The sequence below is a fragment of the Amycolatopsis jejuensis genome, from assembly GCF_000717335.1.
GTDB lineage: Bacteria > Actinomycetota > Actinomycetes > Mycobacteriales > Pseudonocardiaceae > Amycolatopsis > Amycolatopsis jejuensis.
The window spans coordinates 172,113-229,078 of the sequence record NZ_JNYZ01000002.1 but is presented as its reverse complement, the minus strand read 5'-3'; the positions used below and the strand labels follow the sequence as shown (position 1 = coordinate 229,078).

Sequence of the window (56,966 nt, the reverse complement as noted above, 5' to 3'; positions counted from 1 at the left end):
CACCAGGCGCCGCGGGTGACGGCGCCGTTGTTGAGGGCGGTTTCGAGCATGGCGCCCCACGAGATGGAGTTCGGGTCGCCGACGCCGAGGAACGACAGCGTGGCGTCGGCGATCACCGAGTTGCCGACCACGAGGGTGGTGTTGGCGAGCACGAGCGGCGCGACGCCGGGCAGCACGTGCCTGCCGATCACGTGCCGGTGCCCGCCGCCGAGTGCGCGGGAGCGTTCGATGTACGGGCGGCTTTCGATGGTGAGGGTCTGCGCGCGGACGAGCCGGGCGGTGCTGGGCCAGGCGGTGACGCCGATGGCGAGCACGATCGTCCAGATTCCCTGTGGCAGCACGGCGGACAGCGCGATCGCCAGCACGAGCGAGGGCAGGACGAGGAAGAAGTCGGTGAACCGCAACAGGATCGTGGACACCCAGCCGCCGAAGTGCGCGGCGGTGATCCCGATCAGGGTGCCGATGAACACGCTCAGGATCGTGGCGGAAAACCCGACGAGCAGGGAGATCCGGGTGCCCCAGATCGTCATCAGCAGGACTGAGCGCCCGTCGATGTCGGTGCCGAGCCAGAACGTGCTGTCGGGCGGGCTGAGCGGGGCGCCGGCGGCGCGGGTGACGTCGAGGCCGGTGCGGTCGCTGATCAGCGGCAGCAGCAGGGCCAGCACGACGGTGAGTACCAGCAGGCAGAAGCCGGTGAGCGCGGCTTTCTGGGTGGCGAACTCGTGCCAGGTGCGAGCGATCCCGGCGCGGCGGCGGCGCCAGGCGATCGCATTCGCGCTTTCGGTGACGGCGGCGGTCATGCGGTACGCACCCTTGGGTCGAGCACGCGGTAGAGCAGCTCCGCGAACAGGTTCATCAGGACCACGGCGCTCGCGAGAACGACGAAAACCCCTTGCAGCACCGGCAGGTCCGGGCCGTGCAGGGCCTCGTAGGTGAGCTGGCCGAGCCCGGGCCAGCTGAACACGGCCTCCACGGTGACCGCGCCGGACACCACCATGCCGAACTGCATGAACACCAGCGTGACGGTGGGCAGCAAGGCGTTCGGGACGGCGTGGCGGCGGCGGACGAGGTCGTCGCGCAGGCCTTTCGCGCGGGCGGTGGTGAGGTAGTCGGCGTTCATCTCCCCCAGCAGCGACGAGCGCATGACCAGCATGTACTGCGCGTAGAACACGGCGAGCAGGGTGATGCACGGGAGGATCAGGTGGTGCAGGACGTCGAGGCCCTGGGCGACGAATCCCGGTCCGGCGTCCGGGGAATGCATGCCACGGCTGGGAAACAGGCCGTTGGTCGCGACGAGGAGCAGCAGGCCGAGCCAGAACTGCGGGACCGACCACAGGGTGAGCGCGATCCCGGTCTGCGTGCGGTCGAAAAGGCTGTCACGCTTCCACGCGGCGCGGATGCCGAGCCACAGCCCGAGCGCGACGGCGAGCACCGTCGCGCTCCCGACGAGCAGCACGGTGGGCCACAGCCGTTCGCCGATCATGTCGAGCACGGGACGGCGTTCGATGTAGGACTCGCCGAAGTCGCCTTGGAACAGGCCCGCGAAGTAGTGCCCGAACTGCGCGAGCATCGGCCGGTCGAGCCCGAGGCGTTCACGCAGCTCGGCGATCTGGCCGGGGTCGGTGGGCCGGTCGCGGGCCATGAACGCGACCGGGTCGCCGGGCAGGAGCCGGAAGAGGAAGAACCCGAGCACGATCACCAAGACGATGCTGGCGGCGGCTTCGGCGATCTTGGTGAGGACGAACTTCGCGGTACCGGTGCCGCCCCGGTGCTCGTCGGGGTCGGCAAGGACGGTGGCCTGGCCGTCGGTCAGCGCTTGGCTCACGCCGTCACTCCCGGTCGTCGGAGGACTTGCCGCGGCGCGACAGCGCGATGCCGGTGCCGACGACGACCACGAGCACCACTGCGCCGACGATGATCCACACGACGGTGTTCGACCCGCTGTCACCACTCGACGCCGACGCTTCGGCCGGGACCGCACCGTACACACCCCAGTAGCCGGTCTGCTCGAGGATCGAGCCTTCGGGCTGGGGCTGCTTGCCGAAGGAGGAGAACCGGTCGGAGCGGTAGGCCTCGAGGGAGTTGTCGTAGTCGAGGACCACGTTCACGGCTTGGCTGTAGAGCCGGGCCTGTGCCTGCTTGACGTATCCGGCGCGGCTGGCCGGGTCGGTGTCGGACAGTTGTTTGGCGTACAGCTCGTCGTACTGCGGGTCGCAGAAGAACGTGTCGGTGGTGGCGCCCTTGCCGTCGGCGTTGGGCCGGGCGGAGCAGGTGTGCAGGGCAAGCGCGTAGTCCGGGTCGGGGTTGGTGGCGTAGCCGGAGATCGCGAGGTCGTAGTTGCCTGCGTTGGTGCGGTCGTTCAGCTCGTCGTCGGACACCAGTTCCTGCTTGACCGAGATGCCGATGTCGTGCAGCCAGCCGCTGACGTACTGGGCGACGCGCTGGTCGAACGCGCGGTTCGCGTGCCCGGTGAGGCGCAGGTCGAGGCGCGCGCCGCCGGGTGCGGTGCGGATGCCGTCGCGGCCCTTCGGGTACCCGGCGGCGTCGAGCGCGGCGTTGGCCGCGGCGAGGTCGAAGGTACGGGCCTCTCCCGGCGCGGGATCCCAGTGGTAGGCCGCATAGATCGGGGGCACGACGCCGCCGCCGAGCTGGCCGTAGCCGCCCATCACCTTGTCCACCACGGTTTTCGGGTCGATCGCCTGCGCGATCGCCTGGCGGACGCGGACGTCCTTGAGCACCGGGCTGCCGTTGCCGATGGGCTTGTTCTCGCTGTTCTGGACGCCGAAGTTGAGGTTGATCTCGTTGTAGCGGCGGCCGGGTGCCTTGTTGAGCGTGATGCCGGGCTGGTCCTTCAACGCGCCGAATTGGGTCGGGGTAAGCCGGTTGATCACGTCGACCTCGCCCTGTTTGAGGGCGTTCACCGCGGCCTCGACGTCCTTGAAGACCAGCAGCTGCAGCTCGTCGACCTTGGGTGCGCCGCGCCAGTAGTCCTTGTTGGCGGTGAACTTGACGTACTCGTTCTGTTTGTAGTCGGTGATCCGGTACGGCCCGTCGTTCACGCCGACCACCGCCATGGTGTCGGTCTTCGGGTCGCTGAGGTCTTTGATCGGGGCCCAGATGTGCTCGGGCACGATCGGGACGTCGAGCAGGTCCATGGTGGCCTGCACGGTTTTGGTCTTGACCACCAGCGTCGTGTCGTCCGGTGCGCTGACCGTTTCGAAGTTGGCGACGTAGTTGCCGTTCGCGGTGCGCGCGGTCGGGTCGGTGAGCATCCGGTTGAAGGTGAACGCGGCGTCCTTGGCGGTGACCGGTTTGCCGTCGGACCACTTCGCGCCCTGGCGGATCTTGAACGTCCAGGTGAGCTTGTCCGGCGAGGTGCTCCACGATTCGGCGAGCGCGGGCGCGGCCTGCGCCTTGTCCTGCGACGGGATGGTCAGGAACTCGTAGATGAAGCGGCCGACCTGCGTCGATGCAGCCAGCGACGCGGTGAACGGGTTCAGGTGGTCGATCCCGGTCGTGAGCGCGACGCGCAGCACTTTCGGCGGTGCTTGCTGCTGCGCTGTGGCGGTGCCGGCCAGCGGCAGTACCGCCAGTGTTCCCGCCATCACGACCGCGAAAACGCGCTTGATCCGCACTTGAAGACCACCCCGTCGTCAGACCCCGAGACCCCAGAGACGAAAAGTAACCACATACGGCGGTAACCGCGCAATATGTGACGGCACTGCTGCGTGTCCGATCGTTATCGTCCGGCGGCGGATCACTAGAGTGCCCGGCATGCGGATCCTCATCTCGGCTGATATGGAGGGCGCCACCGGGGTCACCTGGACCGACGACGTCGTGCCGGGGACCCCGCAGTGGCAGCGGTTCCGGAGCTTGTTCACCGGGGATGTCAACGCCGTGCTCGCCGGGCTGTACGCCACGGGGGCGAGTGACGTGCTGGTCAACGAGGCGCATTCGGCGCAGCGGAACCTGCTGCTGGAAGACCTCGACGAGCGGGCTCGGCTGCTCACCGGGCGGCACAAGCCGCTGTCGATGATGCAGGGCATCGATTCCGGGGTCGACGGCGTGGTGTTCCTCGGCTACCACGCGGGCGCCGGGTTCGACGGGGTCCTGTCGCACACGTACCTGGAGAACCAGATCACCGGCGTGTGGCTCGACGACGTACCCGCGAGTGAGGGCCGGCTGAACGCGGCGCTGGCCGGCGAGTACGGCGTCCCGGTGCTGCTGGTCAGCGGCGACGACCAGACGTGCGACGACGCCCGCGAGTACGCGCCGGAGGCGGAACTGGTTGCGGTGAAGGAATGTGTGAGCCGGTACGCGGCGATCTGCCTGCCACCGGGCCGCACGGCGGATCTGCTGGAGGCTGCTGCACGCGACGCGATGGCGCTTGCCGGGCGCGTCGAGCGGACGCCGGGTCGGCACCGGATCGAGGTCGAGTTCGACGCGAGTCATCTCGCGCAGGCGACCGCGGTGATTCCGACGGTGGAGCAGACCGGCACGCGCCGGGTCGCGTTCGAGGCGCCGAGCATGACCGAGGCGATGAAGGCGTTCAAGGTGGTCACGGCCATTGCGGCGGGGGCGGTGCAGGGTATCTATGGCTGACGTCGTCGAGCTGTGCGCGGACCTGATCCGGTTCGACACCACCAACCACGGCGGCGGAGAGTCCGCCGGGGAGCGCGAGGCTGCGGAGTACGTGGCGGAATTCCTGGGCAGGTACGGGGTTTCCGCGCGGATCTTCGAATCGGCGCCGCGCCGCTCGAACGTGGTGGCGCGGATTCCGGGCACCGATCCGGGGCTGCCGGCGCTGCTCGTGCAGGGACATCTCGACGTGGTACCCGCGGACGCGGCGGACTGGTCGGTACCACCGTTTTCCGGTGAGGTGCGCGACGGATACCTGTGGGGCCGGGGCGCGGTGGACATGAAGGACTTCTGCGCGATGGTGCTGGCCGCCGTTGCCTCGGGGCTGCGGCCGCGGCGGGATCTCGTGCTGGCGTTCGTCGCGGACGAGGAGGACCGGGGCGATTTCGGCGCGCATTGGCTCGTGAAGGAGCATCCCGGCCTGTTCGAGGGGTGTGCGGCGGCGATCAGCGAGTCCGGCGGGTACCGCTACCACGTGCCCGCGGCGGACGGGCGGATCGTGCGGCTGTATCCGGTCGGGACGGCGGAACGCGGCACCGCGCATGTGCGGCTCACCGCGCGCGGGCGGGCCGGGCACGGGTCGCGGCCGAACGCGGAGAACGCGGTGGTCCGGCTGGTCGGCGCGCTGCAGCGGATTGCCGAGCATCGGTGGCCGGTGCAGCTGACGCCGACAGTGGAAGCGTTTCTGGAGCGCACCGGAGCCGCGCTCGGCGTGCCGGTGGACCTGTCGGCGGTGGATGAGACGGTCGCGCGGCTGGGTCCGGCCGGGTCGCTGGTGGTGCCGACGGTGCGCAACAGCACGACGCCGACGATGCTCGACGCCGGGTACAAGGTGAACGTGATCCCGTCGACGGCGACGGCGCAGATCGACATCCGGGTGCTGCCCGGGACCGAGGACGAGCTGTTCGCGGTGCTGGACACGTTGCTGGGCGAAGGCGTGACGCGGGAGTTCGTGGCGCATCAGCCGCCGGTGCAGGCGCCGGTCGAGTCACCGTGGTTCGACGCGATGGCGGCGGCGCTGACGGCGGAGGACCCGGCCGCGGTGGTGGTGCCGTACTGCATGGGCGGCGGCACGGACGCGAAAGCCTTCAACCAGCTGGGAATCGCGTGCTACGGCTTCGCTCCCCTGGCGTTGCCGGAGGGCTTCCCGTACCGGGCGATGGCGCACGGCGTGGACGAGCGGGTGCCGGTGGACGGGCTGCGGTTCGGCGAGCGGGTACTGACGCGGTTCCTGTCTTCGTGACTCACCGGCGTTCGAAGGTGGCCAGCCAGGCCGGGGCACCTTCGGGGGCGAACTGGGCGACGATGCGGTCCTCGCGGATTCGGGCGAGGCGCCAGCCATCGGCGAAGGGGGCTTCGAGTTCTTCTCGGGGCACCGGGTGCGGGCCTGCGCCGTCGGCGGGACGGAAGCAGAGGATGTACACGGCGGCGCCCGGTTTCGTGACGTCGGCGAGGCTGGCTGCGTAGGTCCGGCGTTCCTGGTCGTCGCAGGCGTGGAAGAGGCCGCAGTCGAGGATCGTGTCGAAGGTACGGCCGAGGTCGGCAAGGCGGAACGCGTCGGCGACGGCGAACTCGGCCTCGATCCCCCGCGCCACGGCCTTGTCTTTCGCTTGGGCGACAGCGGTTTCCGCGACGTCGATGCCCAGCACGGACAGGCCTCGCGCGGCGATGTGCAACGCGTTCTCGCCGGAACCGCATCCGGCGTCGAGAACGGTGCCGTGGAACGCGTTTTCGGCGGCCAGGCGGACGATAGCCGGTTGCGGCTGTCCGGTGTCCCAGGGTGGCAGGCCGTGGTGGTAGGACGCGTCCCAGGGGACGCCGGCGTTGCGTTCGTGGCTGGTCAGGGCGCGGTCGGTCATCGGGTGAACTCCGCCCACCAGCGGACGTCGTCGCGGACGCGCTGGAGCTCGGTGAGCGTGACGCCGTCGCGGGCGAAGGATTCGACCTCCGCGCGGTTGAGCGGCCACGGCGGCCCGGACCAGGTATCGAGGTCGATGCTTTCTTCGGCGACCGCGCCGACGACGAGCGTGCCGCCAGGGGCGACGAACCCGGCGACGGAGGCGATCGCGGCGTCGCGGACCTCCTTCGGCAGAGACTGCACGGTGAGGATTTCGACGACGAGGTCGAACGCGTGGTGGAAGTCCGCGGGCGGGGCGAGGAGGTCGGCGGTGCGGTAGGAGACCCGGGTGTCCGGGAAGCGGGTGAGCACGGCTTTGATCGCGCTCGGCGAGACGTCAAAAGCGGTGGTCTCGTACCCGGAAGCGGCGAGGAGCTCGGCGTCGTCGGCCATCCCGCACCCGACGACCAGCGCCCGCCGCCCGTCCCCGGGCCGCCCGGCAACCCACTCGGCGAGCTCGCGCGACGGCTCCCCGCGAAACCACGGTACGACCGCCTGCCCGGCCTCGGCCGCGGCATACAGCGGCTCGAACCACCCGGTGGGATCCCCGGCAGCCAGCGCAAGCTCGGCCCGGCGGCGGGCATCCTCGTCGGGATCGATCACGTCGTGCGGCATGTGCTCCGTTATACCGCTCCGGGCAGGTCGGCGGTGCCCTCGTGTGGGTGGCCCGGGTGTCCCCTCGCCGAGTGCGCCCCAATGTGGCATTGGGTGCATCCCACGCAGCGAATGTGGCATTGGGTGCGTGAGATGCAGCGAATGCCACATTGGGGTCGTTGCTTCCCGGTTGCGGTGCGCGCGGGTCGTGGCGGAGGTGGGCGGGGATCCGATGCGAGCCGGGTGCGATCTTCGTGAGGGGTGCAGGCGTCCGGTTGCCGTAACCCCCGGCCACTGGGGTTGTCCGTTTCCGGCCAGGTTTCCGGGGTTGGCTTGACATCGATGTCACAGCCGCGTTTCGCTTCCGGTGCCCCGGCTTTCCCCGACCCCGATCCCCCCGATTCCCGACCCTCGACTCCTGACCCTCGACTCCTGAACCGCCCGACGAACTGGGAGCAACGATGCCCCGAAGCGCCAGACCGCTCCACGCCGTGCTTGCCGCGGCGGTGGCGGCGGCGGGCCTGGTCGTCCTGCCTGCTGCGGCTGCCGCCGCGCCGGGTGAGGCCAGCCCGCCGGACTTCACGTCCTCGTTCGAGTCGAACGAGGCTCCACCGACGTGGCAGGATTCCGTCGACACCGATGCCGCGGGGAAACCGCGGGCAGCGGGTGTCAACGGGGCCAACGGCACCGCGATCCCCGGGGACATCCGGGGCAAGGTGACCGACATCAGCGCCACCAGCGAGAACACCGACGGCAACGAGGTCGCCGCCAACCTGATCGACGGGACGTCCAGCACGAAGTGGCTGTCGTGGACGCCGACGGCTTCGGTGCAGTTCACGCTGTCCGAACCGGTGAAGATCACGCATTACGCGGTCACGTCGGCCAACGACTTCGAAGGCCGTGACCCGCAGGACTGGACACTGCAGGGGTCCACCGACGGACAGCACTGGGTCGACCTGGACAAGCAGTCCGGCCAGTCGTTCGGCAAGCGGTTCCAGCAGAACGACTACAAGCTCGCCGCCCCGAGTGCGGCGTACAAGTTCTACCAGCTGAACGTCACGCGCAACCACGGCGACGACATCATGCAGATGTCCGAGCTGCTGCTGGCCAACGACGATCCGGCGCCGCCGGTCCTGCCGAACATGCGCAGCTTCGTCGACTCCGGGCCGACCACCGGGTACACGAACAAGAACCGGGTCGGGTTCACCGGCAAGAAGGCGTTCCGGTACTCCGGCAGCCAGACCGGCGCCGGGCACGGGTACTCCTACAACAAGATCTACGACGTCGACATCCCGGTGGTCTCGACCACGGAGCTGTCCTACAAGGTGCTGCCGCAGTTCATCGAGGGCGACCTGAAGTACCCGAGCACGAACGTCGCGGTCGATCTGGACTTCACCGACGGCACGCATCTGCGTGACCTGGGCGCGACGGACCAGTACGGGTTCCCGCTGACGCCGGAGGGGCAGGGCGCGGGCAAGGTCCTGTACGCGAACCAGTGGAACCTCGTGCGCTCGGTGATCGGGCGGGTCGCGGCAGGCAAGACGATCGACCGGATCGCGATCGGGTACGACAACCCGAACGGCCCGGCGTCGTTCACCGGCTGGCTGGACGACCTGAAGGTGTCCGCGACGCCGACGCCGCCGGCCAGCACCCGGCCGAGCGACAACGTGATCACCACCCGGGGCACGCTCGCGAACAGCACCTTCTCGCGGGGCAACAACTTCCCGGCGACCGCGGTGCCGCACGGGTTCAACTTCTGGACCCCGCTGACCAACGCCGGTGCCGACAACTGGCTGTACGAGTACCACACGCGGAACAATGCGGACAATCTGCCGCAGCTGCAGGGGTTCGCGGCGAGCCACGAGCCGAGCCCGTGGATGGGTGACCGGCAGAGCTTCCAGGTGATGCCTTCGGCCGCGACCGGGGTACCGGACGCGAACCGGGACAAGCGGGCGCTGGCGTTCAGCCACGACGACGAGGTCGCGCGGGCGCATTACTACGGCGTCACGTTCAAGAACGGGATCAAGACCGAGATCGCACCGTCGGATCATGCGGCGATCATGCGGTTCTCGTTCCCGGGCAATGATTCCAGCCTGATCTTCGACAACGTGAACAACTCCGGCGGGCTCACGCTCGACCCGGCGAACCGCACGCTGAGCGGGTTCTCCGACGCGCGCAGTGGGCTGTCGGCGGGCGCCGGGCGGATCTTCGTGTACGCGACGTTCGACAAGCCCGTCACGACCGGTGGCAAGCTCACCGGGCAGGGCCGTGACAACGTCACCGGGTACCTGCGGTTCAACGCGGGTGCGGACAAGGCCGTGACGATGCGGATCGCGACGTCGCTGATCAGCGTGGACCAGGCGAAGAAGAACCTGGAGCAGGAGATCGCGCCGGGTACGTCGTTCGACGCCGTGCGTGACGCGGCGCAGCAGGCGTGGGACAAGCAGCTCGGCGTGATCGAGGTGCAGGGCGCGTCGAAGGACCAGATGGAGACGTTGTACTCCAACCTGTACCGGCTGTTCCTGTACCCGAACGAGGGGTATGAGAACGTCGGGACGAAGGAGGCGCCGAAGTACCAGTACGCGAGCCCGGTCGCGCCGAAGGCGGGCCAGGACACGCCGACGAAGACCGGGGCGAAGATCGTCGACGGGCAGATCTTCGTGAACAACGGTTTCTGGGACACCTACCGCACCACCTGGCCGGCGTATTCGCTGCTCACGCCGGACATGGCGGGCAAGATGGTGGACGGGTTCGTGCAGCAGTACCGCGACGGCGGGTGGATCGCGCGCTGGTCCTCCCCCGGTTATGCGGACCTGATGACGGGTACGAGCTCGGATGTCGCGTTCGCCGACGCGTACCTGAAGGGCGTCACGAACTTCGACGTCAAGTCGGCCTACGACGCGGCGCTCAAGAACGCCACGGTGACGCCGCCGAATGCGGCGGTCGGCCGGAAGGGTCTCGACCAGTCGATCTTCCTCGGCTACACGCCCAACTCGAGCAGCGAGGGCTTCTCGTGGGCGATCGAGGGGTACGTCAACGACTTCGGCATCGCGAACCTGTCGAAGAAGATGTACGACCAGGCACCGGCGAACGACCCGCGCAAGGCGGAGTACCTGGAGAACTACCAGTACTTCACGAGCCGCGCGCAGCAGTACGTGAACCTGTTCGACCCGGGTGTCGGGTTCTTCCAGGGCAAGGACGCCGCCGGCAAGTTCACGAAGCCGAAGGACAAGTACGACCCGCGCGACTGGGGCGGGGACTACACCGAGACCAACGGCTGGAACATGGCCTTCACCGTGCCGCAGGACGGGCAGGGCCTGGCGAATCTCTACGGCGGCAAGGACAAGCTGGGCGCCAAGCTCGACCAGTTCTTCGCCGAGCCGGAAACCGCCACGCACACCGGTGGGTACAACGGCGTGATCCACGAGATGACCGAGGCGCGGGACGTGCGGATGGGCCAGTACGGCCACTCCAACCAGCCCTCGCACCACCTGCTCTACATGTACGACTACGCGGGCCAGCCGGCGAAGACGCAGGCGAAGGTGCGCGAGGCGGTGTCGCGGCTCTACACCGGCAGTGAGCTGGGGCAGGGTTACGCGGGCGACGAGGACAACGGCGAGATGTCCGCGTGGTACGTGTTCAGCGCGCTCGGCTTCTACCCGCTGCAGATGGGCAGCCCGAACTACGCGATCGGGTCGCCGCTCTTCACGAAGGCGACAGTGCACCTGCCCGGCGGCGACCTGGTGATCAACGCGCCGAAGAACTCGGCGAAGAACGTGTACATCCAGGGGCTGAAGGTCAACGGCAAGGACTGGACGTCGACGTCGCTGCCGCAGGACGCGCTGACCCACGGCGCCACGCTCGACTTCGACATGGGCCCGAACCCGTCGACGTGGGGCACCGGCCAGGGTGACGCGCCGAAGTCGATCGCCACCGGTGACGCCGTCCCGACGCCACTGCACGACCTGACCGGACCGGGGCTGGGCACGTTGTCCACTTCGGACGGTTCGAACGCGGCGGCGCTCATCGACAACACCTCGCGCACGCAGGCGAAGGTGACGGGTGCGGTGCAGTACCAGCTGAAGTCCACGGACGAGGCGGTCACGCACTACACGCTCACCTCCGGCACGGGTGCGGGTGATGCGAAGAGCTGGGTACTGAAGGGCTCGTACGACGGGAAGACCTGGACCGTCGCGGACCAGCAGACCGACCAGTCCTTCAAGTGGCGCCAGCAGACGCGGGCGTTCGCGGTGAAGAACCCGGCGCATTACGCCTACTACCGCTTGGAGGTCACCGCGACCACCGGCGGCCAGGCAACGCTGGCGGAGTTCGAACTGCTGGGCCGCCCGGACGCGTCGTGCACGAAGACGCTGACGGGCGAGCAGAAGGGCCCGCTCACGGTATCGAGCGGGACCGTATGCCTGACCGACGCGACGGTCTCCGGCCCGGTGACCGTCGCGAAGGGTGCCTCGCTGGTGGTGCGGGGCGGGCAGATCTCCGGCCCGCTGGCCGCAACCGGCGCGGCGCAGGTCGTGCTGAACCGGACGAAGGTGTCCGGCCCGGTCGCGATCACCGGCAGCACCGGCCCGGTGTCAGTGGAACTGACCGACATCGGCGGCCCGGCAACCCTGGTCGGCAACCAGCAGCCGCTGATCACGAGCAGCACCGTAGGCGGCCCGCTGGCCTGCACGAACAACACCCCAGTCCCGACGAACCACGACCTGGCGAACACCGTCCGCGGCCCATCCGCCGGACAATGCACGAACCTGTAAGTCGGCCAAGTCCGTGAAGGGAACCATGAGGGAATCAGATTCCGTGATGGTTCCCTTCACGGCTTTTCACCCACTACCCCAACCGCCGCCCGCGCACTCACCCGGCCCGGGCAGCCAGACCCGGCCCTGCACCCCGATCCGAAGCCAAAACACGGTCTGAGGGGCTTGTCAAGGCATCTTTCCCGCCTTGACAAGCCCCCTCAGACCGTCGTCACAATCCAGCTTCGGGGTGCCCCCCCGCAACGCTCCAAGCCAGGGCACCTACCCACGGGTCAGTTCACCCCAGACAACCCCCACGCCTTCCTCGATTCCCGCGGTTTCACCCCCACCGACGCCGAGCTGACCGGCCCGCCACCGATTACCGTAAGCCCCGTGACCACGGCTGCCTTCTTCTCGTCCTTCGAACCAGGCGACCCGCAGCCGGTCACCCCCGGTATCGGCAGCGGACCGCCCCGGGCACCCACCGCAAAGCCCGGCGTCGGATTCACCGGCCGGAACGCCTTCCGATACGCCCCCGGCCCGCCGCGAACGCTGTTCGAAGTGGACATCCCCGTCACCGCAAACACCGCCCTGTCCTACGTGGTCTTCCCCGACGGCCCCGGCTACCGCAGCACCTACGTCACCTTGGACCTCGAGTTCGACGACGGCACCCGCACCGGCTTCACCCCGCAAGCCCAAGGCGACGCGAAAACCCTCTACCTCGACCAATGGAACCTCGTCCGCCACCCGCTGAAGAAGTTCACCGGCCGACGAGTCAAACGAATCCTCTTCGCCGCTCAAGGCACCGGCTGGCTCGACGACGTCCGCATCGCCGACCACGCCCCCGGACCGAAGGACCCCGTCGACCACGTCCGTACCACCCGCGGCACCCACTCCAGCCGCAAGTTCTCCCGCGGCAACACCTTCCCGGCCACCGCGGTCCCGCACGGCTTCAACTTCTGGACCCCCATCACCGACGCCCGGGCCCTGAACTGGTTCTACTCCTACCACCAGCACAACGACGCCCGGAACGAACCACGGCTCCAAGCGTTCGGCCTCAGCCACCAGCCGAGCCCGTGGATGGGCGACCGCCACCCGTTCCACCTCATGCCCGGCACCGGCAAGGTCGAACCACACCGCGCCCGGCGCGCACTCGCCTTCACCCACGACGACGAGACCGACCGCCCTTACCACTACGGCGTCCGATTCCGCACCGGCATCACCGCGGACCTGGCTCCCACCGACCGTGCGGCGATGTTCCGATTCACCTTCCCGGAGCACCGCGGCTGGGTCCTGTTCGACAACGCCCGCAACCGCGGCGGACTGCGCGTGCACCCCGAAACCGGAGTCGTCACCGCTCACACCTGGGTCCGCAGCCGTCTCTCCACCGGCGCGCGGCGAATGTTCGTCTACGCCGAAGCCGACCAACCTCCGTCCGATGGCGCACGGCTCCGCCGCCCCGTCACCGGTTACCTGGCGTTCGCCGAACCCGAGGTCACGATCCGCATCGCCACCTCCCTGATCAGCCTCGACCAGGCACAACGCAACCTGGCCCAGGAAATCCCCGCCGGCACGGCCTTCGACGACGTCCGAAGCAGAGCACGGAACCGCTGGCAGGACATCCTCGGCAGGATCGAGCTGGAAGGCGCCACCGAAGACCAGCTCACCACGTTCTACTCCAGCCTCTACCGCCTGTTCCTCTACCCGAACATCGCGCACGAGAACACGCCCGGCGGCGTCCGGCACGCCAGCCCCGTGATCCGCAGCTTCCGGCCGAGCACCCACCGCCGCACCGGCGCGAAGGTCGTCGACGGGGAGTTGTACGTCAACAACGGTTTCTGGGACACCTACCGCACCGTCTGGCCTGCGTATGCGCTTCTCGCGCCGCAGCAGTGCGGCCGGATGATCGACGGTTTCGTGCAGCAGTACCGCGAAGGCGGCTGGATCGCGAGGTGGTCCTCCCCCGGCTACGCCGACCTCATGACCGGCACCAGCTCCGACGCCGCCTTCGCCGACGCGTACCTCAAGGGCGTCACGAACTTCGACATCGCGGCCGCCTACGACGCAGCGCTCAAGAACGCCACCGTCGTCCCACCCCGCAAAGGCGTCGGCCGCAAGGGCCTCGACCGCTCCCCATTCCTCGGCTACACCCCCACCTCCACGCGCGGCGGGCTCTCCTGGGCGCTCGAAGGATGTCTCAACGACTTCGCCCTCGCCAACCTGTCCGACGCGCTCGCCCGGCACGACTACGCCGTCTACTTCCGCCAGCGCGCCCAGCACTACGTGCACCATTTCGACCCGCGGATCGGCTTCTTCCAGGGCCGCACCCGCGACGGCAGCTGGCACCGTCCGGCCGAGGGTTACCGTCCGGAGGTCTGGGACACCGATTTCGTCGAGACCAACGCGTGGAACACCGCGTTTTCCGCCCCGCACGACGGTCCCGGGCTGGCCGCGCTCCACGGCGGGCCCGCTGGATTGGAGGCGAAGCTCGACGAGTTCTTCCGCCTCCCGGAGACCGGGCAGGACGGCCGGATCCACGAGATGACCGAGGCCCGGGACGTCCGGATGGGCCAGTACGGGCATTCCAACCAGCCGTCACACCACATCCCGTTCGTCTACGCGTTCGCCGGTGCCCCGGCCAAACTGCAGCGCACGGTCCGGGAAGTGCTGCGCAGGCTGTACGCCGGGAGCGAACTGGGCCAGGGCTACCCGGGGGATGAGGACAACGGCGAAATGTCCGCCTGGTATGTCTTCACTGCCCTCGGTCTCTACCCGCTGACTGTCGGCTGTCCGTCCTACGTGGCGTGCGCACCGCTCTTCCGCTCCGCCACCGTGCACCTGGACAACGGAAAGGACCTGGTGATCCGAGCACCCCGAGCCGCCGTCGACGCTCCGTACGTCCATGGCCTGACCGTCAACGGCGAGCCGCACCCGTCGGCAACCCTGTCGCACGTCGTGCTGGCGAGTGGTGCGACGCTCGACTTCGACGTCCGGTCCGAGCCCGGCAGCTGGGGTACCGAACCGGTCACCCCCGTCCCACCTGTCCCGCTGCGGGACCTCGCCGGACACAGTCCCGACCGCCCGGCGCTCTTCGACGACACCAGCCGCACCGACGCCGCCGTCCGCACAGCCACCTTCACCGTCGAGGGCGAACCGCGCGAGGTCGTGTTGTACACGCTCACTTCGGGCAGACGCGGCGGAAATCCGCGCAGCTGGGTGCTCGAAGGCTCCGACGACGGGCAGCACTGGCGGACGCTGGACGAGCGTTCCAGTGAGGTGTTCCGCTGGCGCCGCCAGCTGCGCCCGTTCGTGCTCGCCGAGGCTGCCGCGTACCGGCATTACCGGCTGCGGGTCCGGGGACGCCGCGTCCGCCTCGCCCAGTGGGAGCTGCTCGCCCGATGATCACCGACCTGCGCAACGCCTTCTTCGACCGGCTGGCGGCGGCCGACCCCGGCATGGTCCGGCTGCGGCTCGCCACGTCGGCCGTGTTCGGCATCATTCTCGCTGTGCTGGTGATGCTGCCGCTGCAGTTCCCGCTCACCACCACGCTGGTCGCGGCCATCGCAGCGATGATGAGCGCCTTCACGGTCAACGACGCGACCACCGGCGGGCAGGCCGTCACGCTGTGCCTGGCCGCGCTGGTCGGTGCCGCGTCGATCACTGCCGCCTGTCTGGGCGCTGACTACGGCCCGCTCGACAGCATCGTCTTCGTGCTGCTGATCTTCGTGGCGGTGTACGTGCAGCGGTTCGGCCCGCGGGGCATCGCACTCGGGTCGATGGCGTTCTTCCTGTTCTTCTTCCCGATGTTCCTGCAGGCACATCTCGCGCAGGTACCGCACCTGCTGCTGGCGCTGGTGATCGGGATCGCCGCCAACGCGGTCGTGCGGTTCCTCCTGTTGCGCCGCAATGCCGAAACCGAGCTGCTGCGGTACCGGCAGGCGTTCCGCGTCCGGGTCGGCGCCGCAGTGCGGGCCACCGAGGCGTACATCTCCTCCAGCGGCTCGGACCGCGCCGGACGGCAGATCCGGACGGCCGTGGAGCGGCTCCACGAAGCGGTGCTGCTGATCGAGGACAACGCACCGGACGTGGTCGACGAACGCAAGGCCGACCAGCTCCGCCGCCGCGTGATCGAGGTCGAGCTGGCCGTGCAATGGCTGGTGATCACCGTGCGCCGGACGTGTTCGCAGCCGTTGCCGCCAGGGGTCGCCGACGACCTCGTCGCACGGCTGGCCCGGTTCCGTTCGCTGATGGAGCGCGACCCGCGGGACGTCCCGCTGATCAGCGAGACCGGCGAGTACAGCCGGATGCTGGTCGAGGGCAGCCGGATCGACGAGCGGGCGCATCCCGGTGACGGCGTGCGCCGCGCGATCGCCGAGCTCGCGGTGGCCGACGACCGGGCCCAGCGGACCGCGAGCCGGACGTCCACTGTGGACGTCACGCTGGACGACGACGAGGAGACCGAGCCCACCAAGGCGTTCGCCTACGACAACCAGACCCGCGGCGCGATCCAGGCGGTCCTCGGCGGCGGGCTCGCGGTACTGGCCGGGCAGCTGATCTCACCGCAGCGCTGGTACTGGGCGGTGCTCACGGTGTTCGTGGTGTTCATCGGCACGTCGAGTGCGGGCGCCCGGTTCGTGAAGGGGATGCGCCGCACCGGCGGGACGTTGCTGGGCATCGTCGGCGGGGTCGCGCTCGCGTTGCTGGTGAGCGGCAACACCGCCGCGATTCTCGCGTTGCTGCTGGTCTGCGTGTTCGGCATGGTCTACACGGCACGGGTGTCGCAGTTCCTCATGTCCTTCTTCGTCACCAGCATGCTCGGCCTGCTCTACAGCCTGCTGGGCACGTTCACCATCGAAGTGCTGTGGATCCGGGTCGCGGAAACCGCGGCCGGGGCGGCGTGCGGGCTGCTGGCCGCAGTGGTGGTGCTGCCGGTCCGCACCCGCGCGGTGATGCTCGACGACATCGCGGTCGCGCTCGACGAGCTGCACGAGTTCGTGGAATCCGCGGCAAATCTGCTGTCCGGACGCGAAAACGTGAACATCATCGAGATGTCGCGGGACCTCGACCGCTCCGTCGAACAGGTCCGCACCACCATCGAACCGCTCACCCATCCGATAAACCTGCGCAGCGCCCGGCGGGACTACGGCTGGCACGTGCTGACCACGTTGGAGGGCATCGCCTTCCGCGCGCGGCACGTCGCGGCCCGCGCGCAGCCGGGTCAGCTGGCCGGGCCGGTGTCGGAACGGCTCGACCAGTTCGCCGGGCGGATCATCGCGAACGTCGATCTCGTGCACGAAGCGGTCGGCAACCCGGGAGCCACGCGCGACAAGAAGCTCGTCCGCGACGACGGCACCCCGGTCGCCGACCGCATCGACGAGGCCGAAACCCGCGCGGTGCTGTCCAGCCTGAGCCACCTCGACGAGGGGCTGATCGCGCTGGGCCGGGTGTTCGAGGTCGGGGCGGAAGACCCGCGCTGAATCAGTCCGGGTCAGTCCGACGCAGCGGTGAGCGTCGCGAGTTCCTCGCCGGACAGGTGCAGGTCGTGCATGGCGACCAGCGCGGGTACCTGCTCCACCGAGCGCGCGGAAGCGATCGGCGCGGCGACGGTCGGCTGCTGCGCAACCCAGGCGAGCGCCACGGTGGCCATCTCCACGCCCCGCGCTTTCGCAACGTCTTCCACCGCGTCGAGCACCCGCAGGCCCCGTTCGGTGTCCACGAACCCACCGGCCAGACCGGGCAGGTCACGGACACTCGGCGACGGCTGCCCGGGACGGTATTTGCCGGTCAGGAACCCCGAAGCGAGCCCGAAATACGGAACGCACACCACGCCCTCCCGCTGCACGATGCCCCGCCGCTCGTCCTCGTACGTCTCGCGCGAGACGAGGTTGTACGGCGGCTGCAGCACCGCGTAACGGGCGAGACCCTCCCGGTCGGAGAAAGCGAGCGACTCGGCAAGCCGCGCGGGTTCGATGTTGGACGCGGCGATGGCGCGGACCTTGCCGTCGCGCACGAGCCCGTCGAGCGTGGTGATGATGTCCTCGACCGGGATCTCGGGGTCGTCGTAGTGGACGTAGTAGAGGTCGATCCGGTCGGTGCCGAGGCGGCGCAGTGACTCCTCGACGGCGGCCTTGATCGTGGCCGGCGCGACGCCCTTGTACTGCGGATGGTCCCCGACCTTCGTCGCCAGTACCACGTCGTCCCGGTTCCCGCGCGCGGCCAGCCACCTGCCGAGGATCGTCTCGGACTGCCCGGCTTCGGTGCCCGGGAAGTGATACATGTACGAATCCGCGGTGTCGACGAAATTGCCGCCGGCCGCGGTGTACGCGTCGAGTACGGCGAACGACTCCGCCTCGTCGGCCGTCCAGCCGAAAACGTTGCCGCCCAAGCAGAACGGCGAAACACTGAGACCGGACGAACCGAGAGCGCGAAGAGTGACCATGAGCGCAGTCAACCACTGTCCACGCTCATGATCACCCGATCGGCCGTCGAAGTTCCCTTTCGGGCAACGACTCAGCGGGCGAACGACGGCATCGCACCCATCGGGCTCAGGTGGATTCCGGCGAGCCGCCAGCCGTCGTCGCCGCGAATCAGCACGTGGGTGGCGCGGAAGGTGCCGTCCGCACGGTTGCCCTGATGGGTGGCCGCCTGGTCGTGCACGCCGATGGCGATGGCCGTGTCGCCGTGCTCGCGTACCTCGACGTCCCGCCAGTCCAGCTGTTCGGTGACCAGCGCGCCGGAGCGGTAACGGCCGAGCCACTGCTCCCGGTCCAGCACGAAACCCAGGGGCCCGACGAGCCGGAACCCATCGGTGACCAGCCCGGCCAGGGTGTCCGTGTCGCCCGCGACCTCGGCGGCCGCCCAGCGCTGCCCGAATTCGGTGATGTCTTCCATGATCCCCTCCAGGTCGGTTGACGGCCTAAACGTTAGGTATCAAACCGTTAGATGTCAAACGCTTAGCTCTCGATGGCTCTGCGGTACGGTCCCGGTGTGCCCCGACCAGCCACGCCACCACTCGGCGTCCTCCTCGCCCGCACCGCCAAGGCCGCGGGCCAGGCGTTCGACCACGCCCTCGCCGAAGTCGGCGGATCCCAGCCGGTATGGCAGATCCTCATCGCCCTCAAAACCCGGCGGCACGCAAGCCAGCGCGAGCTCGCCGACGCCGTCGGCATCCAGGGCGCCACCCTCACCCACCACCTCAACGGCATGGAAACCGCGGGCCTGCTCACCCGCACCCGCGACCCGGAGAACCGGCGCGTGCACCAGGTCGAGCTCACCGAATACGGCGAACGCACCTTCCACCGCCTCGCCGACGCCGCCATCGCCCACGACAAGCGCATCCGCGCCGGGTTCACCGAGGACGAGATCGCGACCCTGGCCGCGCTGCTCACCCGGCTCGCCGGGAACGTGACGCATCCCGCGTCGCAGAGTGACTGGACGCACCCGTCCGGACAGTCCGCGGAGGGCTAGCATCCTCGGTACTAGCCAAAGTCGCCTCAAGCTGGAGAACCCGCTATGACCCAAGCCCCTGTCAACGTCACCGTCACCGGTGCGGCCGGCCAGATCGGCTACGCGCTGCTCTTCCGCATCGCGTCCGGTCAGCTGCTCGGCGCCGACACCCCGGTGAAGCTGCGGCTCCTGGAAATCCCCCAGGCGGTCAAGGCGGCTGAGGGCACCGCGATGGAACTCGACGACGGCGCATTCCCGCTGCTGGCGGGCATCGACATCTTCGACGACCCGAAGCAGGCGTTCTCCGGCACCAACATCGGCCTGCTGGTCGGCGCCCGCCCGCGCAGCAAGGGCATGGAACGCGGCGACCTGCTCGAGGCCAACGGCGGCATCTTCAAGCCACAGGGCGAAGCGATCAACGCCGGCGCGGCCGACGACATCCGCGTGCTGGTGGTCGGCAACCCGGCCAACACCAACGCCCTCATCGCCCAGTCGCACGCCCCCGACGTACCGGCCGACCGCTTCACCGCAATGACCCGCCTCGACCACAACCGTGCCCTCGCGCAGCTGGCGAAGAAGCTCGGCGTCGCGGTGACCGACCTCAAGAAGGTCGCGATCTGGGGCAACCACTCGGCCACGCAGTACCCGTCGGTGCAGCACGCCGAGGTCAGCGGCAAGAGCGTCGCCGAAGCCATCAACGACGAAGCCTGGCTCGCCGACACATTCATCCCGACCGTCGCCAAGCGCGGCGCGGCGATCATCGAAGCCCGCGGCCTGTCGTCGGCCGCCTCGGCCGCCTCGGCCGCCATCGACCACGTGTACACCTGGGTAAACGGCACCCCGGAAGGCGACTGGACCTCGGCGGGCGTCGTGTCCGACGGTTCGTATGGCGTTCCGGAGGGCCTCATCTCGTCGTTCCCGGTCACCGCGAAGAACGGCAAGTACGAAATCGTGCCGGGCCTGGAGATCGACGCGTTCTCCCGCCCCCGCATCGACGCCTCGGTGGGGGAACTGGCCGAGGAGCGCGACGCGGTCCGGAAGCTGGGCTTGATCTGACGCTGGTTCACGTACGGGAGGCCGCCCCCCTTGCGCTGGGGGCGGCCTTCGTCGTCGCTAGGGTCCGGATCATGGTCCGGCTCATCCACCTCAACGGCCCCTCGGGCATCGGGAAATCCACCGTCGCGCGCCACTACGCCGATCTCCACCCCGGCGTACTCGACCTCGAAGCCGACCAGCTGGTCCCGCTGATCGGCGGCTGGCGCACCGCCTTCTGGGACACGCTCCCCACCGCGCGGCGGCTCGCGGTCGCCATGGCGGAGGCCCACCTGCGCGCCGGGCAGGACGTGATCATGCCCCAGCTGGCGACCCGGCTCTCGGAGGTCTCCCACTTCGAGGAAGTGGCCAACGCAGCAGGCGGGCAATACCTGGAAATCATGCTCACCGCCCCGCGGGCGCAGGCCGTCGCCCGCTTCCGCGGGCGCAGGCCGTCGCCCGCTTCCACGGGCGCCGCGGGCACTACGTCAACGACGTGCTGGCCGAGTCCGGCGGGCCGGAGCTGCTCAACCGGATCCACGATCACGTCGCCGGGTATCTTCCCCTCCGTCCACAATGCACGGTCATCGACACGACCCGCCTCGGCGCCGAAGAAACCTGCGCTGCTGTCATGGCTGTGGTTGCCCGGGTGGCGCCAGAAAATTGACTCTCCAGGTAGCGACGGCCTGAAAACCAGCCCCGATGTATAGGTCGTTATACACTTACTAAATGACTGAGATGTCGTCCGCGTAGACGGGGCTTTGGCCGTACCAGCCGTGGATGTAGACCATGACGGCCCCGGACGGGCCCGTGGTGAACGGGACGGTGAGCTGGGTCCATCCGGCGCTGGAGGTCCAGCTGTCGGCGGTGGCGTCGCCGCGGACTCCGGCGTACGCGTAGCTCCCCTGCACCCAGGCTTTGAGGGTGTACGCGTGGTTCGGTGCGAGCGTCAGGTTTTGCGCCGCCTCCCCGGTGGTGGACGACGTCGGCGTCACCTGCAGGGCGTGGCTGCCGGAATGCGCCGGGGACGACACGATGCTGTCCCCCGCTGCGGTCCATGGGCTCAGCGCGCCGGTCTCGAAATTGCCGTTGACCACGCTGCCGGTCGGGCTGGTTCCGTTGACTGTCAACGTGTACGTCGCGCTGTGGCTGCCGGACGCGGACGTGCCGGTGATGGTCAACGGGTACCTGCCCGGCTGGGTCGCCGACGTCGTCGTGATCGACAGGCCCGCGCTCCCGCCCGCCGTCACGGTCGCCGGGCTGACCGAGGCGGTCACACCTGCCGGAGCGCCGCTGACGGCGAGGGCCACTTGCTGTGCGGAACCGGACGTCACAGCGGTGTTCACCGTGGCGGTGACCGAGCCACCCGGGTCGACGGAGGCCGCTGCCGGACTGGCCGCCACGGAGAAGTCGTTGCCCGGCGCCGGATTACCACCGGTGAACGGCGCGAAGGCATGACTGAAGAACCACGTGTCCTGCGCGATCCCGGAGCAGCTGTCCGAGCCGCCGGTACCCGGGCAGCCGCCGTTGTCCCGCTGCAGCGCCCAGAACGACAGCTCGTTGATGCCCTTCGACACCGCCCAGTTGTACACAGTGGACGCATCGGCGGTGGTGAACGTCTCGGCGGCGCCGAAATCGTCGATCCCGGGCATTTCGGTGACGCCGACCATCCCCCACAGCTGCGCCTGCGTCTTGCCCGGATACAGCGACGCCAGCTGCGAGACGAGACCGGTCGCCGCGCGCTGGGTGTCGGTGGCCATCTGGTGGCTGGCGTTGTCGTAGTAGTCGAAGGTCATGAGGTTGACGACGTCGACGCAGGTACCGTTGGACACCGCGTTCTGCAGTACGTCGAGGCCGCTGGTCAGCCCACTCGTGCTGGTCGGCAGCGTGTACGAGACCTGCAGTGGCCGTCCGGACGCGGCAGCCCAGTCCTGCACCTTCTTAAGTGCCTTGTTCCGCCGGTCGATGCCGGCGGCGTCGGTGAGCGAGTTGTCCTCGATGTCCATGTCGAGGCGCGGGACGTCATACGTCGTGATCACGGATTCGTAGGCCGCCGCGATGCGGTCGACGTCCGTGCAGCTGTCGGCGATTTCGGTGCCCGTGTTGTCCGCCGTGTACCCGCCGAAGGACGGGATCACGTCTCCGCCGCGGGAGCGGATGGTGCGGAAATCAGCGCCGAACGTCGAGTCGGCGACGGGCATTCCGCGGTCGCCGTTCCAATGGACGGTGCACTCCCCCTTCGTGGCGGCCTGCAGGAACGCCATGGTCAGGTGCTTCACACCCGCCTGCTGCGCGAGCGCGGCGGGGCTCGCGCCGGTCCACGCCTCGAAATACGGCGCGAACACATGGTCCGGCAACGCGGTTGCGGCCTGAGCCGTCCCCACGGTGGTGACCAGCGGTACCGCCGCGAGAACGGACAAGAGGGACGCAAGGCTTCTTCGACTTCGACGCATGGCGAACTCCAGCTCCGGAAGAGAGGGCCGTACCGCGGCGAAGCACGACCGGAACCTCCTCAGAATTGGACTGGACCACTGCGTACGTCAAGGTCTGGACCCTCAATGCGGCCGAACGGCCCGGTCGGATCGTCGGGTCGGGCTGCCCATGCCCTTCGATCTCGCTCGGGCGCCCCAAATGCCAAGCAGCAGCCGGTCGGCGGGGAAAACGAGAAGAGTGCGTTCCCCCGAGGTCAGCCGACCAGCGCGGGAGCCGTCAGGTCGACCTTCGTGGCGCGGGTGGTGAGGGAAATCGCCGCCGCGGCGAGGGTCGTCACCGCCAGGAAACCGAAGGCGGCGCCGAAGCCGACGTGGTCGGCGAGCCAGCCCATCACCAGCGGCGCCAGTACCCCCGCCAGCTGTCCCCCGGTGTTGACCAGTCCCATCGCGGACCCCACCAGATCGCGGGGCAGTACTCGCAGCGGGAGGCCCACGATGCCGATCGTCGCGAGGCCGCTGGTGAACATCGCCACGGTCTGCAGCACGGTGAATCCCGTTGCGGAGTCCGGAAGGAGCATCGCGACGAGCAGCACTGCCGAGGCCACCAGCGCCGGTACCACGAGCCAGCGGACGCGCTGGTCGAACCACCGGCTCATCAGCCAGCCGCCCAGCACTACCGCCACCGCGTTGACCAGCTGCGGGATCGCCGTCGCCACTCCGGCGGAGACCAGCGACAGGCCTTTCGCCTCCACCAGATACGACGGGACCCAGGTGATCATTCCGTAAGCCACCATGTTGAAGCAGGCGAACATCGCGGCGTACCGCAGCACCAGTCCGTCCCGCAGCACTCGCGACACCGGCACGGCGACGGGTGCGATGTGGTCTTCCGGTTCGGTCAGTTCACGGGGCAGCGGGGGCGGCAGCAACCGCCACAGGGCGACCCCGACGATCAGGCCGCCCGCCGCGATGATCCAGAACGTGTGCCGCCACCCGGTCGCGACCACCAGCGGCGCAACGAGCAGCGGACCCAGCCCGGCCCCGATCGAGTTCGACGCCAGCATCAGTCCGGCGCCCCGGCTGCGCGCGGCCTGGGTCGTCCGCTCCCCCAGCGCCTTGAACGACGCGCCGGGGAACAACGCCTGCGCCAGCCCGAACAACGCCCGCAGGGCGAGCAGCACCACGAGCCCCGGCGCGAGCCCGGTCGCGGCGGTGAAGACCGACCACGCCACCAGCGAAATCACCAGCAGCGGCCGGGCGCCGACGCGGTCCGCGAGCAGCCCGCCGGGCATCTGCCCGATCAGGTAGGCGATCGCGAACGCGGACACCACCAGGCCCTGCGAGGTCTTCGACAACCCGAACTCGGCGCCGATCATCGGCAGTGCGGTCGCGATCATCACGCGGTCGACGTAATCGACGATGTAGACGCCCACGAGAAGGGCCAGCGTCCGGCGTTCGGTCCGCCGCACGACCGGGGCGGAGCTCGGAGTATTCGACATGCTGCATTGTGTAGTGATCATCCGCGCTCGCCGCTTCGTCGGATCCGCCGATGATCACGCGCAACGTTCGGTGCAGCGGACGAAGCTAGCCGAGCCCCCATCCGGCGAGGGCGATGTCCGCCAGCCGCCGCGAGCGCGCCGCCCGGCCCTCCGGCGTACCGCTCGTCACCCCGCGGTTCGCGGCCAGCACCAGCAGCACGTCACCCGGGGTCAGGTCGTCCCGTACGGCTCGGGCCGCCCGCGCCCTGGCGACGATCGTGCCCAGATCCCGCCGGTAGACCTCGGCGCTGCAGGCCGGTTTGCGCCGGTGGAACTCCGCGACCAGCTCGGGATACGCGGCCTGGACGGCAAAACTGAGCTCCACATAGGACCGCAGCCCGCGCGCCGGGTCCGGATCGGACAGTGCGTCCCGTACCGTCGCCGAGCAGCTGCGAGCCTGGTCGGCCACCACCGCGTCGATGAGCTCCTCGCGGGTGGCGAAATGCCGGTAGAACGTCGCCGGGGTCAGACCTGCTTCGGCGGCCACTGCTCGGGCGGACAGCCGTCGGCCGAGCAACCGGCGTCCGGCGGCGAGCAGCCGTACCCGGTTTTCCCGCGCGTCCCGGCGCCGTTCCGGAACACTTCCTGTGTCCGGCTGCCTCACTTCGCCGCTGGTCATGGCCGCTCCCCGCATTCCGTTCCTAGGCTCGCGGCCGTGAAAGCACTCGCCTTCGACCGCTACGGTGACCCGAACGTCCTCGCGATCACCGATGTTCCGGAACCGCATCCTGGACCCCGCAAGATCCGGATCGCCGTCCGCGCGGCCGGCGCTTCCCCCGCCGATGCCGCGCTCCGGTCCGGCGCCTGGCGCGACCGGATTCCGCTCACGCTCCCCCACGTCGTCGGCCTCGACGCGGCCGGAATCGTCGACGAGATCGGCCACGACGTCACCGGTGTACAGCCCGGCGACGAGGTGTTCGGCTGCGCGCTCGGCGGCGGCACCACAGCTGCGTACGCCGTTCTTGACGCCTGGGCACCCAAACCGGCCGCACTCCCCTGGCCTGCCGCTGGCGCCGCCGCGACGAGCATCGAAACCTCGCTACGCGCACTGGACCATCTGAAAGTCGACCGCGGAACGACCGTCCTCCTCGATGGCGCCAGTGGTGGCGTCGGCGCGATCGCCGTACAAATCGCCGTCGCCCGCGGAGCCCGGGTGATCGGAACCGCGAGCGCGGACAACCACGAGTTCCTCCGCACGCTCGGCGCGACCCCGGTCCACCACGGCCCGGATCTCGCCGCGCGCACCGGTCCGGTCGATGCCGCCATCGACGTGTCCGGCAAAGGTTCCCTGGCCGAACTCGTCGCCGCGACCGGCTCCCCCGATCGCGTTGTCACGCTCATCAACCCGGCCGCCGAGGCCGAGGGGATCGAACTCCTTCGCTACGACCCGGCAGCCGATCACTCGGCCGCCCTTCGCCGCGGCGCCCAGCTCATCGCCGACGGAAAGCTCACCGTCCCGATCCTGCGTACCTACCCGCTCAGCGCCGGATCCGAAGCGCACGCACAGCTCGAAACCGGCCACACTCAGGGCAAAATCGCCTTCGCCCGCTGAACGTCTGAACGTCCCTATCCGGCGAGGCCGGACGACCCAGCCCCGCCGTATAGGGCGTTATACACTTGACTCAGGCTCCGGTGAGACCCCGGCGCTTCAGCAGCGGCTCGATTTCCGGCTCGCGGCCGCGGAAAGCCGCGAACGCCGCCATCGGGTCGACGCTGCCGCCGCGGCCGAGCAGCGTGGTGCGGAAGTGGTCGCCGTTCTCGCGCTTGAGACCGTCGTTCTCGGTGAACCATTCGACCGTGTCGGCGTCGAGGACCTCGCTCCAGATGTAGGAGTAGTACCCGGCGCTGTAGCCGCCCGAGAAGATGTGGTTGAAGTACGTGGTGCGGTACCGCGGCGGGACGCTCTCCAGCGTCATGCCCGCCTTCTCCAGCGCCTCGGCCTCGAACCGCTGGATGTCGCCGACGCGGTCGTCCGGGCCGAGCCGGTGCCATGCCAGGTCGAGCAGCGCCGCGGCCAGGTACTCGGTGGTCCGGAACCCCTCGCCGTACAGCTGCGCGGCCTCCAGCTGCTCGACGTTCCCGGACGGCAGCGGCTCCCCCGTCTCGTGGTGCTTGGCGTAGTTGGCCAGCACCTCCGGCCACAGCATCCACATTTCGTTGACCTGCGACGGGTACTCGACGAAGTCGCGCGGCACGTTGGTACCGGAGAACGTCGGGTACTCCACGCCGGACAGCAGCGAGTGCAGCGCGTGCCCGAACTCGTGGAACGCCGTGCGTACCTCGTCGAGCGAAAGCAGCGTCGGCTCCCCTGCCCGCGGCTTCGTCACGTTCAGCACGTTGACCACCACCGTGCGCCGCCCGAGCAGCCGCGACTGGTCCACGAAGTTGTTCATCCACGCGCCACCGCGCTTGGAATCCCGCGTGTAGTAGTCCATCAGGAACAGCCCGAGCTCGCTGCCGTCCGCGTCGGAAACCTCGAAGATGCGGACCTCGGGGTGATACTTCGGCAGGTCGTGGCGTTCGGTGAAACTCAAGCCGTACAAGCGATTCGCGGCCACGAAGATACCGTCGTGCAGCACCCGGTCCAGCTCGAAGTACGGGCGCAGCGCGGCGGTGTCCAGCTGGTACGACTCGCGGCGCACCTTCTCCGCATAGAACGCCCAGTCCCACGGCTGCAATGTCGCGCCCGGAAGGTCGGCCTCCAGCTGCTTCTGCAGCTCCGCCGCCTCAGCCCGCGCGTTGGCGACCGCGACCGGCGCGAGCCGTTCCAGCAGCCCACCGGCCGCCTCGACGGTCTTCGCCGTCTCGTCCGCGATCACATACGCCGCGTGGTTCGGGTAGCCCAGCAAAGCCGCCCGCTCGGCCCGCAACCGCACGATCTCCGCGACCACCGCGTTGTTGTCGTGCTCGTTACCACGGTTGCCGCGCGACACCGACGCAGTGAAGACCCGCTCCCGCACCGCCCGGTTTTCCAGTGACTCCAACGCGGCCTGCGCAGTCGGCAGGGTCAGGGTGAGGACGTACTTGCCCTCCAGCCCACGCTCGGTGGCCGTCTGCGCCGCGGCAGCGATGGCGCTTTCGCCGAGCCCGGCGAGTTCCGCAGCGTCGTCGAGGACGACGGCCAGATCGTTGGTGTCACGCAGCAAATTCTGCGAAAAGCGCGTCTGCAGCGTGGAAAGCTGCTCGTTCAGCGCGCGCAGCTTTTCCTGGTCAGCGTCCGGCAGACCGGCGCCCGCGCGGCTGAAATCGGTGTGCCGCCGCTCCAGCAGCCGCAGTGCCTCCGGGCCGAGTCCCAGCTCGTCGCGCCGCTGGTACAGCGCGTCGATCCGGGCGAACAGCCGCGGGTTCAGGTGGATCGCGTCCGCATGCGCCGCCAGCCGGGGCGCCAGCTCGGCCTGGATCTCCTGGATCTCGTCGGTCGCGTTCGAGCCCACGATGTTGAAGAACGTGCCGGACACCCGGTCCAGCAGCGCGCCCGCCCGCTCCAGCGCCGCGATGGTGTTGTCGAAGGTCGGCTCTTCCGCGTTGTCGGCGATCCGCTCGACGTCGGCCGCGTGCTCGGCCAGCCCGGCCTCGAAGCCGGGCCGGAAGTGGGCCTCGGCAATGCGGTCGAAGGGCGGCAGCTCGTACGGCAGGTCACTGGGGGCGGCGAACGGGTTGTCCGGCGAAATCATCGGGTTGTGCTCCTGGTTCTCCACGTCGGTTCCGCCCACCCTACGGGGTCGGGCACCCGACGGAAGGACTGTCACCGGCCCGTGCTGCCGCCCACCACCGCGTCGCTGGACGACTTCTTGCCGCGTTTCTTCGGCGGCGGGGGCACGATCCCGGCCAGGTCTCCCCCGTGCTCGTTCACGCGCAGCACGAACGGGCGGGTCTCGGTGTAGCGGACCACCGACACCGCGCCCGGGTCCACCACGATCCGCTGGAAGGCGTCGAGATGCTGGCCGAGCGCGTCGGCGAGGATCGCCTTGATCACGTCGCCGTGGCTGCAGGCGACCCACACCGCGTGGTCGCCGTGCTCAGCAGTGATGCGGGCGTCGTGCGCGCGGATCGCGGCCACCGCGCGCGCCTGCATGGCGGCCAGCCCCTCCCCGCCGGGGAACACCGCCGCGGACGGATGCGCCTGCACCACGCGCCACAGCGGTTCCTTGACCAGCGTCTTCAGCTCGCGCCCAGTCCACTCGCCGTAGTCCACTTCGGACAACCGGGGCTCGGTGGTCTTGCCCATCCCCCGTTCGGCGGCCAGCGGCGCGACGGTCTGCTTGCACCGCAGCATCGGCGACACCACCAGCTCGGCCAGCGGCACCCCGGCGAACCGCTCGACGAGGGCGGCCGCCTGCGCCCGGCCGGTGTCGTCCAGCCCGACCTTGGGCGTGCGCCCGGCGAGCACGCCGGAACCGTTGGCGGTGGACTTCCCGTGGCGGAGCAAGATGACCGTACTCACGCCGCCACCCTAACCGGTGATCAGCGCGGCTAGTGCGCCACCGGTCCGGCGTTCGGGTCCAGCACCCCGCCGAACACCAGCCCGAACAGCAGGACGCCGAGCGCGACGCGGTAGATCACGAACGGCACGAAGCTGCGCCGCTTGATGTAGGCCATCAGCCACGCGATCACCAGGTACCCGACCCCGAACGCGACCAGCGTGGCCAGGATCGTCGGCCCCCACTGCGCGCTTTCGCCGTTCTTGCCGATGTCGGTGAGCTTGTACAGCCCCGAGCCGAACACCGCGGGCACCGCGAGCAGGAACGAATACTCCGCGGCCTCCGAACGCGTGTACCCCAGCAGCAGCCCGGCGCTGGTCGTACCGCCCGAGCGGGAGACACCCGGGATCAGCGCGAGCGCCTGGGCGAAGCCGAACGCGAGCCCGTGCGGCACGTTCAGGTGGTCGAGCGTCCGGCGCTGTTTCGCCGTCCGGTCGGCGATCAGCAGGACGATGCCGAACACGATCAGCGTGGCCGCGGTGATCCGCAGATCGCGGAACGCCTGGTCGATCGCGTCCTGCAGGAGCAGGCCGAGGATCACGATCGGCAGTGAGCCGACGATGATCAGCCAGCCGAGGCGGGCGTCCGGGTCGTGGCGCCACTGCGGGCGGTACAGCGAGAAGAACCAGGCCCGCAGGATGCGGCCGATCTTCGGCCCGAAGTACAGGATCACCGCCAGCTCGGTACCGATCTGGGTGACCGCCGTGAACGCCGCACCCGGGTCGTCCCAGCCCACGAGGGCCGCCACGATCCGCAGGTGGGCACTGGACGAGATCGGCAGGAACTCCGTGAGTCCCTGCACCAGCCCCAGCACGAGGGACTCGAACCAACCCATCAGGCTGCTCCCGCCGGTTTTGCCGCCCGCGCGGGGCTCTGTCCGATCAGCACGGTCGGGAACCTATCGAGTGGTTCCTGAGGGCCTGCTGTGGGGTCCTGCTCCGACACGAGGTCACCTTCGTCCGGTCGCGGCGGGTGCGCACACTAGGCTCGGCGGTCGTGGAAAAGCGACAGCTCGGCCGGTCGGGACTGCGGGTCTCGCGGATGGCCCTCGGCACCATGACCTGGGGTGGCGACACCGATCCGGACGAGGCGGCCAGCCAGCTCGTCGCGTTCGTGGACGCGGGCGGCACGCTCGTGGACACCGCGGACCTCTACGCCGGCGGCGAGGCCGAGCGGATGCTCGGCGAACTCCTCGGCGACCTCGTGCCGCGCGACGACGTCGTGCTGGCCACCAAAACCGTCGCCCGCCGCACCGACGGCCCGTTCGGCGGCGGCGCCTCGCGTGGCGCGCTGCTGTCCGCGCTCGACGGGTCGCTGCAGCGGCTCCGCACCGACCACATCGACCTGTGGCAGCTGCACGCCTGGGACTCCGGAGTGCCGATCGAGGAAACGCTCTCCGCGCTCGAGTACGCCGTCACGAGCGGCAAAGTCCGATACGTCGGCGTCTCCAACTACGCCGGATGGCAGCTCGCCACCGCCGCCGCGCTGGCCGCGGGTGCCGCGCCGGTCGTGTCCGGGCAGTTCGAGTACTCGCTGCTGGAACGCGGCGTCGAACGCGAGGTCGTGCCCGCTGCGGCACACCACGGGGTCGGCCTGCTGCCATGGGCGCCGCTCGGCCGTGGGGTGCTCACCGGCAAGTACCGCACCGGCACGCCCGCGGACTCGCGTGGTGCGTCCACCGAGTACGCCGGGTATGTCGAGCATCACCGCACCGAGCGTGCCGCGCGCATCGTGCAGGCGGTCACGACCGCCGCGGAAGGGCTCGGCACGTCACCGCTCGCCGTGGCGCTGGCCTGGGTCCGGGACCGGCCCGGCGTGGCCGCGCCGGTCGTCGGCGCCCGCGACACCGGCCAGCTCACCGGCTCGCTCGCGGCCGAGGACCTCACGCTCCCGCCTGCCATCCGCAGTGCGCTCGACGACGTCAGCGGGGTCGAGTTCGGCTATCCGGAACAGGGGACCCGGTGAGGCGCAGGTGTCGGGTCGGTGACGCAGACGTGACGGTTCGGGGATCCTGGGGGATGCTGGGAGGACCAGCCCGCCGGAGCAACGCTGGAGGTTCGAAGGTGCGTCGGCTCACCGCCGTGTCGCGGATCGCGATCCCGCTCGCCGGTGTCCTCGCGCTCTCCGCATGTTCGCAGAATGCGAAACCGACCGACAAACTGCAGGTCGTGGCCAATCCGACGGCGGCACAACCGGTCGTCTCGCCTGCGGTCACCGTGCATCCGGCCGGGCAGGTGCTCGCCATGCCGGTGGTGTCCGCGATCGCCACCGAGCCGAAGAGCAACACGCTCATCGTCGCGCTCGCCCAGCCGCCGTCGCTGCGGATCTACGATCTCGGCGCGCTCGACGTGCCGAAGAAGACCGTCTCGCTGCCCGGTCCGGCGGAGTCGCTCAGCACGTCGGCGGGCCAGGTCCTCGCCGGAATCCCGGCGAAGGACGTGCTGGCCAAGGTGACGCTGCCGGACGGGCAGCTGACCACGGAGAAGGTCGCCGGGAAGCCCGCCGCCGGGGTCGCCGACGGGCCGGACACGCTCGTCGCGGTCCGCGACCGCAAGGCGGTGGAGGTACTGGCGAACGGCACGGTGGCGAAGACGATCACCGGGCAGCTCTACAGCGCCGACGACGTGGTCGACACCGGCAACGGCGTCGTGGTCCTCGACCGGCTGCGCACCGCGCTCTTCACCGTGGACGTGAAGGCCGGAACGATGGACGAGGGCCTGCGGGCGGGCGAGGGCGCGGCCAACGCGGTCGCCGATTCCTTCGGCCGGGTGCTGGTCACCGACACGCGCGGCGGTGCCCTGCTGGCGTTCTCCACCAGCCCGCTGATCCTCCGCCAGCGCTATCCGGTGCCCGGTGGCGCGTATGGGCTGGCCTACGACCACCAGCGTGACCTCGCGTGGGTCACGCTCACCGGCCGCAACGAGGTCGTCGGTTACGACGTCCGCGGCGGCGAGCCGACGGAGAAGTACCGATTCCCGACCGTGCGCCAGCCGGATTCGGTGGGCGTGGACGAGCAGAGCGGCCGCGTGATCGTCGGCTCGGCCGCCGGAGAAGGGACCCAGGTGATCGAGCCATGACGACGACCGAAGAGGCGGTGGTCGAAGGGGATTGGGAGTACCGCCGCCTGCACCTGCCCCCGGCGATCTCCCGGCGCGCGGCCACCATCCAGCTCTCGATCCACGCCGAGTTCGCGGGCTGGGAGCTGCGCACGGTCCGGCTGTACTCCGACGGCACGCGCCGGGTGTGGCTGCGCCGGAAACGCACAGCCGCCGACGGGCTTCCCGGCCTGGCGACCTGATCGCCCGGCCGGCCTGCTCAGGCAGGCCGCCGCCGGGCCGTCAGAAGCACCATGTCCGCCACCGTAGTCAGGTCGGTGAGGGTCAGCCCTGCGCTGTCCAGCCAGGCGGCCAGTTCTCCGGGTGAGAAGGCGCGGACGTTGAAGGTCTCCTCGTGCCGTTGCTGGAAGTAGCGGCGTGCGGGCCGGCCGGCCCGCACGAACGTGAACGCCGTGAACACCCCGTTCCTGCGCATGCAACGGCTTGCTTCGTGCAGGACGGCCCGGGGGTCGGGGAGCAACTGCAGCGCGTTCGAGCAGTTGACGCCGCCGAGGGAGCGGTCGGCGAACGGCAACTGCAGCGCACCGGCGCGGACCACTGCGACCTCCGGCAAGCCGGTGCCGATCACGTCGAGCATGGCCGGGCTCAGGTCGAGCCCGATGACCTGATCGCTGCCGAGATGCTCGGCCAGCGTGCGTGTCCAGCGCCCCGCACCGCACGCGAGATCCAGCAGGGGCACATCGGTGCGGTCGAGATGCCGGACCAGGTAGCGATCCTCGTCCTCGGGGGTGAGCAGCCGGTCCCAGTTCCCGCCCATGATGTCGAGGAAGGCCGCCCGGGTCTGGCCTTCGTAGCGGGGTACGTGCAAGGGATCCTGCAGGTAGAACGGCCCCAGTCCGGACTTCATCCGGCTCTCCGGCGCGAAGTCGGGGTACCCGCGGTGGCTCGCGTACCCGGCACCGCACCGGCAGCAGCGCAACCCGCCTGGTGTGGTTTCGAGGGCGCTGTGGCAGGCCGGGCAGGCGAGCGCGCGGCGAAGGGCCGGAGCGAGCCGGTCAAGATCGAACATCGGCACCGCTCACGATCAAGTGCTCCGCGCGTGCCCCCAGGAAGGCGAGGAGTGCTTTGGTCTCTTCGGCCCACAATGCCCGGATGGCTCCTTCGTCCAGTTCCAGTGCATCACGCCATTCCCGATCAGACCCGGGCTCGACGCCGGTCCACGTGCCGCGCGACGGCCAGACCCGGCCGAGACTCGCCAGCGGGCCCCGGCCCGCGAAGTCCGGTTCCTCCAGGCACCGCAGCAACCTCAGCCGGTCGTGTTCCGGAAGGACTCGCGAGGACAACGCTGCCCGGGTGCCCTCGGCCTGGCCCGGGAAGTGCGCGAAGAGGTAGGCAAGGGCGAGCGTGACCGCTTCGGATGGCGCCCTGTCGGCCAGGCTGAGCAGGACCGCCGCCTCGGCGCCGAAGTCGATGCCGGTGCGCTCGGCAAGGATCCCGAGCGAGAGCAACGCGCGGGCATGGACCGGAACCTCCCCGGCCCGCCGTGCCGCCGCAATGAGATCCGGGACGAGAGCAGGCGGTAACAGCAACGGATCCGGACTCGTGGTGACCAGTTCTTCGATCGTGGTGTACGCCTCATGGAGACCGGCCGCCTCGTGAGCGGTGGCCACGTGCTGCCCTTGCGCCGCCAGCGTCTCGGCAACGGAGCCGAACACGCGGCAGTCCCGGTTCAGCGCTCGAGCCGCCATCTGCGACCGATCGGTGAGACCGGTTTTCCCCGCCCCGGGAACCTCGGCGGTTTCCGCCGCCGGGCTCACCTCGCCGAAGAATCCTTCGAACCCGGCCGGGGTGATGACGAGCAGAAAATGCGCTTCCGCCGAAACAACCCGGAACGTGTGCGGACGGTGCCGGGGCAGAAAGGCGGAATCGCCCGCACCGATTTTCCCGGTGACACCGCCGGCCGTGTACTCGATCTCGCCGGAAAGCACGTAGAGGGTCTCGTCCTCCCTGCTGTGCACGTGCGGCGGTGTGCGGTATCCGCGTTCGGCATGCTCTTCTACGATGCCGACCATGCCGTTCGTGCCCGCGGCGGTCGCCCGGATCGTGAGCAGGCCACCGAGATGCCAGCGGGATCGTTCCTCGTCCGTCGGGACGGCAGGAGGGAGGGACATCCTTTTCCTTCAGCAGAGAACAGGGAACACGGCCGGACCCGGACGTCCGGTCGCGAGGCGGATGAGATCGGCGGGGTCGGCTAGGCCGGCAAGCACCGCGGCGGTCCGGTCCAGTGCCCCCGGTGGGGGTACCGGAGCACCGGGCACCACCGTGGCGAAGTCCATCAAGTGCACGGTTGCCTCGACCGCTCTCGTGACCAGGTAATCCGCGGTGCACATCGTCCCCACGACGGTGGTCACCAGCCGGTCCGGATGCCGGCGGGCCGCTTCGAAGACCGGCGCTGCCGCTTGGCCGAACGCGCCCGCCAGTGCCGGTACCGAGTGGCGCGCGGCCCTTTCCTTGGCCAGTCGAGCCACCTGCTCATCCGGACGCACGCCCGCCGCCATCAGCCGTCCGAAGTAGCAGGATGCGTTGGGCATCTCCGGAGTGCCCTCGGTAGCACGGCCGATCAGTTCGGCCGCCGTCGCAGCTCCCCGGCTGACGTGGGCATAGAGTTCCTTGACGGACCAGACGCCCAGCCCCGGTTGCGCCCAGACGGCCGCCGGTGCGTCCCGGCTCGCCTCCGCCCAGCACCGCCAGAGTTCCGCGAGCAGGCCGATGTCCTCGGCCGAGCCGCGGCAGCACCGGGTCACGGCTGGATTCCCGGGGAAATCCCGACCGGCTCGGCAGGCATACCAACTTGTCGGAGCGCCATGCGATTCTTTCGTGCTCAGTATCCGCCTATCCACCTGAACCGGATCTTACGCAAAACTGATCTTGGAGAGAACGCTGCGGGTTTTCCGGGCAGACTGTCCGCCTGTTCGGACATTCGGTTCACCTGATCCCGGCGAGCCACTCCCCCCACTTCGCTTCCTCTGCCGCCGCGTCCGCCCCAGGCGTGAACACGTGGTGGCACACCACCATCGGGCCGCGGAATCCTTGCAGGAAGCAGTAAAGCCCTTCCCCGGTACGGATTCCCAGCGTCTGCTCATTCCGCGCGTACACCACACCATCGGCACCATCGAGCTGCACCGCATCGCCCACCACCAGCTCGGGCGCGCCCAGTCGCTTGCCCAGCGCCGTCCACAGCGCAGGCCAGTCCTCGACCGGCGGCCCGAACGCGGTGACCGGCGTCGCGGCCCGGCCGGGGAAGTGGGCCACGTATTCCTGCAGGTTCCGGAAGAACAGCGCGCCGCCCGCGGTCATCGCCTCGAACTCTTCCGCCCAGTCGTCGCCGGGCAGGAAACCGCTTGTCACGCAACGGATCACGGTACTGCCACCGGCGCGGCCCTCGACGAGGAACTCGTACCCGATCCGCCGTCCGTCCGGTTCCGGCTCGCCGCCGTAGGCCAGCCGGTTCGGCGGCTCCCATGCGGTGATCGGGAATTCCGGCTGGTAAGCCGCGAACGCCCCGCGCACCGTGCCGCCCGGTCCGCCTTCGACCTCGTTGCGGCCCATGTACCAGGAGTCGATGCCCGGCCCGGTCGCGATCGCGTCCCACACCGCCTCCGGCGCCGCCGGTGTCTCCGCGACGTCGGTCCGCTCGAATTCCTTACCCATCAGCGTTTTCCTCCCCAGCCGGAATACTCGGATGCACGGCCACCACCACGCGGTGCGGGCGGCCGTGCTCGGCACTTTCGTCGTGGTACTTCCCCACCAGCGTGGTCACGGCCGTCGCCAGTTCCTCCGCGAACGCGGCCCGGTCGGCCGCCGAGGCGAACCGCACCTCACCGTCGAGTGCGAAGGTCGCCACCCGTTTGCGCGCCTTTGCCGCCCCGGTGATCAGAATTCCGACGTCCCGCACCAGCCGCCCGGCCACCGCCAGCAGCCACCGCGCCGACAACCGGTCCGGCGACTGCGCGGGATCGGGCTGCACGGCCGCCAGCGCGGCGGGCGAAATCACGTACGACGCCGCGGTCGCCCGCATCATCCGCTCCGTGACATTGCCCTTGCGCCGCTCCTCGACCAGCTCCACGAGACCGTGCTTTTCCAGGGCGCGCAGGTGGTAGTTCACCTTCTGGCGAGGCACGTCGACACGCGCGGCCAGCATCGTCGCCGACGCCGGCTGTGCCAGCTCGGCGAGCAGCCGGGCCCGGACCGGATCGAGCGACACCTCGGCCGCCGCCGCATCCTCGATCACCGCAACGGGAAACATGGTCCCATCGTGCTTCCGAATGCTTCAGTTGTCAAGACAATTATTCTTGTCGGTAGACCTCGCGCACGACCGCGGCAATCCGCGGGACCACCTGAGCCGCCGCCTCCAGCGGGACGACGTGCCCGACCCCAGGCAGCACCACTGAGCTCCCACGGGCCAGCCCGCGCACGAACTGCTCCACGTCGGCCGGTGCGACGATCCGGTCCCGCTCCCCCACGATCGCCGTCACCGGCAGGTCGACGGCCAAGGTCAGCGCCGCCTCCCGCGCGTACGCGTCGAGCGCCGGCCGGAACTGCGCGACGGTGTGCGGCCAGTTGCCACGGATCATCTTCACCGTCAGCTCGACCAGCTCCGGGTCGGGATCGTCGCCGAACAGCCACCAGCGCAGCCCCGCGCTCACCGCCCGGCTGGTGTGCTCGCGGACCACGCCGTACAACTTCGCGCCCAGCACCAGTTCCAGGTCCTGCGCAAGCTTGCCGAGCGCGTTGGGCCAGGCCGCCGACGCCTCGGTGGCGAGCCGCCCGGCCGACGTCGCCAGCAGCACGAGCCCGCCGACCCGCTCGGCGAACAGCTCCTGATGCCGCTGGGTCAGCGACATCACCGCGAGCCCGCCCATGTCGTGGCCGACGAGCACCACACGCCCGTCCGGGACCGCCCGCTCGAGCACCTCGGCGAGGTCGTCGGCCAGCTGGCCCATCGTCGCGGTACCCCGCGTGGCCCGGCCGGATTTGCCGTGCCCGCGGTGGTCGTAGCTGACCACCGCGAGCGGCTGCTCAGCTACGTCGGCCAGCAGTGGCGCGATCCGGCCCCAGCTGCGCTGGTCGAGCGCATACCCGTGCAGCAGCACCACGGTCACGGCCGCCGACTCGTCGCCACTGCGCACCAGGTGCAGCGGCGTGCCGTCGGCGAGCGTGAACGCGGGCATCAGGACGAGCGCAGGAAGCGGTCCAGCACGCGGGTGCCGAACTTCAGCGCGTCGACCGGCACGCGCTCGTCGACGCCGTGGAACAGCCCGGAGAAGTCCAGGTCGGCAGGCAGTTTTAGAGGCGCGAAGCCGAAGTTGCGGATGCCGAGGAGCTGGAACGCCTTCGCATCGGTGCCGCCGGACAGCATGTACGGCAGGGTGCGAGCGCCCGGATCCTCGGCGACGATGGCGGCCGTCATCGCGTCGACGAGTGCCCCGTCGAACGTCGTCTCGACCGGCGGCAGCTCCATCCACTCCTTCTCGATGTCCGGGCCGAGCAGCTCGTCCAGCTCGCGGTCGAACGCCTCGATCCGGCCCGGCAGGATGCGGCAGTCGACGGCCGCTTCGGCGACCGACGGGATCACGTTGGACTTGTAGCCCGCGGTGAGCATCGTCGGGTTCGCGGTGTCACGCAGGGTCGCGCCGATCATCCGGGAGATGTTGCCCAGCTTGGCGACCGCGCCTTCGAGGTCGTCCTCCGGGAAGTCCCAGCCGGTGATTTCGGTGACCCCGGCGAGGAACTCGCGCACCGAATCGGTGAGCACCAACGGGAACTGGTGAGTACCGAGCTTCGCGACAGCCTCAGCGAGCTTGGTGACGGCGTTGTCCCGGTGGATCATCGAGCCGTGGCCCGCTGTGCCGCGTACGCGCAGCTTCATCCAGCGAATGCCCTTCTCGGCCGTCTCGATCACGTACGCGCGGACGTTGTCCTTCAGCGTGATCGAAAACCCACCGACCTCACTGATCGCCTCAGTGACTCCCTCGAACAGCTCGGGCCGGTTCTCGACGAGCCACTGCGCGCCGTACTTACCACCGGCTTCTTCGTCGGCGACGAACGCGAAAACGAGGTCGCGCGGCGGCACGATGCCGTTCAGCTTGTAGTGGCGAGCCAGGGCCAGCGTCATGCCGACCATGTCCTTCATGTCGACCGCGCCGCGGCCCCACACGTACCCGTCCTGCACCGCGCCGGAGAACGGGTGCACCGACCACTCGGACGGATCGGCGGGCACCGCGTCGAGGTGCCCGTGGATCAGCAGCGCACCCCGCGACGGGTCGGCACCGGGCAGCCGGACGATCACGTTGTGCCGGTTTTTCCCGCCGGACTCGACGTAGGTGATCTCGTACCCGGCGTCGGTGAGCTTCTCCGCGACGTACTCGGCCGCACCGCGCTCGCCCACGAGGGTGTCGGGGTCGCCGGTGTTGGTGGTGTCGATGCGGATGAGCTCGCTGGTGAGCGTGACGGCCTCGTCCGCGGCAGCGTCGATCAGGTTCGGTTCGGTCACCGGCCATTCCTATCATCCGGGCCCGCCCGGTGCCGCGATCCCGGCGGCTGGGAGCTCAGCCGCGGTCGAGTTCCGACACCACCTCGGACACCGGCCGCAGGTGGACGTTCAGCACGCGCAGCGCTTCCTCCGCGTCGCTTGCCTCCAGTGCGGCGACCAGCGCGCGGTGTTCGGCGTCGATGGTCGGCAGGCGTTCCGGCCGCGCTTCCATCGCCCGCACGGCCACCCGCTGCTGCCGGGAGCGGAGGGTGTCGTACAGCTCGGTGAGCACGCTGTTCCCCGCGGCATTGACGATGGCGCGGTGGAAGCGGCGGTCCAAGCCGGACACCGCAAACCAGTCGCGCGCGGCCTCGGCGGCTTCCATCTCCTCGATCAGGCCGGGCATCTCCGGCGGCGCACCCCGGCCGGCCGCGCACACCTCGGCGATCGCATGCCCCTCGATCAGCCGGCGGCTCTGGTAGACCTCCTCCAGCTCGCGCGCGGTGACCGTGCGCACCTGCGCGCCCTTGCGCGGCAGCAAGCTGATGAACCGCTCGGCCTCCAGCCGGTGGAACGCCTCGCGCACCGGCGTCCGCGACACCCCGACCACGCCGGAAACCCACTGCTCGTCCAGGAACCGCCCGCCTTCGAGCTCCCCCGCGATGATGCCGTCGCGCAGCCAGGCATAAACCCGCTCCCGGGCCGGTCCCGTGCTCGTGGTCATGCACTTCCTCTCGTCGGCATTTCGTGCGCGCTACCCGCCCCGGATGGTCCCGGCGGGCGTGAGTCTACCTGCTGGACGTCCGCTTATGCGTCATGTATACACGACGCACACACAGTTCCGCCCCGTTGGAGGTCCCCGCATGTCCCCCGTTCCCGCCGACCGCCGGTACGCCGTCTGGCTGTCCGATCCCGGCTTCGCCGCCGCCGAGATCGCCCGCGGCCTCGGTTACGGCGCCGTCGTCCTCGACATCGAGCACGGCGCCTTCGACCTGGCCGACTTGGAACGCTTCATCCCCTTCCTGCGCGCGCTCGGCCTGGAGGTGCTGGCGAAGGTGCTCGGCCCGGAACGCGGCCCGATCCAGCAGGCGCTCGACTTCGGCGCGGATGCGGTCGTGATTCCGCACATCGAGAATGTCGCGCACGCCAAGGCCGTCACCGCGTTCGCGAAGTTCCCGCCGCTCGGCGACCGGAGCTTCGCGGGCGGGCGGACCACCGGGTACGGCGGCTTCACCGACGCCTGGGTCGCCGAGCAGGACGGGAAAACCCGCTGCCTGCCGATGATCGAGGACGCGGGCGCGCTCGCCGACCTCGACGCCATCCTCGCGCTCGACACCGTCGACGGCGTCTTCGTCGGCCCCTCGGATCTGTCACTGCGCCGCGAGCGCGGTGCCTACACTCGCGACGACCGCGACTTCGCCGACCTGCGCCAGGTCGCCGAGGCTGCGCGCGCGGCGGGTAAACCGTGGATCCTTCCGGCGTGGAGCCGCGAGGAGAAGGAGTTCGCCCTGACGCACGGCGCCGGTCAGCTCGCGCTGACGATGCAGCACGGCGCGCTGGTCGCCGGGTTCCGCGCGGCGCTCGACGAAACCCGGGCGCTGGGCGAGACATCGTGACGACAGCGCAGCAGACCACGCGCACGATCGGCCGGATGCGCTGGACGATCGCCGGGGTGCTGGGCGTCGGCACGTTCGTCAACTACGTCGACCGCGTCAACCTGTCCATCGCCGGACCGGAAATGATGCGCGAGTTCCACCTCAGTGCGGCCCAGCTCGGCATCGTGTCGTCGGCTTTCCTGTGGACGTACGCGGTATTGCAGCTGCCGATCGGCGCGATCATCGACCGGATCGGCGTGCGCTGGGTGAACCGGGCTGCGGCCGCGTTGTGGGCGGTCGCGTCGTTCCTGACCGCGGCGTCCGGCGGGCTCGGGCTGCTGCTGGTGTCGCGGCTCGTGCTCGGATTCGGGGAGGCGCCCACGATTCCGGCCGGATGGAAGGCGATCGGCCAGTGGTTCCCCCGTCACGAACGCGGCCGCGCCACGGCGATCTTCGACGGCTGCGCCAAGATCTCCAACGTACTCGGCATTCCGGTGATGGCGTTCCTGGTCACCGCGTTCAGCTGGCATGCCGCGTTCATCTTCACCGGCATCCTCAGCGTGGTCTACCTCGCAGTGTGGTGGCTCCTGTACCTGACACCCAAGCAAGCGCTCGCCAGCGGCAGGCTGTCCGAAGCGGAACTGGCGTACCTGCGCGAGGGCGGCGCGGACGACGAGGACGCGGCGACCCCGAGTTCCTTGGCCGGACTGGGAAATCTCCTCCGCCGCCGGAAAGCGTGGGGTCTCGCACTCGGGTACGCGTCTTACACCTACGCCTACTACGTGTTGCTGACCTGGCTGCCTGGATACCTGGAAAAGCAGTTCGGCGTGAAGCTGCTGGCCGGTGGCCTGTACACGATGATCCCGTGGCTGGTCGCGGTGCTGGCACAGTTCCTCATCGGCGGCGTGGTGATGGACCGGCTGATCGCCCGCCGCGGCGAGACCCGCGCGCGGCGGCTGGTGCTGGTCACGAGCATGCTGGTCTCGCTCGCGGTCGCCGGTGCCGCGTATGCCGACAGCGTCGTGGTGGCGCTGGTGTTCCTGTCGGTCGGCGCGGCCGGGCTGGCGGTTTCCGTGCCCGCCGGGTCGAGCATCGTCGCGGTGATCGCCCCTGAAGGCACCGCCGGCACGCTCGGCGGGATGGTCAACTTCGTTGCGAACCTCATCGGCATCGCCGCCCCCATCGTCACCGGCGCGATGGTGGACCTGACCGGCTCGTTCGCGGGCGCGTTCCTGGTGACCGGTGCCGTGCTGCTCGGCGGGATCTTCTGCTACACGGTCGTGCTCGGCCGGATCGAACGCATTCCCCACTCCTGAAAGGACAGTCCCTTGGTACAGGTCGCCATCGCGCAGTTCGCGCCCACCGAAGACAAGCCCGCCAACCTCGCCGTGATCACGGAGCTGGCCGCCACCGCAGCCGGACGCGGCGCGCAGGTGCTCGTACTGCCCGAGTACGCCATGTTCACCGTGCCCACCATGGATCACCGCTTCGCCGACTCCGCCGAAGACCTCGACGGCCCGTTCGTGACCACGCTGCGGGAGCTGGCGAAGGAACACGAACTCGCCGTCGTGGCCGGGATGAGCGAAGCTCTGCCCGGTACCGGACGCATCTCCAACACGCTCGTCGCCATCGGCCCGGACGGGACGATCGCCGCGCGCTACCGCAAGATCCACCTGTACGACGCGTTCGGCTTCCGTGAATCCGACGTCGTGCAGCCAGGCGAAATCACCCCGCCCGAGACGTTCGTCGCCGACGGTCTCGTGTTCGGCCTGCAGACCTGTTACGACCTCCGCTTCCCGGAAACCACGCGACGGCTCGCCGACGCGGGCGCGGACGTTGTACTCCTGCCCGCGGAATGGGTACCCGGGCCGCTGAAGGAGTACCACTGGTCGACGCTCGTGAAGGCTCGCGCCATCGAGAACACGCTTTATGTGGCTGCCGCCGACCAGGCCGCGCCTACCGGGTCCGGCGCGAGCCTGGTGGTCGACCCGATGGGTGTTGTGGTGGCTTCGCTTGGCGAGCAGACCGGGGTTGCCGTCGCGGAGGTCAACGCCGAGCGGATCGCCGAGGTGCGCGCCAAGAACCCGGCGCTCGCCCTGCGGAGGTTCACGGTGGTCCCGCGCACGGAGTAGTTGCCGTGGGCGGATGAGGATCGTCTCGCTGCTGCCCGCCGCCGCCGACCTCGTCGCGACGCTCGGCCTGGCCGGTGACCCGTCGGCCGCACCCACGAATGCGACTGGCCCGCCGAGATCGCGTCTGTCCCGGTGCTGACCGGCGCGGATCGTCGCTGTACTCGGTCGACGTCGAGCAGCTGGCCGCGCTCGCGCCGGACTTCGTGCTCACCCAGGATCTGTGCGAGGTCTGCGCAGTGTCGTACACGCGCGTCGCGGCCGCGGTCCGGATGCTCGACGCCGGACCGCGCGTGCTCAGCCTCGAACCGCGGACCCTCGGCGACGCGCTCGGTGTGCCCGAAGTGGCCGCCGAACGCGTCGCCGAACTCCACTCGCGGCTGGCTGCGGTGCGAAACAGGGACGCCGGGCGCTCGCAGCCGCGGGTGGTCGCACTCGAATAGCTTGACCCGCTGTGGCCGGCCGGGCATTGGGTGCCCGAGCAAATCACGACCGCCGGTCGCATTCCGCTCCTGGCCGAACCGGGCGAGCACACGAGCCCGATGCCATGGGACACCGTGGTCGCCGCCCGGCCGGACGTCCTGACGTCGCTCCCGGGCTGGTCCACGCTGCCCGCCGCGGCAAATCCGTGAAGGGAACCATCACGGAATCTGATTCCGTGATGGTTCCCTTCACGGACCTCAGCCGGTCAGCGGTACCGGAGCGCGGTCGCATTCCCGCGCTCGGCCAGGTACTGCTCGAACGTGACCACCCCGTCGGCGTGCTCGGGCGCGAGGTTCCCGCCCTGCGCGTACCCGCGGGCAATCCGCCCCGGCACCGGCACCGTGACCACCCGTTTCTCCCGTCCCGCCGCGCCGAGCAGGGCCCGCGCCAGGTCGGCTGCCGTGCGCACCTCCGGTCCGCCGAGGTCCGGCACCCGCGCCTGCGGTTCGCCCAGCGCCAGCTCCACCAGCCGCGCCGCGACGTCCCGCACGTCGACCGGCTGGAACCGGAACCGCGGCACCGGCACCACGGGCAACCGCGCCGCGGCGGCGAGAATCGTCCGCACCAGAGCGTGGAACTGCGTCGCGCGCAGGATCGTGTACGGCATCCCGGAACCCGCGATCAGTTCCTCCGCGGCCAGTTTCGCCCGGTAATAGCCCAGCGGCACCCGGTCGACGCCAACGATCGAGACGTACACCAGATGCGGCGCCTGCCCGCTCCACCGCGCGGCTTCGACCAGGGTGCGCACCGTCTGGACTTCGTGCCGGTAATCCGTGGCGCAGTGGATGATCGTGTCGACCCCGGCGACCGCGACGTCGATCCCCCGCCCGGTGCGCAGATCCCCGACTGTCCAGCCGACACCGGCACTCGAACGGCGGCGCCGGCTCAGCGCCCGGACCGGCCGTTCGGCAGCCACCAGCCGCTCCACGACCACCCTGCCGAGCTGACCGGCGCCTCCGGTCACCAGGATCTGCTCCGGCACGTCGTCCTCCCGCTGCCCGCGTGGCTGTTGCCCGTCATCCTGGCACGCCGGTCAAAGCATGGGGCCCCATCGCACCGTCGGCTCGTCCGCCGCCGCACCCCGGCGCGGCTGATCGCGGCGAAGCAGCACGGACAGTCGCCCGTACGCGGTGATCAGCTCGGACGTGGTCTCGTTGCCCCGACCGGCCCTGGCGTGCTCGAAAGCCTGCTGGAGAGCGGCCAGTGCGGCCGGTTCTGCGCTCGCAAGCAAACCAGCAGCCTGCGCGGTGGTGTCGACCAGCCCGTCGAGCATCGCGCGCGCCTCCGGGGTCCCCGCGGCGACGGTGAGCGCGGGTGAGAGCACCCGCAGCTGGTGGTGCAGACGGTAGAGGACGGCCAGCGGATCGCCTTCCATCGCACACCCCCTTCGCTCGGTCGTCACAGAGACTTTTCACAGAGACTCGGTGGCCGCGGACCCATGACGCCGGGTACGCGGACGGTTTCCCTCAGGAGTCCTCGGCCTCCAGCCCGTCGCGGTCGGCCCATTCCAGCAGGGGTTCGAGCGAGTACGCGACGTCGTCGATCCCGGCGTGCAGATCGCCCAGCTCGGCGAACCGCGCGGGTACCGTCGCGATCGTGCACTCACGCGGCGCGACGGTGTCGACCTCGTCCCAGCGGATCGGCGTGGACACCAGCGCCTCCGGCACCCCGCGGACCGAGTACGCGCTCGCGATCGTGTGGTCGCGCGCGTTCTGGTTGTAGTCCACGAACAGCTTCTTCGGGTCACGGTCCTTGCGCCACCAGGTGGTGGTGACCTCGTCCGGCGCCCGCCGTTCGACCTCGCGCGCGAACGCCAGCGCAGCCCGGCGCACGTCGGCGAACCCCCACCGCGGCTCGATCCGCACGTACACGTGCATCCCGCTCCCGCCGGACGTCTTCGGCCAGCCGCGGATACCCAGCTCGTCCAGGATTTCGTGCGCGACGTGCGCGACCCGGCGCACGGTGCCGAAGCCGCATTCGGGCATCGGGTCGAGGTCGATCCGCCATTCGTCCGGGCGTTCGGTGTCCGCGCGCCGGGAGTTCCACGGGTGGAATTCCACAGTGGACATCTGCACCGCCCACACCACGTGCGCCAGCTCGGTCACGCACAGCTCGTCGGCGTACCGGCCGAACCGCGGGAAGTGCACCCGCACGGTCTCCAGCCACGACGGCGCACCGTTCGGCACCCGCTTCTGGTGCACCTTCTCCCCGGCCACGCCGGACGGGAAGCGGTGCAGCATGCAGGGCCGTTCCCGCAGCGCCCGCACGATCCCGTCACCGACCGCCAGGTAGTACCGCGCCAGGTCGAGCTTCGTCTCGCCGCGCGCCGGGAAGTAGACCCGGTCCGGGTTCGACACCCGCACCGTCCGGTGCCCCACCTCGAGCTCGACCGCCGAGTCCTTCGCCATACGAAGAGACCGTAACCGGAAACCGCGCCGTCCGCGATCAGCGTTCCGGCACCAGCGTGAAGTGCCCGACGCCCTTGGCCGCGGAGTACACCGTCCACTCGTCCGGCCCGCTGCCCGGGCCCTTGTCGTAGAGCAGCCGGTAGTCGACCTTGCGCGGCGGATTGCGCTTGAACCAGTGATAGTTGATCCGCAGGCCGAGCGAGCTGAACTTCGAGTCCTCGGCGATGCGCTTGGTGACGATGGTCGCGACCTGCGTGCGGTCGGAGAAGACGTCGAGGATCTGGCAGTCGCAGTAGTACGCGAGCGTGCCGATCTCCCCCGGCCCGGCCACCGACTTGCCCTGCAGCCGCGCGCCGAGCTCCCGCCCGACCCGCGCGTAGTCGGCCGAGCTCGCCCAGTTGCCGAAGATCACCGGCGACGGCCACGGCACGCCCTGCGCGACGTCCACGGCCACGTTCCCGAGCCCGACCAGCCACGCCAGGCTGAGCGCGACCAGCGGCACGCCGCGGTTCAGCCCCGGCCGCTGTTTCGCTTCGGCGTGCCAGATGCCCACCATGAGCACCGCGAAGGTGGCCGTGCTGACCATCGGCGTGACGTAGTACCAGTGATACGGCCCGACACCGAGGGTGGAGTACACGATGTAGTAGACGACCCCACCGAGCCCGAGCGCGACGACCGGGGCCAGCTTCGGGAAGTCGTCCCAGCGGCGGGCGAACCGGACGCCGAGCCACGCCAGCAGCACCACCACCCCGACGAGCGCCGACGCGAACGCCAGCATCACCGTGAGCGGCAGGTACAGGAAGTACATCATCGGGCCGCTGAAGTAGCCCCACGGGCCGAAGAGGCCTTCCTGGTCCTGCTTGATCACCAGCGTGTCGGGGATGAACGAGCCGAGCGCGAACCAGCTCACCAGGAACCACGGCGCGGACACCGCCACCGCGGTGCCGAACGCGACCCAGAACCGTTTCCGGATCGCCGCGGCGGAGAACGTGATGACGAGGACGAAGACGATCAGGTCGAGCCGGGTCAGCACCGTCAGCGCGGCGACGGCGCCGAACAGCACCGGCCGCCCTTCGAGCGCGAAGACCACAAGCCACAGCAGCACGGCGGGGACGAGCAGGACCTCGAGCCCGGTCGCCGACAGCAGGAACGGGTTGGCGATCACGAGCACCAGCCCGAGCAGCCCGACCCACGGCGCGAGCCGGAACCGGCGCGTGAACCGCAGCCAGGCCCAGCCGATCGCACCGCTGCTCAGCACCGTCAGCACGCCCAGCGCGACCACCGGATGCGCCGACCCGCTGATCCGCGTGACGAAGGTCAGGAAGCCGAGCAGCAGGACGTCGAGCGGGGACGTCGCGGAGTTGGCGACGCTGCCGGGGACCAGCGCCCATTCGCCGTGCAACGCGAGGTTCTTCGCGTAGGCGAGGGTGATGTACCCGTCGTCGGTGAGGCTCCCGCGCACGAGCAGGAAGGAGAGCAGCCCCAGCACTGCCGCCGCCAGGGGCAGCCAGCCGGCGAGGCGGGAGCGGGCCGCGACGCGCACGTCCGCGTCGTCGCGCGGCGTGTCCGAGCTGCTGCCCGAAGTGCCGTTCGAAGTCGTGAGCACAGATTCATCCACCGACATGATCCGGGAACAGTAGAGGGTGACCGTCGCGCTGATGCTAACGGCCCGCCGGAACAGTCCCGGCCCCGACACGGCGTGCCGGGGCCGGGAGTGCGGACCTGCGGGTGCGCGCACCCTCGCCCCGGTCAGACCAGCGCGTGCCGCCCGGCCTTGGCCCAGTCGGTGCGCTCGTCGAGCAGCCGGGTCGCCACGCGGGTGATCGCGGCGTCCAGCTCGGCCCGGTCCCGGGTACCCCAGTCGCCGAGGCGTTCGGCGAGCCAGTCGTGCCACGCGCGGACGAGCTTGTCCCACTCCTGCTCACCGGTCTCGGTGAGCGCCCACCCGTCGCGGCGGTAGCTGACGTACCCGGTCAGCTCCAGCCGGGCGAACGCCGGTTCGAGCACCTGCCCGGGCATGCCGTGGGCCGCGCCGATCGCCTCCAGGGTCGTCGGCTGCCCGGTCCGCGCCCGGAGCCGGATCTGGGTCAGGCACCACAGCCCGCCCTGGTCCAGCTCCGAACCGGACCTCGCGGCAATCGCAGGCGCGGCCTTGCGGCGTTCCCGGAAGAGCAGCGTCGCGAGGGCGCGTTCGAGCTCCCGGTCCTGCTCGTGGGCCTCGGGCATCGCGAAGCCGTCGCCGAGGTCCGGAGCGGCCGCCCGCGCGGTGTCGCGCAGCGGCATTTCCTTGAGGAAGAAGGAAAGCACGAATGCGGCCAGCCCCACCGGCGCGACGTAGAGGAACACGACGTGCAGGGCATCGGCGTAGGCACCGATCAGGGGTTCCGAAATCGCGGCGGGCAGCTGGCGCAGCGCTTGCGGGGTATCGACCATCCGCGGGTCGGCACCGGGCGGCAGCGGATGTTCGGCAAGGACCCCGGCGAGGTTCGGATGCAGCTGGTTCGTGTAGATCGTGCCGAAGATCGCGGCGCCGAACGAGCTGCCCATCGAGCGCAGGAACGTGGCGCCCGAGGTCGCGACGCCAAGGTCGCGGTAGTCGACGGTGTTCTGCACGGCGATGGTCAGCACCTGCATGCCGAGCCCCAGCCCGAGCCCGAACACCGCCATGTACAGCGAGGACTCCCAGAACCCCGTCTGCGTGCCGAGCAGCGACAGCAGGAACAGCCCGGCGGTCATCACCCCGGTGCCGACGAGCGGGTAGATCTTGTACTTCCCGGTGCGGCTCACCAAGGTCCCGGACACGATCGACGCGACCAGCAGCGTGAGCACCATCGGCAGCATCCGGACCCCGGACGACGTCGGCGAGATGCCCTGCACGTACTGCATGTAGATCGGCAGGTACGTCATCGCGCCGAGCATGGCGAACCCGACGACGAAGCTCATGATCCCGGCGACGGTGAACACCGGGTTCCGGAACAACCGCATCGGCAGCATCGGCTCGGGCGCGCGCAGCTCCACCACGACGAAGGCGACGAGCAGCACCACGGAACCCGCGGCCATGCCGATGATCATCGGCGAGCCCCACGCGTAGGTGGTGCCGCCCCAGCTCGTGACGAGCGTGAGCCCGGTCGCCGCGAGGCCGATGAGCAGGATGCCGAGGTAGTCGACCACCGGTTTGGCCATCGCGCGCACGGACGGCATCGCGGACGCGGCCACCACCAGCACGACCACGACGAGCGGGATGTTGATGTAGAACGCCCACCGCCAGGAAAGATGGTCGACGAACAGCCCGCCCAGCGTCGGCCCGCCGATGGTCACGACGCCGAACACCGACCCGAGGATGCCCTGGTACTTGCCCCGCTCCCGCAGCGGCACGACGTCCGCGATCAGCGCGGTGGACGTGACCATGAGGCCACCGCCGCCGAGCCCCTGTACCGCGCGCCAGATGATCAGCCAGGTCATGCTGTCGGCGAACCCGCAGAAGAACGACCCGACCCCGAAGATCACGACGGAAAGCTGGAACATCCGCTTGCGGCCGAACAGGTCCCCGAGCTTGCCGACGACCACCGTCATGATCGTCTCGGCCAGCAGGTACGCCGTGACGACCCACGAGAGATGCCCCTGGCCACCGAGCTCGCCGACAATGGTGGGCAACGCGGTCCCGACGATGGTCTGGTCCAGTGCCGCCAGCAACATCCCGAGCAGCACGGCGCCGAACACCGCATGGACCTTCCGCCGGGACAGCACCGGCGGAACCGCGTCGTCCCGGGTCTTCTCCACCGTCGCGGTCATCGGACCCTCCCGGTGAGGGTTGCCTGCCGGTCGATCTGTGCCGTCATCGGGCCCTTTCCGCGCATGGTTGTTGTGGTTCTGGGTCTTTGGCCCGGTTACCGGGGCTTCTCGGCGCGCATTGCCTGCTGCGGGATTCTTGCCACGGGGGTCATCCGAGGCGCATTGCCGGTTCCCGGGTTCTTTCCGTCGCAGCCATCCGACTCATTGCCTGGGCTTCGGGTCTTTCCCGCCGCCGTCGTCGGGCCTCGCCCGGCGCGCGTTGCCGGTTCCGGGTTCTTTCCGCCGCCGTCATCCGGTGCGCATCGCCGGTTCCCCGGGTCTTTGCCACGCCCGTCATCGGGTCTCGCCCGCACACGTTGCTGCGCCCCTGAGTCTCGGCCACTCTCCCCGGACCCGACTGGCTCACGCGGCCCGTTCCCAGACCTGTGCCCCGCCCGTCGCCCGGCTCCCGGGTCCTTGCCGCCATCCCCGCCATCGGGCCCTTCCGTCAGCCACCGGTGGCACCGCCGCACCCCGCGTCGGCGGCGGCGCCGCCGGATCCTCCTCGCGCACCCCGGCGCGCCAGTGCGTATACCCAATCACTTCTGTGCATAGTGCACCACCGCTCGTTCCGGTGATCACGAACCAGTTATCCCGCCCCAGCCGGTCACCCTCCGGAGCCGGAACCCCGGTGCCCCAGCGGCCACCGCAGCGTTCCCCAAAGTCCCCGCGCCATCCCGTCCACAATGGACACTCCACCACCCGTACCCGCTGGTCCAAACCAGCATCGGGCTGTCAAATCGAGGTTGTCCGATTCATCGGGTTCGGCATCGTGATCTGTCGCACACCTTAAGTCCTCCCTAGGTGTCCTTGGTCACTCGGCCGGGTACCGCTAGCGTCACGCAACCATGGAATCCACAGTGGTCACCAAAGACGGTGACAACTACACCAAGGCACTCGGCAACCGCCAGGTGCAGATGATCGCGATCGGCGGTGCGATCGGGGTCGGGCTTTTCCTCGGCGCAGGCGGACGGCTCCACGAGGCCGGGCCCTCGCTCGTTCTCTCCTACGCCCTGTGCGGCATCGCGGCCTACTTCGTGATGCGCGCGCTCGGCGAACTCGTGCTGCACCAGCCCAGTTCGGGCAGCTTCGTGACGTACGCGCGGAAGTTCATCGGGCCGTGGGCCGGTTTCGTGTCCGGCTGGATGTACTGGCTGAACTGGGCCATGACCGGGATCGCGGAGATCACCGCGGTCGCGATCTACGTGCACAAGTGGCTCCCCGACGTTCCGCAGTGGATCACCGCGCTCGTCGCGCTCGGGGTGCTGATGGCGGTCAACCTGGTGAGCGTCAAGCTGTTCGGTGAGCTGGAGTTCTGGTTCTCCGTCGTGAAGGTGCTCGCGATCGTCGTGTTCCTGGTGACCGCGGTCGGGCTCGTCTTCACCGGCGCGAACATCGGCGGCACCAACGCGGGCGTGCACAACCTGACCGACCACGGCGGCTTCTTCCCGGCCGGAATCGGCATTGCGCTCATGACCCTGCAGGCGGTCGTGTTCGCGTACTCCGCAATCGAGGTCGTCGGCATCGCCGCCGGCGAAACGAAGGACGCCCGCAAGGTCCTGCCGAAGGCGATCAACGGGGTGGTGTGGCGGATCGGCGTGTTCTACGTCGGTTCGGTGCTGCTGCTGGCGATGCTGCTGCCGTGGCCGTTCTACAACGGCGGCGAAAGCCCGTTCGTCACGGTCTTCACGCGGCTGGGCATCGGCGGGATCGGCGACGTGATGAACGCAGTCGTCCTCACCGCGGCGCTGTCCTCGTGCAACTCGGGTCTCTACTCGACCGGCCGCATCCTCCGCGCCCTCGCGGACAACGGCGAGGCCCCCAAGTTCGTCGGCCGGATGAACTCCCGGCACGTCCCGTACGGCGGCATTCTCTTCACGTCCGTGGCATACGTGCTCGGGGTCGTGCTGAACTACCTGGTCCCCAAGGACGCCTTCGACATCGCGACCGCGGTGGCGTCACTCGGCGTGGTGGTCACGTGGGCAACCCTGGTGTTCTCCCAGATGCGCATGCGCCAGGCCGCTTTGCGCGGCGAGCTCGAACGCCCCAGCTACCGCATGCCCGGCGCACCGTACACCGGCTGGGCGACGCTCGGGTTCCTGGCGCTGGTCGTCATCCTGATGGGTTTCTCCGACGGGGCCGAGAAAATCGCGTTCTACTCGATCCCGGTGATCGCGGTCGTCCTGGCACTGGGCTGGCGGCTGGTATCCCGTAGGCAACAGGCGCGCACCAACGCCTGAGCGAGAGGCCGCGTTCCCCCACCCCTGCGAGCGCGGCACCGGCACGGCCGGCCCTCCGGTACCATCGGACGGGTCGGCCGTGTTCTTTCATTGCATCATTTCTGCCCGTCAGTGGACGGTTTGTCCTTCGCGCCCGGGGCGATGGCAAGGTTCAGTAACGCCGCCGCGGTTTCCGCTGCACGCGCGAAGACGTCCTCCGCCACCCGCATGCCCGCCATCACCAACGCACCCTCGTGCACCAGCATGATCCGCTCCCCGGCCCGCCCGGGCTCGGCCACCCCCGCCGACTCCGCCAGCCCGGTGAAAAACTCGAGCATCCACCGCTTCTGCCCGATCAGGACCGCATGAGCCGGATGCGCCGGATCACTGATCTCCGCGTGCGCGTTGATCATGCTGCACCCCTTTCCGCCGTGCTTCCGCGCCCACACAGCAGAAGCGGCAAAGGCTGCCGCGAGCCGGTCACGTGCCAGCGGACCGGCGTCCTCGAGCCGCCGTTCCAGAAACTCCCGCCACCGCGCATCCCGAGCCAGCAGGTACTCGACGACCAGCCGCTCCTTCGACCCGAACCGGTCGTAGAGCGTCTTCTTCGTGACCCCGGCATGCTCGGCGATCACGTCGACGCCGACCGCGTGGATCCCGTGCTCATAGAACAGTTCCGACGCAGCTTCGAGCACCGCACGGGCTTTCGGCGTCCAGTCGATCGCGGAAGTCATGCCCCGAGTGTAGACCGATCTGTATAGTCGCCCGTATGGGTATACCGATCGGTATAGTTCGGCGCGGCATGCTGGCCGCCCTCTTCGTGGTCTGCTGGTCGTCGGGGTTCATCGGCGCGAAGCTCGGTGCAGCGGACGCAGCCGTCCCCACCGTGCTGATGTGGCGGTTCGTCCCCTTGGCACTGCTGCTCACCCCGTTCCTGCGCCGCGGTTCGACGTCGTACCGCGAGTTCGGGCGGCACGTCCTCATCGGCCTGCTGTCACAGGCGGGGTACCTGCTGACCGTCTACTGGGCCATCGGCGAGGGCGTGAGCACCGGAACGACCGCGCTCATCGACGGCGTCCAGCCACTCGTCGCAGCCGCGCTCGCCGGCCCGCTGCTCGGCGCGACCGCAACCGGACGGCAATGGGGCGGCCTGGCGCTGGGACTCGCCGGCGTTGCAATGGTCAGCTGGTCCGACGCCGGTTCGCAGGCACCCGCATGGGCCTACCTGATCCCGTTCGGAGGCATGCTCGGACTGGTCGCGTCGACCGTCCTCGAGCGGCGCGCGTCAATCCCGGTTCCACCGCTGCGTGCGCTGGCCATCCATTGCCTGACGTCCGCGGTGGTGTTCACCATCCTGGCAGTGGCGACCGGTACTGCTGCGCCGCCCGCGTCCGGACGATTCTGGCTCGCCCTGGCATGGCTGATCGTGCTGGCGACCTTCGGCGGGTACGGGCTGTATTGGCTGCTCGTGGACCGAATCGGCGTCACTGCGGTGAACAGCTTGATGTTCCTGATCGCACCCGTGACCTCGGTGTGGGGCGCGGCCTTGTTCGACGAGCCGTTCACCGTCCTCACCGGCGCAGGTCTCGCGCTCGCCCTGATCGCGGCGGTGGTGGCAAACCGCCGGGTCGGGGGCGCTGTCGGTTCTCCACGCTCTTCCCCTCCTTGCGCTGACGCGTCGTCCTGTTCGGGAATGAGGTAGACGTCGTTCTCCGCTGAACTCGTCGCTTCGTCCACGTTTTGCTCACCAAGGCTCGTTCTTCGATCCGTCGCGGATACCTGGGCTTCTCGCACCGATCGCCATGATCCATGCCTTCCACTCCCCCGCCAATCCTCTTCTCCGCCAACGAAATCCCGGCCACCACCGCCACGTGGCCGCCGTTCCCGGTCCCGGAAGAGCGGACAAAAGATCGGCCCGGATCCGGTACCACCCGATGGAGTGACCCCGGCAGCCCCGGAAATTGTCGTACCCGGATGGTCTCCTGGTTCCTGCAGGCGGTGCCCACCCCGGACCCGCCCCGAACCAAGGAGTACCCCCATGGCCGGAGAAACCCTCGTCACCGTCGTCGGCAACCTCACCGCCGACCCCGAACTCACCTTCACGCCCTCAGGTTCAGCCGTCGTCAACTTCACCGTCGCAAGCACGCCCCGCACCTACGACCGCCAAGCCGCCGAATTCAAAGACGGCGACCCGCTCTTCCTCCGCTGCAGCTGGTGGAACGGGCCCGCCGAAAACGTCGCCGAAAGCCTCACCCGTGGCGCAAGAGTCATCGTCCAGGGCCGCTTGCGCCAGCGTTCGTACGAAACCCGGGAAGGCGAACGGAGAACGGTGATCGACCTGCAGGTGGACGAGATGGGCGCGTCATTGCGCTACGCCACCGCGAAGGTGTCGAAGGTCAGCCGGGAGAACAGCGGACAACGCACCGGCTCGGACAACCAATGGGAATCCCCACTGGTCGCCGCCGGAGCGGAACCACCCTTCTGACCCCGCCTGCATCCCCTTGCCTGCGATTTCCTTTACCGTGAAAGGAGAAGAAGCCCATTGCCGAGAACCGCGATCGACGAGCCCGGACCGGTCGAGCACCGCACGGGAGCGCTAGTACGGTTGCGCCCGCACCATCTCGCGAGACGCGCCCGTGCTGCCGGACGACCGGCCCCGCCACGACGACTGGCTCCACTTGCCACATGGAACTTTCCTGCGACACAACGCTATTCGGCGACACCAACAGATGGTGCAGTAGCAATCGGCTTACCTCCAAGCAGTTTCGCCCGATCAGCCAGCCCACGACGAAGCACCAGCCAGCGCCATCAACCAAACCTGACAGGAGGCCAAGATAGGACGTAACAACGACTGCTAGTTCTGCACGGTCGGCCGGATCGTGATGTCGCCGATCTCCACGTCGTCAGGCTGTTCGATGGCGAAGGCGATCGCACGCGCGACCGCGGCCGGGTCAAGCGCGAATTCCTCGACCTTGCGCCGGATCTGTTCGCGCTCCTCCGCGTTGTCGATGGAGTCGGCCAATTCCGTGCGGACGAAGCCTGGCGACACCGACGTCGTCCGGACAACGCCGTCCGTCGATTCCTGGCGCAGGCCTTCCAGGATGGTGCGCACAGCGTTTTTCGTGCCCGCGTACACGGCCTGCGCAGGCACGATCTTCAAGCCCGCAGTCGACACCGTCGTCACCAGATGCCCCCGCCCCTGCCTCCGAAAGACCGGAAGCGCAGCCGCGATCCCGTGCAGTACCCCGCGGACGTTCACGTCGATCATCGCCGACCAACCGTCCACATCACCGTCCGAGAGAGGACCGATCTTGCTGATCCCGGCATTGTTCACCAGCACATCGAGCCGCCCGAATTCCTCGACGGCTCGTTCCACCAGCCGTTCGACATCCGCCCGCTGCGTCACGTCGATGACGCAGGCGAGCGCACGACCCCCCCCGCTCCGGATCTCTCCGACGAGCGCGTCGAGCCGCTCCGCCCGGCGCGCTCCGAGCACCACCGCGGCTCCCCGCTCCGCAAGCAGGCGCCCGGTCGCCTCGCCGATGCCGCTGCTCGCCCCGGTGATGGCGACGACCTTGCCGTTGACCACAGACATTCCGAACCCCAAGCACTCATACGGACACCTGTCCGGTTGCTGAGGTCCACCATAGCGGACACGTGTCCACTTAGCGAGGAGGCGCCCCTGGAGAGGCCGCTGCGCAGCCGCCCACCTGGGTCAGTTACGCCCGGATACTCGCGCCACCGTCCCGTCGATCCGAGTAGCCGAGGCGAAGGTGCTCACTGTGGTAGACGGCTTCGTCGAGCAACTGGGCGACGTGCGTGTCATAGAGCGCGTAGACGATCCGGCGCCCGTCCCGAGTGCCGACGACCAGCCCCAGGTTCCGTAAGAGGCGCAACTGGTGCGACACGGCGGACTGCTCCATGCCGACCGCGTCCGCCAGGTCGCTCACCGCCATGGACTCCTCGCGCAGCGCGCTCAAAATCAAGAGCCGGCTCGGAGTGGCCAGCGCCTGCAACGTCGTCGCGACGGCAGCGGCCGAGGCAGCATCGAGCGGCGCGGCCGGGCCGTGGCGCCCCTGCACCCCGTGTCCCATGGAAGGAGACTAGAGCACCCCAGGACACATGAACACATCTTCATTCGTTCTGTTAGCCTCACGTCATGACGTCCACCAGCGGCGGCCACGACCCCAGGCAGCACAACGGCGGACCCCGCCCGCACCCCGCCGGAGCCGAGCTCCGCCCCGGCACCGAGAGCGAGCGCAACCACGGGCGCGGCAGCGAGCGTCGGCCCGAGCGCTCAAGCGACCGCGATCACGGTCGGCGGCGAGGCGATGGGCCCGGAGTGGAGCTGCACCCTGCCCACGATCGCGGGCGCCCCGTGGATGCGGTGGATGCGCCCGACGGGGAGCAGGCGCACGAGCACGCCAACGAAGGCCAAAGCGTGCACAACAACCAGCACGACGAACCTCAGCACGGGCACGAACCTCGGCACGGGCACGGGCACCAGCACGACGACGAACCTCGACACGGGCACGGGCACGATGACGAACCTCGGCCCAGGCACGAACCTCAGCGCGAAGACGGGCACGGGCACGGGCACGGGCACGGGCACGGGCACGGGCACGGGCACGGGCAAAACAATCACCACCCCCACCCGCGCCGCAATCCCTTGGCCGCGATCCGCCATGCCCTCACCCCGCATTCGCATGAATCGGCGGATCTCGTCGACGATGCGCTCGAGGCGAGTCGCAGTGGGATGCGGGCGTTGTGGCTCTCCTTCGGCGGGTTGGTCGTCACCGCGGTGGTGCAGCTTGTCGTCGTCGGGTTTACCGGGTCGGTTGCGTTGCTCGGCGATACGCTGCACAACTTCGCCGACGCGCTCACCGCCGTGCCGCTCGCTGTCGCGTTTCTGCTTGCTCGGCGGGCTGCCACGCGGCGGTTCACGCACGGGCTCGGGCGCGCCGAGGACCTCGCCGGGCTCGTGATTCTGCTCGTCATGGCGGCGTCTGCGCTGCTGGCCGGGTGGGAAGCCGTCGACCGGCTGCTGTACCCGCGGGCGATGACCGGCGCCGGGTGGGTTGCGCTGGCCGGGGTTGTCGGGTTCGTGGGCAACGAGCTCGTCGCGCGGTACCGGATTCGGACTGGGCGGCGGATCGGGTCGGCGGCGCTCGTCGCGGACGGGCTGCATGCGCGGACCGACGGGTTCGCCAGCCTCGGCGTCGTGCTCGCGGCGGGTGGGGCGATGGTGGGCTGGACGTGGGCGGACCCGGTCGTCGGGCTGCTCATCACGGTCACGATCCTCGTGGTCCTCCGCGACGCGGCCCGCGAGGTGTTCGGCCGGCTGCTCGACGCCGTCGACCCGCATCTCGTCGACGACGCCGAGCACGCGCTCGCCGACACGCCGGGCGTGGTCACCGTCGACAGCATCCGGCTGCGCTGGATCGGGCACACGCTCGCCGCGGAGGCAGAGGTGTCCGTCGATCCGCAGCGGTCGCTCGCCGAGGCGCACGGCATCGCCCATGCGGCCGAGCATCAGCTCGCGAGTGCGCTCCCCCGCCTCGCGCGGGCGCTGATTCACGCCCATCCGGCGAACGGCGTCAACATCGGCGCGGGCGCAGTCAAGGAAGCGTGAAGCGGCGACGACACCAGCCGCCGCGCCGGTTAATCCTCGGGTGAGCAGAAAGGCCCGATGTGAGTGATCTAGCCGTAGCGGCACTACTGGTTGGCGTGTTCCTCGCGCTCGCCACCGCATTGCGCGCCGTGCAGTGGTGGCTGACCCGCGGTCAGCAGCAGTGCTCGCCCCGCCAAGCCTCGCGTCCCTCGCGGACTGCGACCGCCGCAATCACCAATGCTGCCAACGGATCCGCCCAGTACCAGCCGAACAGCGTGTTCACCAGCATCCCCACC

The 56,966-nt window shown here is 69.5% G+C and carries 52 protein-coding genes (2 of these 52 cut by a window edge); 21 read left to right on the top strand and 31 right to left on the bottom strand.

The features are described 5' to 3' along the window. The 3 genes in view from OO71_RS02525 to OO71_RS02515 are tightly spaced (at most 16 nt apart) and all read right to left on the bottom strand, a layout consistent with a single transcriptional unit that may run on beyond the window. On the bottom strand, positions 1-800 hold the 5' portion of the coding sequence (locus OO71_RS02525; RefSeq protein WP_033287933.1) for an ABC transporter permease. It extends 112 nt beyond the left edge of the window; only the first 800 of its 912 coding nucleotides appear in the window; the start codon lies at positions 798-800; the stop codon falls past the left edge of the window. After that, on the bottom strand, positions 797-1,813 hold the full coding sequence (locus tag OO71_RS02520; protein WP_084144663.1) for an ABC transporter permease: 1,017 nt from the start codon (positions 1,811-1,813) through the stop codon (positions 797-799). Before OO71_RS02520 ends, OO71_RS02525 begins: the two co-directional genes overlap by 4 nt. A gap of 16 nt (positions 1,814-1,829) precedes the next feature. Next, complete coding sequence (locus OO71_RS02515; RefSeq protein WP_084144662.1) at positions 1,830-3,605, bottom strand: ABC transporter substrate-binding protein; 1,776 nt, start codon at positions 3,603-3,605, stop codon at positions 1,830-1,832. Between the two features lie 169 nt (positions 3,606-3,774). On the opposite strand from OO71_RS02515, the gene OO71_RS02510 reads away from it, so the two are divergent. Next, positions 3,775-4,602: a M55 family metallopeptidase gene (locus tag OO71_RS02510; protein ID WP_033287931.1), complete on the top strand. Its 828-nt coding sequence runs from the start codon at positions 3,775-3,777 to the stop codon at positions 4,600-4,602. Continuing rightward, the gene (locus OO71_RS02505; RefSeq protein WP_033287930.1) at positions 4,595-5,881 is read left to right on the top strand and encodes a M20/M25/M40 family metallo-hydrolase; all 1,287 of its coding nucleotides are present in this window, start codon (positions 4,595-4,597) and stop codon (positions 5,879-5,881) included. Before OO71_RS02510 ends, OO71_RS02505 begins: the two co-directional genes overlap by 8 nt. A gap of 1 nt (position 5,882) precedes the next feature. Here OO71_RS02505 and OO71_RS02500 read toward each other — a convergent pair whose 3' ends face one another. Both OO71_RS02500 and OO71_RS02495 read right to left on the bottom strand, forming a co-directional pair. Further along, entirely contained in the window at positions 5,883-6,497 is a 615-nt protein-coding gene (locus OO71_RS02500) for a class I SAM-dependent methyltransferase (RefSeq protein ID WP_051790939.1), read from the bottom strand. Beyond that, positions 6,494-7,150 (bottom strand): class I SAM-dependent methyltransferase, encoded by a 657-nt coding sequence (locus tag OO71_RS02495; RefSeq protein ID WP_033287929.1) that lies wholly within the window; start codon positions 7,148-7,150, stop codon positions 6,494-6,496. The genes OO71_RS02500 and OO71_RS02495 overlap by 4 nt, the downstream gene beginning before the upstream one ends. A gap of 440 nt (positions 7,151-7,590) precedes the next feature. Between OO71_RS02495 and OO71_RS02490 the strand changes: the two genes are divergently transcribed. The 3 genes from OO71_RS02490 (at position 7,591) to OO71_RS02480 (ending at position 17,357) form a co-directional block, all read left to right on the top strand. Then, positions 7,591-11,901 carry a GH92 family glycosyl hydrolase gene (locus OO71_RS02490; protein WP_033287928.1) on the top strand — a complete coding sequence of 1,437 codons (4,311 nt, stop codon included), beginning with the start codon at positions 7,591-7,593 and terminating at the stop codon, positions 11,899-11,901. A gap of 372 nt (positions 11,902-12,273) precedes the next feature. Continuing rightward, positions 12,274-15,282, top strand: coding sequence for a GH92 family glycosyl hydrolase (locus tag OO71_RS02485; RefSeq protein WP_033287927.1), 3,009 nt, complete (start codon positions 12,274-12,276; stop codon positions 15,280-15,282). Beyond that, positions 15,279-17,357, top strand: a complete 2,079-nt coding sequence (locus OO71_RS02480) for an FUSC family protein (RefSeq protein ID WP_033287926.1) — start codon at positions 15,279-15,281, stop codon at positions 17,355-17,357. Before OO71_RS02485 ends, OO71_RS02480 begins: the two co-directional genes overlap by 4 nt. A gap of 11 nt (positions 17,358-17,368) precedes the next feature. Here OO71_RS02480 and OO71_RS02475 read toward each other — a convergent pair whose 3' ends face one another. Beyond that, positions 17,369-18,319: an aldo/keto reductase gene (locus OO71_RS02475; protein WP_033287925.1), complete on the bottom strand. Its 951-nt coding sequence runs from the start codon at positions 18,317-18,319 to the stop codon at positions 17,369-17,371. 71 nt (positions 18,320-18,390) lie between these two features. Then, the gene (locus tag OO71_RS02470) at positions 18,391-18,771 is read right to left on the bottom strand and encodes a nuclear transport factor 2 family protein (RefSeq protein WP_051790938.1); all 381 of its coding nucleotides are present in this window, start codon (positions 18,769-18,771) and stop codon (positions 18,391-18,393) included. A gap of 96 nt (positions 18,772-18,867) precedes the next feature. Between OO71_RS02470 and OO71_RS02465 the strand changes: the two genes are divergently transcribed. From OO71_RS02465 to OO71_RS46965, 3 genes are all read left to right on the top strand, one after another. Beyond that, a complete protein-coding gene (locus OO71_RS02465; protein WP_033288051.1) occupies positions 18,868-19,347 on the top strand; it encodes a MarR family winged helix-turn-helix transcriptional regulator in 480 nt (159 codons plus the stop codon). Positions 19,348-19,392: 45 nt separating this feature from the next. Continuing rightward, on the top strand, positions 19,393-20,382 hold the full coding sequence (locus OO71_RS02460) for a malate dehydrogenase (protein ID WP_033287924.1): 990 nt from the start codon (positions 19,393-19,395) through the stop codon (positions 20,380-20,382). A 71-nt stretch (positions 20,383-20,453) separates the two neighbouring features. Continuing rightward, complete coding sequence (locus OO71_RS46965; RefSeq protein WP_051790937.1) at positions 20,454-21,068, top strand: P-loop nucleotide/nucleoside kinase family protein; 615 nt, start codon at positions 20,454-20,456, stop codon at positions 21,066-21,068. 15 nt (positions 21,069-21,083) lie between these two features. On the opposite strand, the gene OO71_RS02450 is transcribed toward OO71_RS46965, so the two are convergent. The 3 genes from OO71_RS02450 to OO71_RS02440 all read right to left on the bottom strand — a co-directional run bounded on the left by OO71_RS02450 (position 21,084) and on the right by OO71_RS02440 (position 24,944). After that, positions 21,084-22,778, bottom strand: a complete 1,695-nt coding sequence (locus OO71_RS02450) for a glycosyl hydrolase family 18 protein (protein ID WP_245633546.1) — start codon at positions 22,776-22,778, stop codon at positions 21,084-21,086. Between the two features lie 266 nt (positions 22,779-23,044). Next, positions 23,045-24,286, bottom strand: coding sequence for an MFS transporter (locus OO71_RS02445; RefSeq protein WP_033287922.1), 1,242 nt, complete (start codon positions 24,284-24,286; stop codon positions 23,045-23,047). Positions 24,287-24,371: 85 nt separating this feature from the next. Continuing rightward, entirely contained in the window at positions 24,372-24,944 is a 573-nt protein-coding gene (locus OO71_RS02440; protein ID WP_051790935.1) for a TetR/AcrR family transcriptional regulator, read from the bottom strand. A 36-nt stretch (positions 24,945-24,980) separates the two neighbouring features. Between OO71_RS02440 and OO71_RS02435 the strand changes: the two genes are divergently transcribed. Then, positions 24,981-25,877 carry an NADP-dependent oxidoreductase gene (locus tag OO71_RS02435; protein ID WP_033287921.1) on the top strand — a complete coding sequence of 299 codons (897 nt, stop codon included), beginning with the start codon at positions 24,981-24,983 and terminating at the stop codon, positions 25,875-25,877. Positions 25,878-25,947: 70 nt separating this feature from the next. Here the strand turns inward: OO71_RS02435 and OO71_RS02430 are convergent, their stop codons facing one another. The 3 genes from OO71_RS02430 to OO71_RS02420 form a co-directional block, all read right to left on the bottom strand. Then, entirely contained in the window at positions 25,948-27,999 is a 2,052-nt protein-coding gene (locus OO71_RS02430; protein WP_033288049.1) for a M3 family metallopeptidase, read from the bottom strand. Between the two features lie 71 nt (positions 28,000-28,070). Next, complete coding sequence (locus OO71_RS02425; RefSeq protein WP_033287920.1) at positions 28,071-28,769, bottom strand: histidine phosphatase family protein; 699 nt, start codon at positions 28,767-28,769, stop codon at positions 28,071-28,073. Positions 28,770-28,798: 29 nt separating this feature from the next. Then, complete coding sequence (locus OO71_RS02420; protein ID WP_033287919.1) at positions 28,799-29,641, bottom strand: undecaprenyl-diphosphate phosphatase; 843 nt, start codon at positions 29,639-29,641, stop codon at positions 28,799-28,801. Between the two features lie 161 nt (positions 29,642-29,802). Between OO71_RS02420 and OO71_RS02415 the strand changes: the two genes are divergently transcribed. The 3 genes from OO71_RS02415 to OO71_RS02405 all read left to right on the top strand — a co-directional run bounded on the left by OO71_RS02415 (position 29,803) and on the right by OO71_RS02405 (position 32,104). Beyond that, positions 29,803-30,771, top strand: coding sequence for an aldo/keto reductase (locus OO71_RS02415; protein WP_033287918.1), 969 nt, complete (start codon positions 29,803-29,805; stop codon positions 30,769-30,771). Positions 30,772-30,869: 98 nt separating this feature from the next. After that, the gene (locus OO71_RS02410) at positions 30,870-31,883 is read left to right on the top strand and encodes a YncE family protein (protein ID WP_033287917.1); all 1,014 of its coding nucleotides are present in this window, start codon (positions 30,870-30,872) and stop codon (positions 31,881-31,883) included. Continuing rightward, on the top strand, positions 31,880-32,104 hold the full coding sequence (locus OO71_RS02405; protein WP_033287916.1) for a DUF5703 family protein: 225 nt from the start codon (positions 31,880-31,882) through the stop codon (positions 32,102-32,104). Before OO71_RS02410 ends, OO71_RS02405 begins: the two co-directional genes overlap by 4 nt. A gap of 17 nt (positions 32,105-32,121) precedes the next feature. Here OO71_RS02405 and OO71_RS02400 read toward each other — a convergent pair whose 3' ends face one another. The 8 genes from OO71_RS02400 to OO71_RS02365 form a co-directional block, all read right to left on the bottom strand. Next, positions 32,122-32,931: a class I SAM-dependent methyltransferase gene (locus OO71_RS02400; RefSeq protein WP_156096124.1), complete on the bottom strand. Its 810-nt coding sequence runs from the start codon at positions 32,929-32,931 to the stop codon at positions 32,122-32,124. Next, positions 32,918-34,033, bottom strand: coding sequence for a cupin domain-containing protein (locus tag OO71_RS46960; protein WP_051790933.1), 1,116 nt, complete (start codon positions 34,031-34,033; stop codon positions 32,918-32,920). Before OO71_RS46960 ends, OO71_RS02400 begins: the two co-directional genes overlap by 14 nt. A 9-nt stretch (positions 34,034-34,042) precedes the next feature. Beyond that, a complete protein-coding gene (locus tag OO71_RS46955) occupies positions 34,043-34,666 on the bottom strand; it encodes a maleylpyruvate isomerase N-terminal domain-containing protein (RefSeq protein WP_051790932.1) in 624 nt (207 codons plus the stop codon). Positions 34,667-34,847: 181 nt separating this feature from the next. Next, the gene (locus tag OO71_RS02385; protein WP_033287915.1) at positions 34,848-35,573 is read right to left on the bottom strand and encodes an SRPBCC family protein; all 726 of its coding nucleotides are present in this window, start codon (positions 35,571-35,573) and stop codon (positions 34,848-34,850) included. Beyond that, positions 35,566-36,168 carry an ArsR/SmtB family transcription factor gene (locus OO71_RS02380; RefSeq protein WP_033287914.1) on the bottom strand — a complete coding sequence of 201 codons (603 nt, stop codon included), beginning with the start codon at positions 36,166-36,168 and terminating at the stop codon, positions 35,566-35,568. The genes OO71_RS02385 and OO71_RS02380 overlap by 8 nt, the downstream gene beginning before the upstream one ends. Before the next feature lie 40 nt (positions 36,169-36,208). Next, complete coding sequence (locus OO71_RS02375) at positions 36,209-37,093, bottom strand: alpha/beta fold hydrolase (RefSeq protein ID WP_033287913.1); 885 nt, start codon at positions 37,091-37,093, stop codon at positions 36,209-36,211. Beyond that, positions 37,093-38,415 carry a M20/M25/M40 family metallo-hydrolase gene (locus OO71_RS02370; protein WP_033287912.1) on the bottom strand — a complete coding sequence of 441 codons (1,323 nt, stop codon included), beginning with the start codon at positions 38,413-38,415 and terminating at the stop codon, positions 37,093-37,095. The genes OO71_RS02375 and OO71_RS02370 overlap by 1 nt, the downstream gene beginning before the upstream one ends. Positions 38,416-38,470: 55 nt before the next feature. Next, positions 38,471-39,118 carry a GntR family transcriptional regulator gene (locus tag OO71_RS02365; protein ID WP_033287911.1) on the bottom strand — a complete coding sequence of 216 codons (648 nt, stop codon included), beginning with the start codon at positions 39,116-39,118 and terminating at the stop codon, positions 38,471-38,473. Positions 39,119-39,257: 139 nt separating this feature from the next. On the opposite strand from OO71_RS02365, the gene OO71_RS02360 reads away from it, so the two are divergent. The 5 genes from OO71_RS02360 (at position 39,258) to OO71_RS51465 (ending at position 42,750) form a co-directional block, all read left to right on the top strand. After that, positions 39,258-40,010 (top strand): HpcH/HpaI aldolase family protein, encoded by a 753-nt coding sequence (locus OO71_RS02360; protein WP_033287910.1) that lies wholly within the window; start codon positions 39,258-39,260, stop codon positions 40,008-40,010. Next, positions 40,007-41,305, top strand: a complete 1,299-nt coding sequence (locus OO71_RS02355; protein ID WP_245633545.1) for an MFS transporter — start codon at positions 40,007-40,009, stop codon at positions 41,303-41,305. Before OO71_RS02360 ends, OO71_RS02355 begins: the two co-directional genes overlap by 4 nt. A gap of 12 nt (positions 41,306-41,317) precedes the next feature. After that, positions 41,318-42,121 (top strand): carbon-nitrogen hydrolase family protein, encoded by an 804-nt coding sequence (locus OO71_RS02350; RefSeq protein ID WP_033287909.1) that lies wholly within the window; start codon positions 41,318-41,320, stop codon positions 42,119-42,121. A 98-nt stretch (positions 42,122-42,219) separates the two neighbouring features. Next, positions 42,220-42,561, top strand: a complete 342-nt coding sequence (locus OO71_RS51470) for a TroA family protein (protein ID WP_051790931.1) — start codon at positions 42,220-42,222, stop codon at positions 42,559-42,561. 30 nt (positions 42,562-42,591) lie between these two features. After that, positions 42,592-42,750 (top strand): TroA family protein, encoded by a 159-nt coding sequence (locus OO71_RS51465; protein ID WP_211260424.1) that lies wholly within the window; start codon positions 42,592-42,594, stop codon positions 42,748-42,750. Positions 42,751-42,806: 56 nt separating this feature from the next. On the opposite strand, the gene OO71_RS02340 is transcribed toward OO71_RS51465, so the two are convergent. The 5 genes from OO71_RS02340 to OO71_RS02320 all read right to left on the bottom strand — a co-directional run bounded on the left by OO71_RS02340 (position 42,807) and on the right by OO71_RS02320 (position 48,801). Beyond that, complete coding sequence (locus OO71_RS02340) at positions 42,807-43,583, bottom strand: SDR family oxidoreductase (protein ID WP_033287908.1); 777 nt, start codon at positions 43,581-43,583, stop codon at positions 42,807-42,809. Positions 43,584-43,634: 51 nt separating this feature from the next. Then, positions 43,635-43,976 carry a hypothetical protein gene (locus OO71_RS02335; protein WP_211260423.1) on the bottom strand — a complete coding sequence of 114 codons (342 nt, stop codon included), beginning with the start codon at positions 43,974-43,976 and terminating at the stop codon, positions 43,635-43,637. A gap of 91 nt (positions 43,977-44,067) precedes the next feature. Next, positions 44,068-45,009: a non-homologous end-joining DNA ligase gene (gene ligD, locus OO71_RS02330; RefSeq protein ID WP_033287907.1), complete on the bottom strand. Its 942-nt coding sequence runs from the start codon at positions 45,007-45,009 to the stop codon at positions 44,068-44,070. 37 nt (positions 45,010-45,046) lie between these two features. Beyond that, positions 45,047-46,615, bottom strand: coding sequence for a DUF2029 domain-containing protein (locus OO71_RS02325; RefSeq protein ID WP_033288043.1), 1,569 nt, complete (start codon positions 46,613-46,615; stop codon positions 45,047-45,049). Between the two features lie 143 nt (positions 46,616-46,758). Next, a complete protein-coding gene (locus OO71_RS02320; RefSeq protein ID WP_033287906.1) occupies positions 46,759-48,801 on the bottom strand; it encodes an MDR family MFS transporter in 2,043 nt (680 codons plus the stop codon). 887 nt (positions 48,802-49,688) lie between these two features. Between OO71_RS02320 and OO71_RS02315 the strand changes: the two genes are divergently transcribed. Then, the gene (locus OO71_RS02315) at positions 49,689-51,080 is read left to right on the top strand and encodes an amino acid permease (protein WP_033287905.1); all 1,392 of its coding nucleotides are present in this window, start codon (positions 49,689-49,691) and stop codon (positions 51,078-51,080) included. A gap of 95 nt (positions 51,081-51,175) precedes the next feature. Here the strand turns inward: OO71_RS02315 and OO71_RS02310 are convergent, their stop codons facing one another. Next, positions 51,176-51,793 carry a TetR/AcrR family transcriptional regulator gene (locus tag OO71_RS02310; protein ID WP_033287904.1) on the bottom strand — a complete coding sequence of 206 codons (618 nt, stop codon included), beginning with the start codon at positions 51,791-51,793 and terminating at the stop codon, positions 51,176-51,178. Positions 51,794-51,861: 68 nt separating this feature from the next. Between OO71_RS02310 and OO71_RS02305 the strand changes: the two genes are divergently transcribed. Both OO71_RS02305 and OO71_RS02300 read left to right on the top strand, forming a co-directional pair. Then, positions 51,862-52,761, top strand: coding sequence for a DMT family transporter (locus OO71_RS02305; protein ID WP_245633544.1), 900 nt, complete (start codon positions 51,862-51,864; stop codon positions 52,759-52,761). A gap of 336 nt (positions 52,762-53,097) precedes the next feature. Further along, complete coding sequence (locus tag OO71_RS02300; RefSeq protein WP_033287903.1) at positions 53,098-53,544, top strand: single-stranded DNA-binding protein; 447 nt, start codon at positions 53,098-53,100, stop codon at positions 53,542-53,544. Positions 53,545-53,913: 369 nt separating this feature from the next. On the opposite strand, the gene OO71_RS02295 is transcribed toward OO71_RS02300, so the two are convergent. From OO71_RS02295 to OO71_RS51905, 3 genes are all read right to left on the bottom strand, one after another. Further along, positions 53,914-54,654, bottom strand: coding sequence for an SDR family oxidoreductase (locus OO71_RS02295; protein WP_033287902.1), 741 nt, complete (start codon positions 54,652-54,654; stop codon positions 53,914-53,916). Between the two features lie 124 nt (positions 54,655-54,778). Next, positions 54,779-55,153 (bottom strand): ArsR/SmtB family transcription factor, encoded by a 375-nt coding sequence (locus tag OO71_RS02290; protein ID WP_033287901.1) that lies wholly within the window; start codon positions 55,151-55,153, stop codon positions 54,779-54,781. 203 nt (positions 55,154-55,356) lie between these two features. Then, positions 55,357-55,746: a hypothetical protein gene (locus OO71_RS51905; protein WP_245633543.1), complete on the bottom strand. Its 390-nt coding sequence runs from the start codon at positions 55,744-55,746 to the stop codon at positions 55,357-55,359. On the opposite strand from OO71_RS51905, the gene OO71_RS02280 reads away from it, so the two are divergent. Continuing rightward, entirely contained in the window at positions 55,729-56,691 is a 963-nt protein-coding gene (locus OO71_RS02280; RefSeq protein WP_051790928.1) for a cation diffusion facilitator family transporter, read from the top strand. The genes OO71_RS51905 and OO71_RS02280 overlap by 18 nt on opposite strands. A 151-nt stretch (positions 56,692-56,842) precedes the next feature. Here the strand turns inward: OO71_RS02280 and OO71_RS02275 are convergent, their stop codons facing one another. Continuing rightward, on the bottom strand, positions 56,843-56,966 hold the 3' portion of the coding sequence (locus OO71_RS02275) for a cation efflux transmembrane domain-containing protein (protein WP_033287899.1). It continues 524 nt past the right edge of the window; 124 of the gene's 648 nt are visible here — the last part of the coding sequence; the start codon falls outside the window, past its right edge; its stop codon occupies positions 56,843-56,845.

Coding starts and splice junctions, on each gene's coding strand:
- OO71_RS02320 (WP_033287906.1), bottom strand. CDS start 48,801: ATGACCGCGACGGTGGAGAAGACCCGGGACGACGCGGTTCCGCCGGTG.
- OO71_RS02440 (WP_051790935.1), bottom strand. CDS start 24,944: ATGACCAGCGGCGAAGTGAGGCAGCCGGACACAGGAAGTGTTCCGGAA.
- OO71_RS02505 (WP_033287930.1), top strand. CDS start 4,595: ATGGCTGACGTCGTCGAGCTGTGCGCGGACCTGATCCGGTTCGACACC.
- OO71_RS02300 (WP_033287903.1), top strand. CDS start 53,098: ATGGCCGGAGAAACCCTCGTCACCGTCGTCGGCAACCTCACCGCCGAC.
- OO71_RS46960 (WP_051790933.1), bottom strand. CDS start 34,033: ATGTCCCTCCCTCCTGCCGTCCCGACGGACGAGGAACGATCCCGCTGG.
- OO71_RS02335 (WP_211260423.1), bottom strand. CDS start 43,976: ATGGAAGGCGATCCGCTGGCCGTCCTCTACCGTCTGCACCACCAGCTG.
- OO71_RS02375 (WP_033287913.1), bottom strand. CDS start 37,093: ATGCCCGCGTTCACGCTCGCCGACGGCACGCCGCTGCACCTGGTGCGC.
- OO71_RS02295 (WP_033287902.1), bottom strand. CDS start 54,654: ATGTCTGTGGTCAACGGCAAGGTCGTCGCCATCACCGGGGCGAGCAGC.
- OO71_RS02290 (WP_033287901.1), bottom strand. CDS start 55,153: ATGGGACACGGGGTGCAGGGGCGCCACGGCCCGGCCGCGCCGCTCGAT.
- OO71_RS02310 (WP_033287904.1), bottom strand. CDS start 51,793: ATGACTTCCGCGATCGACTGGACGCCGAAAGCCCGTGCGGTGCTCGAA.
- OO71_RS46965 (WP_051790937.1), top strand. CDS start 20,454: ATGGTCCGGCTCATCCACCTCAACGGCCCCTCGGGCATCGGGAAATCC.
- OO71_RS02480 (WP_033287926.1), top strand. CDS start 15,279: ATGATCACCGACCTGCGCAACGCCTTCTTCGACCGGCTGGCGGCGGCC.
- OO71_RS02365 (WP_033287911.1), bottom strand. CDS start 39,118: ATGACCACGAGCACGGGACCGGCCCGGGAGCGGGTTTATGCCTGGCTG.
- OO71_RS02305 (WP_245633544.1), top strand. CDS start 51,862: ATGCTGGCCGCCCTCTTCGTGGTCTGCTGGTCGTCGGGGTTCATCGGC.
- OO71_RS02315 (WP_033287905.1), top strand. CDS start 49,689: ATGGAATCCACAGTGGTCACCAAAGACGGTGACAACTACACCAAGGCA.
- OO71_RS02445 (WP_033287922.1), bottom strand. CDS start 24,286: ATGTCGAATACTCCGAGCTCCGCCCCGGTCGTGCGGCGGACCGAACGC.
- OO71_RS02500 (WP_051790939.1), bottom strand. CDS start 6,497: ATGACCGACCGCGCCCTGACCAGCCACGAACGCAACGCCGGCGTCCCC.
- OO71_RS02460 (WP_033287924.1), top strand. CDS start 19,393: ATGACCCAAGCCCCTGTCAACGTCACCGTCACCGGTGCGGCCGGCCAG.
- OO71_RS02405 (WP_033287916.1), top strand. CDS start 31,880: ATGACGACGACCGAAGAGGCGGTGGTCGAAGGGGATTGGGAGTACCGC.
- OO71_RS51905 (WP_245633543.1), bottom strand. CDS start 55,746: ATGGCGGATCGCGGCCAAGGGATTGCGGCGCGGGTGGGGGTGGTGATT.
- OO71_RS02420 (WP_033287919.1), bottom strand. CDS start 29,641: ATGGGTTGGTTCGAGTCCCTCGTGCTGGGGCTGGTGCAGGGACTCACG.
- OO71_RS02490 (WP_033287928.1), top strand. CDS start 7,591: ATGCCCCGAAGCGCCAGACCGCTCCACGCCGTGCTTGCCGCGGCGGTG.
- OO71_RS02510 (WP_033287931.1), top strand. CDS start 3,775: ATGCGGATCCTCATCTCGGCTGATATGGAGGGCGCCACCGGGGTCACC.
- OO71_RS02430 (WP_033288049.1), bottom strand. CDS start 27,999: ATGATTTCGCCGGACAACCCGTTCGCCGCCCCCAGTGACCTGCCGTAC.
- OO71_RS02360 (WP_033287910.1), top strand. CDS start 39,258: ATGTCCCCCGTTCCCGCCGACCGCCGGTACGCCGTCTGGCTGTCCGAT.
- OO71_RS02495 (WP_033287929.1), bottom strand. CDS start 7,150: ATGCCGCACGACGTGATCGATCCCGACGAGGATGCCCGCCGCCGGGCC.
- OO71_RS02470 (WP_051790938.1), bottom strand. CDS start 18,771: ATGGAAGACATCACCGAATTCGGGCAGCGCTGGGCGGCCGCCGAGGTC.
- ligD (WP_033287907.1), bottom strand. CDS start 45,009: ATGGCGAAGGACTCGGCGGTCGAGCTCGAGGTGGGGCACCGGACGGTG.
- OO71_RS02400 (WP_156096124.1), bottom strand. CDS start 32,931: ATGTTCGATCTTGACCGGCTCGCTCCGGCCCTTCGCCGCGCGCTCGCC.
- OO71_RS02380 (WP_033287914.1), bottom strand. CDS start 36,168: ATGTTTCCCGTTGCGGTGATCGAGGATGCGGCGGCGGCCGAGGTGTCG.
- OO71_RS02385 (WP_033287915.1), bottom strand. CDS start 35,573: ATGGGTAAGGAATTCGAGCGGACCGACGTCGCGGAGACACCGGCGGCG.
- OO71_RS02475 (WP_033287925.1), bottom strand. CDS start 18,319: ATGGTCACTCTTCGCGCTCTCGGTTCGTCCGGTCTCAGTGTTTCGCCG.
- OO71_RS51470 (WP_051790931.1), top strand. CDS start 42,220: ATGCGACTGGCCCGCCGAGATCGCGTCTGTCCCGGTGCTGACCGGCGC.
- OO71_RS02515 (WP_084144662.1), bottom strand. CDS start 3,605: ATGGCGGGAACACTGGCGGTACTGCCGCTGGCCGGCACCGCCACAGCG.